Annotated in this window: 58 protein-coding genes and 3 pseudogenes (2 of these 61 cut by a window edge); 32 read left to right on the plus strand and 29 right to left on the minus strand. The window is 62.6% G+C overall.

All coding sequences use genetic code 11. The annotated features are described in order from the left end of the window. A protein-coding gene (locus QX034_RS04645; protein ID WP_409997780.1) for an SDR family NAD(P)-dependent oxidoreductase crosses the window boundary here: on the minus strand, positions 1-146 show its start. The gene continues 700 nt to the left of window position 1, outside the view; the window shows 146 of its 846 coding nt (coding positions 1-146); it begins with the start codon at positions 144-146; its stop codon lies off the left edge, out of view. 500 nt (positions 147-646) lie between these two features. On the opposite strand from QX034_RS04645, the gene QX034_RS04650 reads away from it, so the two are divergent. Continuing rightward, positions 647-1501 carry a xanthine dehydrogenase gene (locus QX034_RS04650; protein ID WP_315704683.1) on the plus strand — a complete coding sequence of 285 codons (855 nt, stop codon included), beginning with the start codon at positions 647-649 and terminating at the stop codon, positions 1499-1501. Between the two features lie 588 nt (positions 1502-2089). Here QX034_RS04650 and QX034_RS04660 read toward each other — a convergent pair. Next, the gene (locus tag QX034_RS04660; protein ID WP_315704685.1) at positions 2090-2473 is read right to left on the minus strand and encodes a carboxymuconolactone decarboxylase family protein; all 384 of its coding nucleotides are present in this window, start codon (positions 2471-2473) and stop codon (positions 2090-2092) included. Positions 2474-2652: 179 nt separating this feature from the next. Here QX034_RS04660 and QX034_RS04665 point away from each other — a divergent pair, with 179 nt between their 5' ends. Then, positions 2653-3576: an NAD(P)-dependent oxidoreductase gene (locus QX034_RS04665; protein WP_315704686.1), complete on the plus strand. Its 924-nt coding sequence runs from the start codon at positions 2653-2655 to the stop codon at positions 3574-3576. Here QX034_RS04665 and QX034_RS33975 read toward each other — a convergent pair. Both QX034_RS33975 and QX034_RS04670 read right to left on the minus strand, forming a co-directional pair. After that, positions 3569-3664: pseudogene (locus QX034_RS33975) on the minus strand (NAD(P)-dependent oxidoreductase); the annotation flags it as partial. The gene QX034_RS04665 and the pseudogene QX034_RS33975 overlap by 8 nt on opposite strands. A gap of 9 nt (positions 3665-3673) precedes the next feature. After that, positions 3674-3850, minus strand: coding sequence for a DUF2934 domain-containing protein (locus tag QX034_RS04670; RefSeq protein ID WP_315704687.1), 177 nt, complete (start codon positions 3848-3850; stop codon positions 3674-3676). A 70-nt stretch (positions 3851-3920) separates the two neighbouring features. On the opposite strand from QX034_RS04670, the gene QX034_RS04675 reads away from it, so the two are divergent. Beyond that, positions 3921-4073, plus strand: a complete 153-nt coding sequence (locus QX034_RS04675; protein ID WP_315704688.1) for a hypothetical protein — start codon at positions 3921-3923, stop codon at positions 4071-4073. Here the strand turns inward: QX034_RS04675 and QX034_RS04680 are convergent. Together QX034_RS04680 and QX034_RS04685 are read right to left on the minus strand one after the other, a co-directional pair. Then, positions 4051-4407, minus strand: a complete 357-nt coding sequence (locus QX034_RS04680) for a hypothetical protein (RefSeq protein ID WP_315704689.1) — start codon at positions 4405-4407, stop codon at positions 4051-4053. The genes QX034_RS04675 and QX034_RS04680 overlap by 23 nt on opposite strands. 180 nt (positions 4408-4587) lie before the next feature. Then, complete coding sequence (locus QX034_RS04685; RefSeq protein ID WP_315704690.1) at positions 4588-5946, minus strand: histidine kinase; 1359 nt, start codon at positions 5944-5946, stop codon at positions 4588-4590. 146 nt (positions 5947-6092) lie between these two features. On the opposite strand from QX034_RS04685, the gene QX034_RS04690 reads away from it, so the two are divergent. Together QX034_RS04690 and fghA are read left to right on the plus strand one after the other, a co-directional pair. Beyond that, on the plus strand, positions 6093-6713 hold the full coding sequence (locus QX034_RS04690; protein WP_315704691.1) for a response regulator transcription factor: 621 nt from the start codon (positions 6093-6095) through the stop codon (positions 6711-6713). A 34-nt stretch (positions 6714-6747) separates the two neighbouring features. Next, positions 6748-7593, plus strand: a complete 846-nt coding sequence (fghA, locus tag QX034_RS04695; RefSeq protein WP_315704692.1) for an S-formylglutathione hydrolase — start codon at positions 6748-6750, stop codon at positions 7591-7593. Positions 7594-8292: 699 nt separating this feature from the next. On the opposite strand, the gene QX034_RS04700 is transcribed toward fghA, so the two are convergent. Further along, on the minus strand, positions 8293-8778 hold the full coding sequence (locus QX034_RS04700) for a DUF3280 domain-containing protein (RefSeq protein WP_315704965.1): 486 nt from the start codon (positions 8776-8778) through the stop codon (positions 8293-8295). A gap of 149 nt (positions 8779-8927) precedes the next feature. On the opposite strand from QX034_RS04700, the gene QX034_RS04705 reads away from it, so the two are divergent. The 5 genes from QX034_RS04705 to QX034_RS04725 all read left to right on the plus strand — a co-directional run bounded on the left by QX034_RS04705 (position 8928) and on the right by QX034_RS04725 (position 13393). After that, positions 8928-10124 carry an ABC transporter substrate-binding protein gene (locus QX034_RS04705; RefSeq protein ID WP_315704693.1) on the plus strand — a complete coding sequence of 399 codons (1197 nt, stop codon included), beginning with the start codon at positions 8928-8930 and terminating at the stop codon, positions 10122-10124. Positions 10125-10198: 74 nt separating this feature from the next. Further along, complete coding sequence (locus QX034_RS04710) at positions 10199-11128, plus strand: YVTN family beta-propeller repeat protein (protein WP_315704694.1); 930 nt, start codon at positions 10199-10201, stop codon at positions 11126-11128. Positions 11129-11157: 29 nt separating this feature from the next. Beyond that, positions 11158-11943 (plus strand): ABC transporter ATP-binding protein, encoded by a 786-nt coding sequence (locus QX034_RS04715; RefSeq protein WP_315704966.1) that lies wholly within the window; start codon positions 11158-11160, stop codon positions 11941-11943. Next, positions 11940-12785: an ABC transporter permease gene (locus QX034_RS04720; RefSeq protein ID WP_315704695.1), complete on the plus strand. Its 846-nt coding sequence runs from the start codon at positions 11940-11942 to the stop codon at positions 12783-12785. The genes QX034_RS04715 and QX034_RS04720 overlap by 4 nt, the downstream gene beginning before the upstream one ends. Beyond that, the gene (locus tag QX034_RS04725; protein ID WP_315704696.1) at positions 12782-13393 is read left to right on the plus strand and encodes a hypothetical protein; all 612 of its coding nucleotides are present in this window, start codon (positions 12782-12784) and stop codon (positions 13391-13393) included. Before QX034_RS04720 ends, QX034_RS04725 begins: the two co-directional genes overlap by 4 nt. A 112-nt stretch (positions 13394-13505) precedes the next feature. On the opposite strand, the gene QX034_RS04730 is transcribed toward QX034_RS04725, so the two are convergent. After that, entirely contained in the window at positions 13506-14063 is a 558-nt protein-coding gene (locus QX034_RS04730; RefSeq protein ID WP_315704697.1) for a PQQ-dependent catabolism-associated CXXCW motif protein, read from the minus strand. Continuing rightward, complete coding sequence (locus tag QX034_RS04735; RefSeq protein WP_409977581.1) at positions 14060-14908, minus strand: substrate-binding domain-containing protein; 849 nt, start codon at positions 14906-14908, stop codon at positions 14060-14062. Before QX034_RS04735 ends, QX034_RS04730 begins: the two co-directional genes overlap by 4 nt. Before the next feature lie 194 nt (positions 14909-15102). On the opposite strand from QX034_RS04735, the gene QX034_RS04740 reads away from it, so the two are divergent. Further along, the gene (locus QX034_RS04740; RefSeq protein ID WP_315741949.1) at positions 15103-16026 is read left to right on the plus strand and encodes a quinoprotein relay system zinc metallohydrolase 2; all 924 of its coding nucleotides are present in this window, start codon (positions 15103-15105) and stop codon (positions 16024-16026) included. 55 nt (positions 16027-16081) lie between these two features. Then, complete coding sequence (locus tag QX034_RS04745) at positions 16082-16909, plus strand: quinoprotein dehydrogenase-associated SoxYZ-like carrier (RefSeq protein ID WP_316166400.1); 828 nt, start codon at positions 16082-16084, stop codon at positions 16907-16909. 20 nt (positions 16910-16929) lie between these two features. Here QX034_RS04745 and QX034_RS04750 read toward each other — a convergent pair whose 3' ends face one another. Continuing rightward, positions 16930-17289: a hypothetical protein gene (locus QX034_RS04750; protein WP_409977572.1), complete on the minus strand. Its 360-nt coding sequence runs from the start codon at positions 17287-17289 to the stop codon at positions 16930-16932. Between the two features lie 86 nt (positions 17290-17375). Here QX034_RS04750 and QX034_RS04755 point away from each other — a divergent pair, with 86 nt between their 5' ends. Genes QX034_RS04755 through QX034_RS04770 form a run of 4 tightly spaced genes read left to right on the plus strand, consistent with a single transcriptional unit; the run spans position 17376 to position 20193 of the window. Continuing rightward, entirely contained in the window at positions 17376-18356 is a 981-nt protein-coding gene (locus QX034_RS04755) for an ABC transporter substrate-binding protein (RefSeq protein WP_316195027.1), read from the plus strand. A gap of 1 nt (position 18357) precedes the next feature. Next, entirely contained in the window at positions 18358-19095 is a 738-nt protein-coding gene (locus QX034_RS04760) for an ABC transporter permease (RefSeq protein ID WP_315741951.1), read from the plus strand. Further along, complete coding sequence (locus QX034_RS04765) at positions 19085-19795, plus strand: ABC transporter ATP-binding protein (protein ID WP_315741952.1); 711 nt, start codon at positions 19085-19087, stop codon at positions 19793-19795. The genes QX034_RS04760 and QX034_RS04765 overlap by 11 nt, the downstream gene beginning before the upstream one ends. Positions 19796-19845: 50 nt before the next feature. After that, positions 19846-20193, plus strand: a complete 348-nt coding sequence (locus tag QX034_RS04770; RefSeq protein WP_316195029.1) for a hypothetical protein — start codon at positions 19846-19848, stop codon at positions 20191-20193. A 13-nt stretch (positions 20194-20206) separates the two neighbouring features. Here the strand turns inward: QX034_RS04770 and QX034_RS04775 are convergent, their stop codons facing one another. Continuing rightward, positions 20207-20443 (minus strand): hypothetical protein, encoded by a 237-nt coding sequence (locus QX034_RS04775; RefSeq protein ID WP_315765338.1) that lies wholly within the window; start codon positions 20441-20443, stop codon positions 20207-20209. Positions 20444-20810: 367 nt separating this feature from the next. Here QX034_RS04775 and QX034_RS04780 point away from each other — a divergent pair, with 367 nt between their 5' ends. Beyond that, positions 20811-21119, plus strand: coding sequence for an EthD family reductase (locus QX034_RS04780; RefSeq protein WP_315704706.1), 309 nt, complete (start codon positions 20811-20813; stop codon positions 21117-21119). Between the two features lie 122 nt (positions 21120-21241). On the opposite strand, the gene pqqA is transcribed toward QX034_RS04780, so the two are convergent. Both pqqA and QX034_RS04790 read right to left on the minus strand, forming a co-directional pair. Continuing rightward, positions 21242-21322, minus strand: a complete 81-nt coding sequence (gene pqqA, locus QX034_RS04785) for a pyrroloquinoline quinone precursor peptide PqqA (RefSeq protein ID WP_083841505.1) — start codon at positions 21320-21322, stop codon at positions 21242-21244. A gap of 118 nt (positions 21323-21440) precedes the next feature. Continuing rightward, positions 21441-21563: pseudogene (locus QX034_RS04790) on the minus strand (calcium-binding protein); the annotation flags it as partial. 556 nt (positions 21564-22119) lie between these two features. Between QX034_RS04790 and QX034_RS04795 the strand changes: the two are divergent. The 3 genes from QX034_RS04795 to QX034_RS04805 are packed head-to-tail and all read left to right on the plus strand — an operon-like array spanning position 22120 to position 25089. Next, complete coding sequence (locus tag QX034_RS04795; protein ID WP_315704707.1) at positions 22120-23784, plus strand: methanol/ethanol family PQQ-dependent dehydrogenase; 1665 nt, start codon at positions 22120-22122, stop codon at positions 23782-23784. Between the two features lie 31 nt (positions 23785-23815). After that, entirely contained in the window at positions 23816-24154 is a 339-nt protein-coding gene (locus QX034_RS04800) for a cytochrome c (RefSeq protein WP_315704708.1), read from the plus strand. Further along, on the plus strand, positions 24151-25089 hold the full coding sequence (locus QX034_RS04805; protein ID WP_316195030.1) for a transporter substrate-binding domain-containing protein: 939 nt from the start codon (positions 24151-24153) through the stop codon (positions 25087-25089). Before QX034_RS04800 ends, QX034_RS04805 begins: the two co-directional genes overlap by 4 nt. 73 nt (positions 25090-25162) lie before the next feature. Here the strand turns inward: QX034_RS04805 and QX034_RS04810 are convergent, their stop codons facing one another. Next, complete coding sequence (locus QX034_RS04810) at positions 25163-26122, minus strand: helix-turn-helix domain-containing protein (RefSeq protein WP_315704968.1); 960 nt, start codon at positions 26120-26122, stop codon at positions 25163-25165. Between the two features lie 443 nt (positions 26123-26565). On the opposite strand from QX034_RS04810, the gene xoxF5 reads away from it, so the two are divergent. The 4 genes from xoxF5 to gfa all read left to right on the plus strand — a co-directional run bounded on the left by xoxF5 (position 26566) and on the right by gfa (position 30762). Then, positions 26566-28368, plus strand: a complete 1803-nt coding sequence (xoxF5, locus tag QX034_RS04815; RefSeq protein WP_315704710.1) for a lanthanide-dependent methanol dehydrogenase XoxF5 — start codon at positions 26566-26568, stop codon at positions 28366-28368. A 132-nt stretch (positions 28369-28500) separates the two neighbouring features. Beyond that, positions 28501-29001 carry a c-type cytochrome, methanol metabolism-related gene (locus QX034_RS04820; protein WP_315704969.1) on the plus strand — a complete coding sequence of 167 codons (501 nt, stop codon included), beginning with the start codon at positions 28501-28503 and terminating at the stop codon, positions 28999-29001. 54 nt (positions 29002-29055) lie between these two features. Further along, positions 29056-30165 carry an S-(hydroxymethyl)glutathione dehydrogenase/class III alcohol dehydrogenase gene (locus tag QX034_RS04825; protein WP_315704711.1) on the plus strand — a complete coding sequence of 370 codons (1110 nt, stop codon included), beginning with the start codon at positions 29056-29058 and terminating at the stop codon, positions 30163-30165. Positions 30166-30198: 33 nt separating this feature from the next. Further along, positions 30199-30762 (plus strand): S-(hydroxymethyl)glutathione synthase, encoded by a 564-nt coding sequence (gfa, locus tag QX034_RS04830; RefSeq protein ID WP_315704712.1) that lies wholly within the window; start codon positions 30199-30201, stop codon positions 30760-30762. A gap of 143 nt (positions 30763-30905) precedes the next feature. Here the strand turns inward: gfa and QX034_RS04835 are convergent, their stop codons facing one another. Together QX034_RS04835 and QX034_RS04840 are read right to left on the minus strand one after the other, a co-directional pair. Next, positions 30906-31697, minus strand: coding sequence for a fumarylacetoacetate hydrolase family protein (locus tag QX034_RS04835; RefSeq protein ID WP_315704713.1), 792 nt, complete (start codon positions 31695-31697; stop codon positions 30906-30908). A 30-nt stretch (positions 31698-31727) separates the two neighbouring features. Next, positions 31728-33842 carry a carboxypeptidase regulatory-like domain-containing protein gene (locus QX034_RS04840; protein WP_315729479.1) on the minus strand — a complete coding sequence of 705 codons (2115 nt, stop codon included), beginning with the start codon at positions 33840-33842 and terminating at the stop codon, positions 31728-31730. A 1337-nt stretch (positions 33843-35179) separates the two neighbouring features. On the opposite strand from QX034_RS04840, the gene QX034_RS04845 reads away from it, so the two are divergent. Then, positions 35180-35512 carry a hypothetical protein gene (locus QX034_RS04845; RefSeq protein ID WP_315741959.1) on the plus strand — a complete coding sequence of 111 codons (333 nt, stop codon included), beginning with the start codon at positions 35180-35182 and terminating at the stop codon, positions 35510-35512. Positions 35513-35544: 32 nt separating this feature from the next. Beyond that, entirely contained in the window at positions 35545-35820 is a 276-nt protein-coding gene (locus QX034_RS04850; RefSeq protein ID WP_315704716.1) for a hypothetical protein, read from the plus strand. A gap of 579 nt (positions 35821-36399) precedes the next feature. On the opposite strand, the gene QX034_RS04855 is transcribed toward QX034_RS04850, so the two are convergent. From QX034_RS04855 to QX034_RS04895, 9 genes are read right to left on the minus strand one after another with little or no spacing between them, the layout of a single operon-like run. Then, positions 36400-36588, minus strand: coding sequence for a hypothetical protein (locus tag QX034_RS04855; protein ID WP_315806403.1), 189 nt, complete (start codon positions 36586-36588; stop codon positions 36400-36402). Between the two features lie 27 nt (positions 36589-36615). Beyond that, positions 36616-37023, minus strand: coding sequence for a DUF4440 domain-containing protein (locus QX034_RS04860; protein ID WP_315704718.1), 408 nt, complete (start codon positions 37021-37023; stop codon positions 36616-36618). Positions 37024-37065: 42 nt separating this feature from the next. Further along, positions 37066-37632 (minus strand): nuclear transport factor 2 family protein, encoded by a 567-nt coding sequence (locus QX034_RS04865; RefSeq protein ID WP_315806402.1) that lies wholly within the window; start codon positions 37630-37632, stop codon positions 37066-37068. A 1-nt stretch (position 37633) separates the two neighbouring features. Next, positions 37634-38170, minus strand: coding sequence for a flavin reductase (locus QX034_RS04870; RefSeq protein ID WP_315741960.1), 537 nt, complete (start codon positions 38168-38170; stop codon positions 37634-37636). Positions 38171-38177: 7 nt separating this feature from the next. Continuing rightward, positions 38178-39137 carry a PDR/VanB family oxidoreductase gene (locus QX034_RS04875; protein ID WP_316195031.1) on the minus strand — a complete coding sequence of 320 codons (960 nt, stop codon included), beginning with the start codon at positions 39135-39137 and terminating at the stop codon, positions 38178-38180. An 18-nt stretch (positions 39138-39155) separates the two neighbouring features. After that, positions 39156-39914 (minus strand): SDR family NAD(P)-dependent oxidoreductase, encoded by a 759-nt coding sequence (locus QX034_RS04880; protein ID WP_316195032.1) that lies wholly within the window; start codon positions 39912-39914, stop codon positions 39156-39158. After that, entirely contained in the window at positions 39911-40393 is a 483-nt protein-coding gene (locus QX034_RS04885; protein WP_315741962.1) for an aromatic-ring-hydroxylating dioxygenase subunit beta, read from the minus strand. The genes QX034_RS04880 and QX034_RS04885 overlap by 4 nt, the downstream gene beginning before the upstream one ends. 15 nt (positions 40394-40408) lie before the next feature. Further along, on the minus strand, positions 40409-41674 hold the full coding sequence (locus tag QX034_RS04890; protein ID WP_315704724.1) for an aromatic ring-hydroxylating dioxygenase subunit alpha: 1266 nt from the start codon (positions 41672-41674) through the stop codon (positions 40409-40411). 51 nt (positions 41675-41725) lie between these two features. Further along, positions 41726-42889: an acyl-CoA dehydrogenase family protein gene (locus tag QX034_RS04895; protein ID WP_316195033.1), complete on the minus strand. Its 1164-nt coding sequence runs from the start codon at positions 42887-42889 to the stop codon at positions 41726-41728. Positions 42890-43216: 327 nt separating this feature from the next. Between QX034_RS04895 and QX034_RS04900 the strand changes: the two genes are divergently transcribed. The 6 genes from QX034_RS04900 (at position 43217) to QX034_RS04925 (ending at position 50564) form a co-directional block, all read left to right on the plus strand. After that, positions 43217-43681, plus strand: a complete 465-nt coding sequence (locus QX034_RS04900) for a MarR family winged helix-turn-helix transcriptional regulator (RefSeq protein ID WP_315704726.1) — start codon at positions 43217-43219, stop codon at positions 43679-43681. 246 nt (positions 43682-43927) lie between these two features. Further along, positions 43928-45067: an ABC transporter substrate-binding protein gene (locus QX034_RS04905; protein WP_315727674.1), complete on the plus strand. Its 1140-nt coding sequence runs from the start codon at positions 43928-43930 to the stop codon at positions 45065-45067. A gap of 63 nt (positions 45068-45130) precedes the next feature. Then, positions 45131-47992 carry a branched-chain amino acid ABC transporter permease/ATP-binding protein gene (locus QX034_RS04910; RefSeq protein ID WP_316195034.1) on the plus strand — a complete coding sequence of 954 codons (2862 nt, stop codon included), beginning with the start codon at positions 45131-45133 and terminating at the stop codon, positions 47990-47992. Further along, complete coding sequence (locus QX034_RS04915; RefSeq protein WP_315741964.1) at positions 47989-48744, plus strand: ABC transporter ATP-binding protein; 756 nt, start codon at positions 47989-47991, stop codon at positions 48742-48744. The genes QX034_RS04910 and QX034_RS04915 overlap by 4 nt, the downstream gene beginning before the upstream one ends. Positions 48745-48788: 44 nt before the next feature. After that, positions 48789-49541 (plus strand): class II aldolase/adducin family protein, encoded by a 753-nt coding sequence (locus QX034_RS04920; protein WP_316195035.1) that lies wholly within the window; start codon positions 48789-48791, stop codon positions 49539-49541. A 21-nt stretch (positions 49542-49562) separates the two neighbouring features. Further along, positions 49563-50564: a 2-dehydropantoate 2-reductase gene (locus QX034_RS04925; RefSeq protein ID WP_315741965.1), complete on the plus strand. Its 1002-nt coding sequence runs from the start codon at positions 49563-49565 to the stop codon at positions 50562-50564. A 172-nt stretch (positions 50565-50736) separates the two neighbouring features. Here the strand turns inward: QX034_RS04925 and QX034_RS04930 are convergent, their stop codons facing one another. The 4 genes and pseudogenes from QX034_RS04930 to QX034_RS04945 form a co-directional block, all read right to left on the minus strand. Continuing rightward, positions 50737-51402: a sugar transferase gene (locus QX034_RS04930; RefSeq protein WP_315704732.1), complete on the minus strand. Its 666-nt coding sequence runs from the start codon at positions 51400-51402 to the stop codon at positions 50737-50739. Positions 51403-51551: 149 nt separating this feature from the next. Then, a pseudogene (locus QX034_RS33980) lies at positions 51552-51653 on the minus strand (PEP-CTERM sorting domain-containing protein); the annotation flags it as partial. Between the two features lie 783 nt (positions 51654-52436). Then, positions 52437-52991 carry an FxDxF family PEP-CTERM protein gene (locus tag QX034_RS04940; protein WP_315704734.1) on the minus strand — a complete coding sequence of 185 codons (555 nt, stop codon included), beginning with the start codon at positions 52989-52991 and terminating at the stop codon, positions 52437-52439. Between the two features lie 1195 nt (positions 52992-54186). Then, positions 54187-54754, minus strand: the 3' end of a protein-coding gene (locus tag QX034_RS04945) for a glycosyltransferase family 2 protein (protein WP_315704735.1). Its footprint extends 620 nt past the window's final position; the window shows 568 of its 1188 coding nt (coding positions 621-1188); the start codon falls outside the window, past its right edge; it ends in the stop codon at positions 54187-54189.

Raw genomic sequence — 54754 nt, forward strand, 5'->3', positions numbered from 1 at the left:
CGTGAGCCGCCGGTCAGCACCATCGTCTTCTGCTCTTGCCGCGCTCCCGTGCCGACAGACGCGGCGCCATGGAACGGACATAGCAAAGCAGCCGAACCAGGCTCGGCTTCGGCTTGTCGTTCGCCTTGTTCGAGATCGAGACTCACACGCGCTCCCGGTGTTGCGCTCCAGGCGACCGATCCTCGCCCCTGAGAGGCTGCTCGGTGGTCTTGTGGTAGTGCTGCAGGATTTGGGCCAGCAAAAGACGACGCTGGTGCGGTGAGCTTGAGTTTCGCGAACTGCCGCTGGAACTTCGAAAACGAACATCCAATCCTCAACAGCTACTCATAACAGTCGCTTAGCTCCTGCGCTTTCGCGCCACCGAAGCGCAGCTCTGAGCACGAGTGAATGTCGGCGCCGGAACACGCGCGAGCAGCCATCGCTGTCGGATTCACGACAGCTTGGCCGGTTTCAGACATCAAGAGCGACGCCGTCGTGGCGGCAATTCGCATAACCCATTGACGTAAGGCACATTCTCCGAGCTCCACGGAGCTGGTCCAACTCTTGCTCTCATTCTGACAATCAAGTTCTCACAACCAACTTTCCAACAACACTGCCGCCGTCTGTCCGGCCGGCCAGACGCTGAACGCTGCAGGGCCTTTTTTCGATGGGATTGAGCGCCGTCAGGCTCGCCGTCATTCTCGGCACGAACGAAATTGCATCGGCGATCGCCGTCCATCTGCATCGCGCAGGCTACTGCGTGGTGCTCTCGCACGATCCCAATCCGCCCGTCATGCGCCGCAAGATGGCGTTCCACGATGCGCTGTTTGCGGATTTCGCGCGGGTCGAAAATGTGATCGGCGAGCGCATCGAGGGCAGCATGGATGTCTTCAAGGCACTGCGCGCGCCGCGGCACGTCCTCGTCACTTGGCTTGGTCTCCTCGACTTGCTCCCAGTGGGCGAGATCAACCTGCTCGTGGATGCGCGCATGCAGCGGCGCAACATCACTCCGGACCTCAGGGGGATCACCCGTTTCTCGATCGGATTGGGACCGGGGTTCTCGCCCTCGGCCAACTGCGATGTCGCGATTGAAACCAAGCCCGGGCAAAGCGGCCTGATCGTGCGTGAGGGCTGGACGGCCGCGGCCGACGGCGTGCCGCCGCGGTTGGGTGGCGTGGGCGCCGAGCGTTTCGTCTACTCGCCTTATGAAGGCCGCTGGCACACGCCGGTCGAAATCGGCACGCGCATCTACAAGGGTTTCGTCGTCGGCCACTTGTCCGGTACCGCCCTTGTCGCGCCGTATGACGGCGTTCTGCGCGGCATCGTCCGCGACGGCAGCGACGTGCCCGCAGGCATCAAGCTTCTGGAGATTGATCCGCGCGGCCGACATGCGCAATGGACCGGGATCGACGATCGCGGACAGGCGATCGCGGCAGCGACGCTCGCCGTCGCCCAGCAGCATGCGGCGGAGCACGCCGTCGACACAGCGCACGATCTCGCCGCGCCGGCCAAGACGGACTGATGCGGATCGCGCAGAGAACCACGTGGCGCTGAGGCGCGTCGCGATGAGGCCGGCAGAAGGTAACGCATCATTCTGGACTGCTCTCCGTTCGCTGCCAGGCAGTCGAAGACGAGGGCTTGGTTTGGGGCAAAAATGACAGCCCCTCATGGTGAGGAACGCCGCTTGCGGCACGTCTCGAACCATGAGGCCCGGTCCAGTTTGGGCCATAGGCGATCGTTCTGCCTGTCACTGCAAGGCACCTGATTGCATCGGAGCGAGACGTCTTCCTCCTGGCCACTGTTCCACCGCTTCTCCGATTGGCACCGTTGTTGCTTATGGCTTGCAGAAGCGAGCCAAGACACCATGATCATCTGCTCTTGCAATGTCATCAGCGACCGCGCGATCCGCGACATCGTGACCACGGCCGATGTCGCGTTCGGCTCACCGGCTCAGGTCTATGACTGTCTGGGATGCGTCGTCCAATGCGGACTCTGCTCGCGCTCGGTCAAGAGCATCCTTGAAGAAAGACAGGCGAAAACTGCACGCAGGACACAGAGTGGACAGCCGAACATGGTCGTTCCGCCGGCCCCTTGCACACAGCTTGCGATCTCATGAACCTTCAAGTTCCTTGAAGGCCTCGCGGGCATTGCGGAACGCGTCGATGCCGGCCGGCACCCCGCAATAGACTGCGACCTGCAGCAGCACTTCCTTGATTTCGTCCTTGGTCAGGCCGTTCTTGATTGCGCCCTTGACGTGAAGCTTGAGTTCGTGCGGACGGCCGAGCGCGCCAAGCATGGCCAGATTGATGATGCTGCGGGTGCGCCGGTCCAGTCCCGGGCGGGTCCACAATGCGCCCCAGCAGAACTCGGTCGACCATTCCGCCATGGTACGGGTGAACTCGTCCGCGCCGGCGATGGATTTGTTGACGTAGTCCTCTCCGAGCACCTCCTTGCGCACCTTGAGACCTTCTTCGAACAGCGGGCTCTTGCTCATGATGTATCCTTGTCATGGTTGAACGGAGATGACGCGCCTGCGCAGCGCGTAAGACATGGCGCATGTGCGAAATCCCACACTTGCAGGTTAGCCGACAATCTGGCCACTTCGCTACCTGCGCCAAACCAACAAGAACGCTCCCGCCGAACGACGCGGGGCAAAATAACGGGGAGTGAACGATGGCAGGCGATGCCGCGAGCCAGGTGATCGGATTTGTCGGAACCGGCCGCATGGGCGGCCCGATGGCGGGCAGACTGCTCGACGCCGGTTATAAGCTTTGCGTCTACGACACCCGGCCTGAGGCGATGGCGCCGCTGCTTGCGCGTGGCGCGCAAGGCGCAGCCTCTCCGGCGGAGGTCGCCTCCTCGGCGGATATCGTGCTGACCAGCCTGCCCACGCCCGACATCGTCAGGGCCGTCGCGCTGGGCCCGGACGGAGTAGTCGCGGGTACGCGGTCCCGCATCATGATCGATCTGTCGACCACCGGTCCCAGTGCGGCCAGGCAGATCGCCGAAGGGCTGCGGGCGAAGGCGATCACGCTCGTCGATGCACCCGTCAGCGGCGGCATCAAGGGCGCCGTGAACGGCACGCTCGCCGTCATGGTGTCCTGCCCGCGGCCCACCTACGATGTCATCGAACCGATCTTAGCGAATTTCGGCCGGCTGTTTCATGCCGGCGAGACGGCGGGACTCGGACAGACCGCGAAGCTCGCCAACAATCTGATGGCGGCGGCCGCGCTCGTGATCACGTCTGAAGCTGTGGCGATGGGCGTGAAGGGCGGGCTCGATGCCAAGGTGCTGATCGACATCATCAATGCCAGCACCGGCCGCAACAGCGCCTCCCAAGACAAGTTTCCGCGGTCGGTCCTGCCCGGCACGTTCGATTTCGGCTTCGCCACCGGACTGTCCTACAAGGACGTGCGGCTGTGCCTGGACGAAGCGGAAGCCATGGGCGTGCCGATGGTGTGCGGCGCGGTGGTCCGCCAGATGCTGGCGATCACCAACGCCAAATACGGCCCGACCTCCGACTTCACCTCGATCGCGCGCGTGGTCGAGGAATGGGCCGGCGTCGAGATGCGAGACAAGAGCGCGGCACTCAAATGAACGGCTTGCCGCCGGTCACCGCGACCGTCGTCCCCGAGGTGTAGCTGGAGAGCGGATCGGCGAGCATCACACAGGCGGTGGCGACCTCACCTCCGCCTTAGCCGGGCAGAATGGTCGGCGGCGGCGCCTCGGCCTGCTCGCGCAACTGCTCGGTCTCGCGCAATTCCTGCTCGGCCAGGTACCAGAACTCATCCTGTCGCCCCTCGGGCCGGCCGGCTTGTTCCCACAGCTGATGCGCGCGCTCGCGGATTCTCTCGTCTGTCGGCTGGTCCATGAGCACGATCTCACGCGAAACGAGGCGCACGGCCCCGCCCCTCCGGGGGCTGGCACAGCGAGGCAAGGCCGTGCAGGCACGTCCCTTGGACGCGACCTACGACGGCAATGCGCAACGTCCGATGAAGTTCCAGCACGTCGGCGGCGGGCAGCGGCTCGCTGTTGTGATCGAGATCGGTCATTCGTCCCTATTGTCGTTCTTCAACCGAGAGTTCCCGGCATGAAGCAGCGGATCGAGGTGCCGAGCGATCCCTTGATCGGCCACACCATGGTGCGCCCCGAGCGGTTGGGCTCGGTGATCACGGCATCGTCGGGCACGACGACCCACTCGCCATCGAGGCGAACGCGATAATGTGTGCCTTCCATATCCCAGTCGGGATCCGAGACGGCCAAGCCGTCGGCATCGGAGCAACACGGGCCGCGTCCGCTTTTCAAGCTGTCAAACCAGGCCTTCAGCGGCGAGTTGGCATAGCGGCCGTCATCGCGCGCCAGCGCAAGGTGCAGCGGCCACGCCGTCGACAGGAGGGCGAAGCTCAAAGCGATCAACCTCTTGGTCATTCGAGCACCGCAAGCATGGCAGTCACGGTCCCGTGAATACGGGTCACGTCTGTCGCATCGTGCTCATCAAATGCGCTGATCCCAAGATGGTTCCTGTCGGGATGATGCCTTCGGAATCAGCAAACGCCGTCGAACGCGATCATGAGCGAGAAATGCTCCCGATTTCAGAGGCAGGCTATGTCAGGCCGCGTCCGCAGGCACCATGGCTTCGACGACGACGCCGCTCCCGGCCGAGACCACCGTGAGACTGCCGCCCAGCGCGAGCAACCGCTCGCGCATGCCGGTCAAGCCAAAACCGAGTCTGTGGTCCGGCTGCAAGCCGCGGCCATCGTCACTGATCAGGACGCGCGTGTAGCTGCGGCCGCTGCGCGATTGCATCTCCTGCGCGGCCGGCTCGATGGTGACATCGACCAGGCTCGCCTCGGCGTGGCGAAACACGTTGGTGAGCGATTCCTGCACCACGCGGTAGATGGTGAGGTCGGCGGCCTCGCCATGCGCACCGAGCGCATCCGATATCCGGGTCTTGATCGCGATATCCGGGCGCGCCTCGCGCCACAGTCGCACCAAGGCGCCGACAGCTTCGCGCAAGCCAAGCTCGGCCAGGCCGACCGGGCGCAGCCGCTCCAGGATGCGGCGGTTGAACTGCTGCACGGCATTGACCTGATCGAGGATCGCCTGGCCATGCTTGCGCAGCGCGGCGACATCGATCGCGCCGGTGTCGGCGAGCCGCATCAAGGCGCTGGCATGTGCACGCAGCGCGAACAGGTGCGGACCGAACTCGTCATGCAGATCGCGGGCGATCTCCTTGCGTTCATGGTCCTGCAGCGACACCGTGCGCTCGGCGAGGCGCCGTTTTTCCTCCACGGCGTCCCCGAGCACTGCAGCGAGGTGGTTGAGCTTCTGGCAGATCGCAGCGAGCTCAGGCGAGCCGCCCGGCTTCACCCGCGCGTCGTAGGCGCCGCCTTCGATCTGCGCCATCGCGCGCGACAGGTCGCCCAGCGGCGAAAGCGCCCGGTCCACCACCAGCATGGTGATCAGGAACGAGGCGGCGGCGATCGCCGTGCCGACGATGAGCTGGGTCAGTATGCCATCCCAGATCTCGGCAATCTCGTCGTCCGGATGCGACGTGATCACCAGCGTGTCCGGCCGCCCCGCAACCATAACGGGAACCACGACCGATCGCTTCTCCGGATGCACCAGCGCGACGAACCAATCCGGCGCTGACCGCGTGCTGGCTCCGCCGGGCCGATCGGAAGTCTGCAAGACGGATGCGTTCCGACTCATGACGCTGACATGACGAAGCTGGCTCAGATCGCCCACGATCCGCCTCAGCTGCGCATCGGGGTCCGGCGCCTCGTTCAACCCGGCGACGATGGTCTCGACAAAGCCGCGCGCGAGCCGGATCACGCTCTGATCCTCGGCGCGCACGCGCGGACCGGCTTCCCAGACCAGCCGGCCGATATTGATGCCAAGTCCCAGCGCCAGCACCAACGCGAGCAGCAGGTTGATCCGGGCGCGTAGCGACAAATTCTGCCACATCTTATTGATCCGTGGTGCGTCTCATTCACATGTCCGCCGACATTGACAGGCAAATTGGCGGGCGATCTAATCCAACCATGAGATCGCGCGCGATGCATCTTTGATGCACTGCAACAAGCGATACGAGAATTGCGGGAACCCAGGGCATGCGCGTTCTGATCGTCGATGATCATCCCATTGTCGCATCGGGCTGCCGCGCCGTGCTCTCCGGCGAGGCGGATGTCGTGCTGCTCGAAGCCTCGGATGCCGAGAGTGGCGAGCAAACCTTTCTTGCCGAGCGCCCGGATGTCTCGGTCATCGACATCAACCTGCCGACCGTGTCGGGCTTCGAACTCGCGCGCCGCATCCTCGCCCATGAGGCAGGCGCCCGCCTGATCATGTTCAGCATGAACGACGACCCGGCCTTCGCGGCGCGTGCCATCGATATCGGGGCCAAGGGGTACGTCTCGAAAAGCGGCGACCCGAACGATCTGGTGGAGGCGATCCGTCAGGTCCGTCGCGGAGATACCTATCTGCCGCCGGCCATCGCCCGCAGCATTGCCTTTGCCGGCCCGGCCTTCGCCCAAAGCCCGCTGGCGAAGCTGAACCCGCGGGAGATGGAGATCTTGCGTCTGCTCAGCGCCGGCAAGAGCCTGTCGGAAATCGCCTGGCTCATTCAATCCTCCTACAAGACGGTCGCCAATACCGCCTCGATCATCCGTCACAAGCTTGGGGTGAAGACCTCCGGCGAACTGGTCCGTCTCGCCATTGCGCATGGCGTGAGCTGAAACACCCGGGCCGCACTCAACAGGATACGACATCATGACGCTCACCACCGTTTCGACCAACAAATCCCATGGCGGCACGCAGGGCGTCTATCGGCACGCCAGCGCCGAGACCAAGACCGACATGACCTTCTCGGTGTTCGTGCCGCCGCATGCGGAGGGCGCGAAATTGCCGGTGGTCTGGTATCTGTCTGGCCTGACCTGCACCCACGCCAATGTCACCGAGAAGGGCGAATTCCGCGCCGCCTGCGCCGAGCTTGGCCTGGTGTTCGTCGCGCCCGATACCAGCCCGCGCGGCGAGGGCGTTCCGGGCGATGCCAACAATGCCTATGATTTCGGCCTTGGCGCCGGCTTCTACGTCGATGCCAGCAAGGAGCCGTATGCGCGCAATTATCGCATGTGGAGCTATGTTACCGAGGAACTGCCGAGCGTGCTCGCCGCCAATTTTCCGATCGACCCGCGACGGCAATCGGTGATGGGCCATTCGATGGGCGGGCACGGCGCGCTGACGGTCGCCTTGCGCAATCCCGATCGCTATCGCGCGGCCAGCGCATTTTCGCCCATCGTTGCGCCGTCGCAGGTGCCCTGGGGCATCAAGGCGCTCGGCGGCTATCTCGGCGATGACAAGGCGGCATGGCGCAAGCACGATGCGGTGGCGCTGATCGAGGACGGCGCACACTTCTCCGACCTCCTGGTCGATTATGGCGATGCCGACCAGTTCCTCACCGAGCAGCTTCGCCCGCAGCTGTTGCAGGCCGCCTGCGAGAAGGCCAACATCCGTTTGCTGTTGCGTCGGCAGGAGGGGTACGACCACAGCTACTACTTCATCTCCACGTTCATGGCGGATCATCTGCGCTGGCACGCCGCGCGGCTCGGGAGCTGAGGAATAAGCCCGGAAACGGAAGCAGCCGTCGTCACCCGGACCGGTGTCGACAAGCTCGGCGTCATTGCGAGGAGCGTAAGCTCCGAAGCAATCCAGAATCCCCGTGCAGGCTGGATTGCTTAGCTGACGTACGCAATGACGTGGCAGGTCGCCATGGACGGAGGCCAGCCATTTTGCCCGTCGTGCCAATCTGTCGCAGGCATCAAACCTTGCCGTGTCGGGCAAATCAGAACGATCATTCCGCCCGTCTCGCGCTCACAAGAGGGGCGGATCGCGATCGTCACGGACGTCGAGCGCGGGATGCGATGGACGCGTCGGGGCCGCAGCATGATCGCTCATGCAGGCGAACGGCACCGATGCGGACGGCGAAATTGCGTGGTCCTGGCGCCCCGACGCTGGCGCTAAATCGGCAGGCGATGATTCCTGCCGGTGACGGTGGCTAACAAGCCCGGCACACCGAGGAGAGCGCGACATAAGCGTTAAAACCATCGCGCAGGGAAGGCCGGCGTGTCCGGCTCGTACCTGTGGTGACTGCCGCCTGCTTTTTTCTTGCAGGCGGGCCATGGGTGCGACCAGCACCCGGCCTTCCCGGCGCCCTCTCCTTCAGAGGGCCGCGCTAACGCAAAGCTCGGACGCGAATCGCGCCGCGAGAACGTGTTGTTGCGTTCGATCGTTGTCACGTGTCGATTTCAGATCACTTCATTGCTTCTGCGGCAGACCGTAGTTCGCCGCCAGCATGCGGTTGCGGATCAGCCAGGCCATGGTGCGCGACCAGGACTCGTCGGTATTGCCGCGCATGTCGGCGCTCATCGCCGCAACGGGCTGGCCGCTGCGCACGTCGCGCAGATAGAGGTTCATGTTGAGGATGAGGTTGGAGACCTTCTGCACGACGCCGGTGATCTCGAGATCGGCCCCGAGCTGCGCCGCCAGCTTGATGTCGCAGCCGCCGCAGGCCTGCAGATTGCTATTGTGCGCCGCACTCTTCACCGGTTCGATATCGAGAACGCGATATTGGCCCGACTCCTGCAATGCTTTGCGCAACTGTTCCGCAGCCCGCGCCAGCCGGGCCGCTTCGTCCTGCCGCGGTCCCTGCATCTCGCCCTGCAGGCTGCTATCGATCAGTTCGAAGTCGAACACCGCGACCTTCGGCGGTTCGGCACGCAACGGGGCTGCAACAAGCAGCATCATCGCGGTCAGCAGAAGAACAGATTTCACGGTCGTGATCCGAAATGGCGTAGTGCGAACAAAAGTGGGGTTGCAAGCTAGGCCAATTCGGTCATGTTGCAAGGGCAAACGCTCAGTGAGAAGCGGAGGCAGGACCATTGGGAGGACATATGATCCGGTCGCTGATCGGTGCGATCAGCCTTGTCGCCTTCGCTGCAGTTGCCTTCGCCGTAGGCGCGGCAGCGGCGGAGCCGGTCAACATTGCCATTGGTTATCTCGGCCGCGCAACCGTGCCGCAGACCTTGTCGCCGGTCGACCAGCCGGCCGCCGATGATGGCATTGCCGGCGCAAGGCTCGCGATCGAGGACAACAACACCACCGGGAAGTTCCTCAACCAGCGCTTCACCCTGCTCGAGCATCGCGTGAAGGACGAGGAGGATCCGACGCAGGCCGCGAACGATCTCGCCGCCAAGACCGGCTTCATTCTCGCCGATCTGCCGGCCGACGCGCTGTTGAAGGTCGCTGACGCGCTGCGTCCGCGCGGCGTCACGCTTCTCAACGTCGGCGCCACCGACGATCGCCTGCGCGAGCAGGACTGCCGCGCCAATGTGATCCATGTCGCGCCGACCCGCTCCATGCTGGCCGATGGCCTTGCGCAATATCTGGTCTGGAAGCAGTGGAAGCGCTGGCTGCTGGTGACCGGCTCGCACGACAATGACAAGCTGTTTGCCGATGCGTTGCGCCGCGCCGCCACCCGCTTCGGCGCCAAGATCGTCGAGGAGCGCACCTTCGAGGACACCGGCGGCGCCCGCCGTACCGATTCCGGCATGACGTTGATCCAGCGCCAGATGCCGGTCTTCACCCAGCGCGCACCGGCCTACGACGTGCTGGTTGCCGCGGACGAGAGCGAGGTTTTTGCGTCCTACTTACCCTATCGCACCTGGGATCCCCGTCCCGTGGCCGGCTCGGCCGGCTTAAAGCCCACCAGCTGGGATCCCGCGCAAGATCAATGGGGCGCGACCCAGCTGCAGAACCGGTTCGTGAAATTGGCCTCGCGGCGCATGAGTGCGCTGGACATGCAGGCCTGGACCGCGGTGCGGATGATCGGCGAAGCCGCCTCGCGCGTGAATTCCGGGGATCCCAAGGCGCTCGTCGACTTCATGAAGGGACCGAACTTCTCGATCGCCGCCTTCAAGGGCACGCGCCTGACGTTGCGCGACTGGAACCTGCAGCTTCGCCAACCCATTCTTTTAAGCGACGGACGCATGATCGTCTCGGTCTCGCCGCAGGAAGGTTTCCTGCACCAGGTCTCCGAGCTCGACACGCTCGGGGGCGACCGCCCCGAAACCAAATGCAAATTGCAGTGAGGCGTGATCCGGACATGTCGGCCGATAAAGTTGTTGCAAGAATTTGGATCTCATTGGCCGGAGCGCTGTGGCTCATGACGGTCGCTCCCGCGTCCGCCTTCGTCGCCTATGTCTCCAATGAGAAGGGCAACACGGTCTCGGTGATCGATACCGACTCCTGGACGGTGACCAAGACCATCAAGGTCGGGCAGCGGCCGCGCGGCATCGAGTTCACCCGTGACGGCAAGTTCGTCATGGTCGCCGTCGGCGACGACGATACCATTCAGGTGATCGACACCAAGACGCAGGAAGTGACGGACACCCTGCCCTCCGGTCCCGATCCCGAACTGTTCACCCAGGATGCCGCCGGCAAGACGCTCTATGTCGCCAATGAGAACGACAACACGGTCACCGTGATCGACCTTGCGAAGCGGGCGCGCATCGGCGACGTCCAGGTGGGAGTCGAGCCCGAGGGCATGACCGTCAGCCCCGACGGCAAGACCCTGATCTGCACGTCCGAAACCACCAACATGGCGCATTTCATCGACACCGGAACGCGCCAGATCGTCGCCAATGTGCTGGTCGACGCCCGGCCGCGCTTTGCCGAATTCAAGCGGGACGGCTCCGAGCTCTGGGTTTCCGCCGAGATCGGCGGCGCAGTCTCGATCATCGATCCGGCCAAGCACGAGGTCATCGGCAAGATCAAATTCGCCATTCCCGGCCTACGCAACGAAGCGATCCAGCCGGTCGGCATCGGCATCACCAAGGACGGCAAAACCGCCTTCGTCGCGCTTGGCCCTGCCAACCGCGTGGCCGTCGTCGATACCGCCAGTCGCGAGGTGAAGAAATATCTGCTGGTCGGCCAGCGCGTCTGGCACATGGCGTTCACGCCGGACGAGAAATATCTGCTCGTGACCAACGGCGTCTCCAACGATGTCTCGGTGATCGACGTCGCCGCACAGAAGGTGATCAAGACCATCCAGGTCGGCGAACTGCCCTGGGGCATTACGATTGCACAGCCATGATGACGCGCGACGCCTCCGCCATCGACCAGATGTCAACCGCGGCGCAGCAGCCCGCGCCAGGTGCCGTGTCCGCGCTGTCGATTGCCGGCGTCAGTCACTCCTACGGCGCGCGCAAGGCGCTGGACGATGTCAGTTTCGACGTGCAGCCAGCGAGCTTCACCGCTCTGCTCGGCCTCAACGGCGCCGGCAAGAGCACGCTGTTTTCGCTGATCACGCGGCTGTTCGGGGTTCAAAGCGGACAGATCGGCATCTTCGGTCATGACATTGGGAAAGCACCCAGCGAGGCCTTGCGCCTGCTCGGGGTCGTGTTCCAGCCGCGCACGCTCGATCTCGATCTGTCGCTGATGCAGAACCTGCTCTATCACGCGGCCCTGCACGGCATCTCGCGCCGCGAGGCACGCGCGCGCGCCGACGAACTGCTGGCGCGGATCGGGCTTGCCGACCGGTCCGGCAACAAGGCGCGCGATCTCTCCGGCGGCCAGATGCGTCGGCTGGAGATCGCCCGCGCGCTGCTGCACCGGCCACGCCTGCTGCTACTCGACGAGCCGACGGTCGGGCTCGACGTCAAGGCACGGTCCGACATCGTCAGTCACGTCCGGCAGCTGGTGGCCGAGCAAGGCATCGGCGTGCTCTGGGCCACGCATCTGTTCGACGAGATTGCGCAAGGCGACGATCTGGTGGTCTTGCATCAGGGCCGCGTGCTCGCGCAAGGGCCCGTGCAGCACGTGGTGGCGGAAGCCGGCGCCTCCGACCTCAATGCCGCCTTCGCGCGCCTCACCACGCAGCCGAGCCCGCTGCGGAGTTCTGAACCATGAGCGTGACCACACTCAATTCGCCGCGCCGCGGCTTCTCGGCCGGCGAGTACATCACCTGCCTGACCGGCATCGTCTGGCGCGAGGGCCTGCGCTTCCTGCATCAGCGCGAGCGCTTCGTCTCGGCGCTCGTGCGGCCGCTGGTCTGGCTGTTCATCTTTGCCGCCGGTTTCCGGCAGGTGCTCGGCATCTCGATCATCCCGCCTTACGAGACCTACATTCTCTACGAGGTCTATATCGCGCCCGGCCTGATGGCGATGATCCAGCTCTTCAACGGCATGCAATCCTCGCTGTCGATGGTCTACGACCGCGAGATGGGCAATATGCGCACGCTGCTCGTGAGCCCGCTGCCGCGCTGGTATCTTCTGTTCTGCAAGCTGCTAGCGGGCACCGCGGTCTCGGTGCTGCAGGTCTACGCCTTCCTGCTGATCGCCTGGTTCTGGGACATCACGCCGCCGCCGATCGGCTATCTCACGGTGTTGCCGGCGCTGATCCTCTCCGGCCTGATGCTCGGCGCGCTCGGCATGCTGATCTCCTCCGGGATCAAGCAGCTCGAGAATTTCGCAGGCGTCATGAACTTCGTGATCTTCCCGATGTTCTTCGCCTCCTCCGCTCTCTACCCGCTGTGGCGGGTCGAGGAAGGTAGCCCGTGGCTCGCCTATCTCTGCGAGGCCAATCCCTTCACCCACGCGGTCGAGCTCATCCGCTTTGCGCTCTACGGCAAGATCAACTGGATCTCGCTCGCGGTGGTCGCCGGCTGCACCGCCGCCTTCATGATCGGCGCGATCCTGGCCTATGATCCGTCGCGCGGCTTCGTCCGGCGCGCTCCCGGAGGCGAAACATGAGACGGCAGATTTTGATGGCGGCCATTGCCGTGTTGGCTTCGGCGCGGGCGGGGCTTGCTGCCGACCCGCGCTATCCCGACTGGCCCTGCCCGCAGGCCAAGGTTCCGGACATTTCGATTGCCGCAGTCTGGACCGGACCGCCGCTCGACGATGTCGGCACCAGCTGGAAAGACGACGCCAAGGTCTCCGCACTGGTCAGCAAGCTGGCGGCGCGGCGCACGCCGCTGGAGGAAGCGCAAAAGGACATCGCAGATTTCCTCACCGGCACGCCCGAGGAGAAGACCCGCAAAGGCAAGCTGTTGTTCGCCGGGCTATTCGATACGCTCAATGCACAGCGGACCACGGTGATGAACGGGCTCGAGCGCACCATGCGCAAACAGCGCGAGGCGGTCGAGAAGGTCAGGGCCGATACGACGACGCTCCAGCAGCTGCAGAGCGCCCCTTCGCCTGACCAGGCCAAGGTCGATGAGCTCAGCAATCAGCTGACCTGGGAGACCCGCATCTTCGAGGACCGCAGGCGGGTCTTGAAATTCGTCTGCGAGGTGCCGACCACGATCGACCAGCGCCTGTTCGCGCTTGCGCGCGAGATCCAGCAGGACATGGAGTAGCCGACCGATGCCAGCCGATCGCACAGGTCGAGTTGAGCTCGTTCCCATAGCGGCACCGATGCGACCTCGCCCCGCTGCCGGGGAGAGGTCGCGCACCGTATTCTTTGCCAGCTCACTCCTCCGACCGCGGCTCCGGTTGCACCTCGGCCAACGGCAGATCCGCAGCCGCCCAGCCGTCGGTGCCTTCGGGATACCAGGCGACGTTCGCGTAGCCATAGGACAAAGCGCGCTTGGCGGCATTCCACGACATCCAGCAATTGGCCAGACAGTAGAACACCAGAAGTCTCGCCCGATCGCCGCCGGAGGCCTGCTCAAGCCCCCGCTTCAGGTAGGCTTCGGTCGCCGGCGCGATAACACCGTAGCCGGTATCGGGCAGCCAGGTGCTGCCGGGAATGTCTTGCCGCGGCTGGTCGCGCCAGACGGTGCCCGCCGGCAGGTTCTTCGGCTTGGGCGCACGCGGCAGCACGTCGATGAAAGCGCCCGACTTCGCGCGCCAGATCGCCTCGGCTTGGTCAGTCGAGAGTACGCGCGCACCGGCCAGCGTCGTCGGCACCGGCGCACGATAGTTCTCGGTGCGATAGTCGTCGGGCTCGCGAACGCCGTCGTCCGCATGCGCGGCAGCGATCAGCAGCACAGCGGCCACGCCGACGCGGAGCGGTCGCCGGCTCATGGCGACTTCGCCGCCGCCTCCGCGGTGATCAGATGATTGCTCTCGTCCAAAAGCGGCACGCCGAACTCCAGCAGGATCTTGTTGATGTCCGGCTGGCTCTCCTGGATCAGCCGATTGAGCTGGCGTCTCCAGTTCACGTCCGTGGCGCGGACGCCCATGGCGATGCGATAGACCAGCTTCGGTCCGGTCGTCTCGTTGATCAGCGGCGTCACGTGCAACGGCGGGTTCGCCTGCTTCGCATAATAACCGGCCATCGGTCCCCACAACACGCCGGCGTCGATCTCGCCGGATTTCAGGTCCTTGATCATGGCTTCGGCCGACGAATCGACGCGGGTGTCGATCATCAGCGGATAGGGCTTTGCGGTCGTCATCAGGCCGGCAGCAGCCATATTGGTTGCCGGCGGCGTGCCGGCGACGATGCCGATATGCTTGCCCTTCAGTCGCGGATCTTCCAGGGTCGCGACGTCGCCGAGATCGGACCCCTGCCGGGTGACGATCGCATAGGACGTCCGGTAATAGGGGGTGGTGCTCTGCACCAGCTCGTCGCCTTGGGGGAAGCCCATGATGACGTCGCAGCGATGCGAGCCCAGCGTCATCCGCACGAAGCCGGTGGCCTGCGGATAAAACGCGTAGTCCAGCTTCTTCTGCAGCTTCGCCGCAAACAGCTCGGCGATCTTGTTCTCGAAACCCTGGCCCTTCTCGTCGGAGAATGGCAAGTTGCGCGGATCGGCACAGACGCGCAGCACATTGGGATCGACGAGCTCGATCGAGAGATCGGCGTGGTCGCTACTCTGCGCAAACGCTGCCCAAGAGCCGAGCAAGGCAAGGCCCGCGGCGACAGCCATCAAAGAGCGGACATAGGTCTGACATTCCATCATTATTCTTTCCGTCCCCGTTGCGCGCAAAGCGTGTTTTTTGAAAATGCTAAGCTGCAGCATCGGCGCGCGCAACAGGCGAAATCATCGCGAAGGCGTGAGTATCTGCTGCAGTGCAAACAGCACCATTCGTCACGTTCGTGTCACGGCATCGGAGCGAAACCATGACTCGCCTCCGCGTTTGTCTCGTCGCACTCCTCGCAATCATCGCAGCCACCCGTGCCAGCGGTCAGCAGCGGGAGCTCGATGTCAGCGAGATCGCGCCGGGCGTCTACGTTCATATCGGCCAGATCGCGCTGATGACGGCGGAGAATGAAGGCGCGATCGCCAATCTCGGCTTTATCATCGGGAACGAAGCGGTCGCCGTGATCGATACCGGCGGCAGCGTCCGCGAGGGACGGCAACTGCTCGCCGCGGTCCGGGCGCGGACCGACAAGCCGATCCGCTATGTCATCAACACCCATGCCCACCCGGATCATATGTTCGGCAATGCGGCGTTCCAGCAGGCAGGCACGACATTCGTCGGGGCCAAGAACCTGCCGCGCGCGCTGGCGGTGCGCGGGCCCCACTACATCGAAGCCTTCCGGCAGATCATGGGCGCGAAACTGGTCGACGAGGTCCGTCTCGTTTCCCCTTCCGTACTCGTGGATGACAGCAAGTCCCTTGATCTCGGGGGCAGAACCATCGTCCTGAAAGCCTGGAATACGGCGCATAGCGACTGCGATCTGACCGTTTATGACGAGCAAAGCCGGATCTTGTTTTCCGGCGATCTGGTATTCTTGCGCCATATTCCGGTCGTCGATGGCAGCCTGCGCGGATGGCTCGGCGATATGGCGGGGCTGTCCGCAGTTCAGGCCGAGCGCGTCGTGCCCGGCCATGGCCCCGTGAGCCCATGGCCTGGAGCATTGGCGGATGAGCGCCGTTACCTCGACATATTGGCCGGTGACATCAGAGGACTGATCGCGCGCGGCCGGCCGATCGCCGACGCCGCCACGGCGGGCGCCTCGGAGCGTCCGAATTGGGAGCTGTTCGACGATTATCACGCCCGCAACGCCACTGCGGCGTTTTCGGAACTTGAATGGGAATGACGATGACCCCACGCTATGGTGGGAGTTGACCTCACGAGATCAGGAGGAACGCGACATGACACGGTTGTGCTTCGGCCCCTTTTCCGCTGCGCTTCTCGGCACCCTGCTCGCAGTTGCCTTCGCACCTGCGAAGGCCGCCGAGAGCTATGACCCCTGGCCGGGCCTGGTGCAGGACATCTTCAGCAATCGCCCGATGCAAGATGGCAGTGACGTGATCGCCATCGACATGCCGGCGCGCGCGGAAGATGCCTCGGTCGTGCCCGTCACCCTGCAGAGCAAGCTTGGTCCGACCGATAGCCGCCGCATCAAGACGATCACGCTGGTGATCGACCAGAACCCGGCGCCGATGGCCGCGAAATTCACCCTCGGCCCGGACGCCAACGTGACGGCGATCTCGACGCGCGTGCGGGTCAACAACTACACGAACGTGCATGCGGTCGCCGAACTCAGCGACGGCCAGCTTTACGTGACCAAGATCTATGTGAAGGCCTCCGGCGGCTGCTCGGCGCCCGCAGCGAAGAACCCCGAGGAGGCCAAGGCACATATCGGCCAGATGCGCTACCGGCAGTTTACGCAGGCGTCGGACGGCGCCACGAGCGGCACGCGCGAGGCGCAGGTGATGATCGGCCATCCCAACAATTCCGGGCTGCAGATGGACCAGCTCACCCAGCTCTATATCCCGGCCTTCTTCATCGACCAGTTGCGCCTGTCTCAGGACGACAGTCTGGTGCTCGCGATGGAGGGCGGCATCTCGATCTCGGAAGATCCGAACATCCGCTTCACTTATGTGTCGAATGGCGCCAAGCGATTCCGGGCCGAGGCCAAGGACACCCAGGGCCACGTCTTCGAGCATGAATGGCCGGTCGACGGCTCAGGCACGTAATGGGGAAGCGCGGAACGAGCTCAGAAACACCTCACCTCGCCCTCCGCCTGGGCGCGCCGGAGATCGTTGAGAGCGTTGGTCGCCTGCTCGGACGTGCGGAACTGCGCGCCGAGAGTGCTATGCACTTGCGACATGCTGAGCACCGTCTCGGCGGTGACGTAGCGGTCATAGGGAAGGATCGAGGCGATCACGTCGATCGAGCAGGAGCACTGCTCGATCGCCTGGCGCGTTTCGCCATTGGCCTTCATACAGCCGAAGACATATTCGGCCCGCGCCGAGGTCGGATAGTCGTTGATATCCTCGGCATGCGCCGCCACAACCATGCCGGTCAGGATAACCCATGCAGCGACGATCGGTCGTAGTGAAGCAGCAGACGTCATACTGGTCCTCCCGCGGTACACGTGGGAAGCTATGCTATGATTGATGGTCTGAAAAGACGATACCGACGGAAACGGCGTACCGCCTGATGAAGCAGCTCCTTGGTTTGTTGTTTGGTTTTTTTATCTGCGCCGCCGCCCCCATCTCGGCATGTGGCGCCGCCGACACGATTCGCGTTGCAGTGCAAAAGACGGGGACCTTTGCCTGGGAATTGGCGGTGATCCGGGCGCACGGTCTCGACAAGAAGGCCGACCTCGCCATCGAGGCGATCGAACTGGCAAGTCCGGAAGCCGGCAAGGTCGCATTGCGCGCGGGCAACGCCGACCTGATGGTCTCCGACTGGCTGTGGGTGTCGCGGGAACGAGCTCTCGGCGCCAGGCTGCAGTTCTATCCCTATTCGAGCGCGCTCGGCGCCGTGATGATCCCGCCGTCCTCGCAGATCCGGCAGCTTGCAGATCTGAAGGGCCACAAGCTCGCAGTGGCCGGAGGGCCGCTCGACAAGAGCTGGCTGTTGCTGCAGGCGGCAGCCAAGCGCGGCGGCCTCGATCTCAAATCGCAGGCGACCGTGACTTATGGTGCGCCGCCTCTGCTCGCGGCGAAGATGGCTGATGGCGAAATGGACGCCGGCCTCAACTTTTGGAATTTCTGTGCCGCGCTCGAAGCCAAGGGCTTTCGCCGCCTGATCGGCATTGAGGACCTGCTGCCGCAATTCGGCGCCAAGGGACGCGTTGCGATGGTCGGCTATGTCTTTGACGAGGATTGGGCCAAGGCACATCGCGACCTGATGGCGCGCTTCCTGGACGTGACCGCAAAGGCCAAGAACATTCTCGCCAGCTCCGACGCCGAATGGGACACGATCGCACCGCTCACCGGCGCATCGGATGCTGCGACCCTGCGCGCCTATCGCGACCGCTACCGAGACGGTATTCCGCGCCGCGCGATAGCCGACGAAGAAGCGGATGCCCGCCTGCTCTATCGCGTGCTGGCGGAGACCGGCGGACGCGACCTGGTGGGCCCCGCTGAGCAGCTCAGCCCCGGCACCTACTACAATCTAGGTCCGAGGGACTGAGGTGCTGCGGCTCGTATCCTCTGTGCTGTTTTTAGCGACGTGGTGGATCGCAGCCGCGCTCGCCGGCAGCGCCAAACTGCCGCCCCCCGCCGCGGTGCTCCGCGTCGTGCGGCAGGAAGCGGAGTCCGGCGCACTCTTCCTGCATCTTGGCGCGACGCTGGCGCGCGTCGGGCTCGCCTTCACGCTGGCGATGGCCGTCGGCTCCGTGCTCGGCTACCTGATGGGGCGCCATCGATTGGCCGATCGGCTCGGCGATCCCTGGCTGATCCTGCTGCTCAACCTGCCGGCGCTGGTGGTGATCGTGCTGGCCTATATCTGGGCGGGGTTGACCGAGGTCGCAGCGATCAGCGCCATCGCGATCAACAAGCTGCCGACCGCGGTCGTTACCTTGCGCGAAGGCGCCCGCGCGCTCGACCCGACGCTCGACGAAATGGCGAACGTATTCGCCGTCTCGCGCTGGCGCAGCTTCCGGCACGTGCTGCTGCCGCAGCTTGCGCCCTACATTGCAGCCGCGGCGCGGTCCGGGCTGTCGCTGGTCTGGAAGATCGTGCTGGTCGCAGAACTGCTGGGGCGGCCGAACGGCGTCGGCTTCGAGATCGGCGTGGCCTTTCAGCTGTTCGACATTCCGCTGCTGCTCACCTATTCCTTGAGCTTCGCGGCGGTCGTGCTTGTGATCGAGACCTCATTCGTACAGCCGTTCGAGCGGCGCGCATCGCGGTGGCGGCTTCGTGCGGCTTGACGTCGACATCACCGGCAAGAGCTTCACGAACGCCGCGGGCAAGCGGCAAGAGGTGCTCGCGCGCATCGAGTTCTCGCTCTATTCCGGCGAAGTCGGCGTCGTTGTCGGCCCCTCCGGTTGCGGCAAGAGCACGATGCTGCGGATTCTTGCCGGTCTCGATTCCGATTTCGAAGGTCACGTCGTGCGCCCCGAGACCGCCCGGCTAGCAATGGTATTCCAGGAGCCGCGGCTGTTGCCGTGGCGCTCCGTCGAGCAAAATGTCCGCCTGGCGGCGCCCGATATCGATGCGGCCAAGCTCGATGCGATCTTTGCGGTGCTCGAGTTGAGCGGCCACCGCGAGCATTATCCGGGCGAGTTGTCGCTCGGTCTTGCCCGCCGGGTGGCAATTGCTCGGGCAGTTGCGGTCGAACCTGACTTTCTGATCCTGGACGAGCCGTTGGCCTCGCTCGATGAAGCCTTGGCCTCGCGACTGCGCGAGGAGATCGCGACACTGGTCGGCAGCCGACCGATGATCACATTGCTGGTGACGCACAGTCTGGAAGACGCGGTGCGGCTCGGGGACCGGCTGTTCTTTCTGTCCTCCCGCCCGGCCCGTCTGCTCCACGCCGTCCCGATCCAGACACCACGTGCGGCGCGGACGGACGAGGTGATCACCGCGACCAAGGCCGATCTGGCGCGATTGGACCTTGCAGGACAATGACGCACATCGATAACAGCTGGTGGACAAGAAGCGCGGTTCGGGAGGACGTGATGCCAAGAATATTGACGCTCACCGCAACCTTTTGTCTGACCATGCCGGCTGCCCTGCTCGCGCAAGGCAAGGGCATCCGTCTTTGGAATTTGACGACGGCAACCATCACCGGCTTTCAACTGTCCCCGACGGGCCAGAACAATTGGGGCCAGAATCAGACCCTCAATGACAAGGACAAGGAGGTCGACCACGACGAGCGGCTGCGGCTCACCGACGTCGAACCGGGGCGCTATGACGCCAAGGTCAGCTATGCCGACTCTAAGCAGTGCTTCGTGCGCGACATCGAGATCAAGCCCGACGCCATCGTCTCGATCACCGACAAGGATCTGAAGGACTGCACGAAGTGAGATCGAACGCGGCTCAACCCGCCGGATTTGCGCTCGTACCTTCGGCCTTATCGTTGCTGTGCGGATATTCGCAGCGCCACTTCACGGCCGTCCATTTCGGATGCTCGCCGACCCACTGCGCAATATAGGGAGGCGCCTGCATCGCGCACTGGCGCAGCGAGCCGCCATCGGTGAACACGAGATGGGTCTCTTCGCAAGTGGTCGGCGAAAGGACCGCACAGATGGTGATGACGAGGTCGATTGGGCTCATGCCTGCAATCCTTCGAAGCTAGTGAGTACTCCGATTCCGAAGTTCGTATCCTATCGGGGCAAGCTCATGTGCCAACTTCGGAATTGAAGAGCATGAGCAAACCCTTGATTTCAGTGCTGCTTTGAATTCGATGCTCCGATCAGCGTACGCGGAGTCGGCTGATCGGAACTCAAGTTTCCGCCGCACCCGTTCACGTAAGTATACCAAATACGATTTTGGGACGATGGGGTTTCTAACGCCCGACGGAATAAACGCCGCCTATCACAGATCCGCGTTCCGCTGCCGGCGAGCGGGCGCTTGATCCGCGAACCGAGGACTGCGATGGTAACAGTCATCATAACTTGAAGAAAACGGGGAGGATGACGCAATGGCCAAAGTTCTGGTGCTGTACAAGACGCCGAAGAGCGCCGAAGCATTCGACAAGCACTACACGAATATTCATATCCCGCTGGCAAAGAAGATTCCGGGTCTGACGGCCTATGATATCAGCCGTGGTCCGGTCGCCGGGCCCGCGGGTCCGAGCAATATCCATCTGGTCGCGACGCTGACATTCGACACGATGGACGCGTTGAAGGCTGGAATGGGATCGTCCGAAGGGAAGGCCGCAGCAGCAGATCTTCCGAATTTCGCCGATGGCGGCGTCGATCTCTACTTGTTCGACACACAAAACGTCTGAGCACAGAGCGTCTGAATACTAAAGCGCGAGATCGCGATATCAAACAAAACTGCCAAGCCCTCGTGAGCATAATCCGGCTCGGTCGGGCTTGGCAGATCGTTCATTTTTGATCTGCGAGCCGCTTACTTGCGGGCCGCGCAGGCATACATGTTGATTTCCATGCCCACCGGCACTTCGACGATCTTCGGGGTTCTCCAGGCCATTTCAAGCTCCCAAGTTCTGACACTGTCATTTCTGGCGCGCTCATCGCACCGATGTTGAAGCTAGAACCGCATCAAGTCAAACGCAAGACCCGCGGCTAAGCCACGGAAAGCTCAGCGTCTATCGTCGCAACGGAGGCACCAGCCTTTGCCCGGACGGCCGCGCCAACTCCCTGGCGTCGAGGGTTCCGTCGCTGTCCGCGTTCGCTGCATTAAACCGTGCCGTGACGACGTACTCGTCCAGCAGCTTCAAGGCACGGCGGCCTGACATCCGTCAAGATCGGGTCAGCGCTTGGGACTTGCCGTCAAGGCTCGTCGCGCGTTCGCGCCTTCGCAAGTGCGAGTCGCGAAGGGTGCCGACAGGATTCCAGGCAAATCCGAAGTAGCCGGCTGCAATCACGCCGATCTGACCGGAGCAGGCCGGTCATCCGTAACGACCGCATAGGTCTTGCCCTCGCTCACATGAATCTCGTCCGCGAAATAGGCGTCGGCCTCGCCACAACATGACGCGGGACATCGGGCTGCATCAACGCCTGATCCCATTCGCGCAACGCCAGATTCGAGGAATCAAGCTTCATGTCGCATCGCAACACAGAGGCGGTGCGATCATGCCAATTCCGTTTTCCCAGGAGCGGAATGAGTTAGAGCTAATGGAATAAGTACATCTGGCTCAGCGTCGTCACTGCCCTGCCTCGAATTGCGCTGCTTACGTTTTCGTATTGACGCTTTTTCGTTTCGAGCAGAGTGTTGTGCGTGCAGCGTCAGAATAGGCGCGCGAGAAAAGACTCGGGAGGAAATGAATGAAACGGATTGCGCTGGCCGCTGGCCTCGCGATGTTTGCATCGTTTGGCGCAAACGCACAAACCGCCGATCAGTTGGTGAAGGGTGCGACAGATACGTCGAACGTGCTGAATTATGGGATGGGCTATAATCTGCAGCGGTTTAGCCCGCTGACACAGATCTCCAAGGACAACATCAAGAATCTCGTCCCAGTTTGGAATTACAGCCTTGCCGACGACCGCAGCGAGGAATCGCAGCCGCTGGTGTACCAGGGCGTCATCTATCTCACGACGCACAACGCCACGATGGCAATCGATGCAAAGACCGGCAAGCAGATCTGGAAAAGCAAGATCGAATATCCGGCCGAGACCCCGCGTATCGTCTGCTGCGGCATCATCAATCGCGGCGCCGCACTGTTCGACGGCAAGGTCTTTCGGACCACGCTCGATGCCAATGTGATCGCGCTCGACGCGAAGACCGGCAAGGAGCTATGGCGGCAGAAGGCCGCCGACATCAAGGAAGGCTATTCGATGACCGTCGCGCCGCTGGTGGCGGACGGCATCGTGCTGACCGGTGTTTCCGGAGCGGAGTTCGGCACGCGCGGCTTCATCGACGGCTGGGATCCGGCGACGGGCAAGCATTTGTGGCGGACACATACGGTGCCGAGCCCGGACGAGCCCGGCGGCGACACCTGGAAGGGCGACACCTGGAAACTTGGTGGCGGCTCGACCTGGATCACCGGCTCTTATGACCCCGAGCTCAACACGGTCTATTGGGGTGTCGGCAACCCGGGCCCGTTCAACGCAGCGGTACGTCCTGGCGACAACCTCTACACCTGCTCGGTGCTGGCGCTCGATCCGAAGACCGGCAAGATCAAGTGGCACTACCAGTTCTCGCCGAACAACCCGTTCGACTATGATTCGGTCGCGGAAATGGTGCTCGCCGACATCAAGGTCGAAGGCAAGCCGACCAAGGTGCTGATGGACGCCAACCGCAACGGCTTCTTCTATGTGCTCGATCGCACCGACGGCAAGCTGCTGGCTGCCAATCCATACGTGAAGGTGAACTGGGCTTCCGGCATCGACATGAAGACCGGCAAGCCGATCGAGACCGACGTCACGCGAGACGCGCGGGAAGGCAAGAAGGTCGTCGTCTTCCCGTCGATTCTCGGCGGCAAGAACTGGGAGCCGATGTCGTATAATCCGCAGACAGGCTTGGCTTATGCCAATACGCTGGTGTTCGGCGGTCACTACAAGACGGAGCCCGCGACCTACAAGGCTGGCGAATGGTATCTCGGCATGGACCTGACCGACCTCTGGGAATGGGGTAATGGTCCGCGCGGTCAGCTCAAGGCGATCGATCCCATGACGGGGAAGAGCAAATGGGAGCAGCCGAGCGATATTCCGCGCTTCTCAGGCGTGCTGTCGACCGCCAGCGGCCTCGTCTTCTCAGGTCAGTTGACCGGCGAATTCGAAGCCTTCGACGCCGACAGCGGCAAGAAGCTATGGCAGTTCCAGACCGGCTCGGGGATCGAGGGGCAACCCGTGACCTGGCAGCAGGACGGCGTACAGTATGTCGCGGTCACGTCAGGCTACGGCGGCGTCTACTCGCTATTCTCCGGTGACGAGCGCCTGGCCAACGTTCCGGCCGGCGGTTCTCTCTGGGTCTTCGCGGTCAAGAACTAAGTATGGAATGCCCGTGAAGATAGATGCATTGATGTCGACGGCGGCGCATTTCGCCGCCGTCGGGGCGATTGCCGTCGTGCTTTGCACGACCGCGGTTGCCCAGCAGCAACAGGACGAAGGCGAAGCGCACGGCAAAATCGACCAGGGCAAGATGACGTTCGCGCAGAAGTGCTCGCACTGTCACGGTCCCAACATGGTCAATTCTGGCACCATCACGCCTGACCTCCGGCGGTTTCCCGATGACCCGCCGCGCTTTGTCACGACGGTGAAGCAAGGGAAGAACGGCCGTATGCCGCCGTGGGGCGACATTCTCACGGACGACGACATCGCGGCGCTCTGGGCCTATGTGTCCAGTCGGAGGGCGCAATGAGCAGCGCGTTGAAAGCGGTCTGTTCCGCCGCCCTCCTGCTGACGACGCTCCTGCCGGTGCAGGCCGCCGACAAGCCGCTGCGGGTCTGCCTGGATGAGGACCTGCCACCGCTCTCGGCACACCACCGGGGCAAACCCGGCGCGGGCTTCGATGTCGCACTCGCGCAAGCCGTGGCCGATCGCCTCGGCCGCCAACTCGAAATCCAATGGTTCGAGAGCAAGCTCGACGAGGACTCGAGCCCTTCGCTCGAAGCCAATGCGCTGCTATCCGACGGTCGTTGCGAACTGCTCGGCGGCTATGCCTTCACCCAGGACGCGCTGGTCGTGCCGGGGGCCAAGACCGCGAAGTTGCCCGACTTCGACGGCGCCACGCGGGAGGATCGGCGTCGACGTGTCCCGCTCGGCGTCCTGACGCCGAGCAAGCCTTACATGTTCTCGACGCTCACCGTGGTGCTGGGTCCGGACGCGAAGCAGCGGCACGTCGCAGGAATCGGCGATCTCGCCGGGCTGCGCATCGCAATCGAGAGCGGTACGCTTGCCGATGCGATCCTGATGACCTTCGACAAGGGGCGCCTGATCGACGACATTACCCATGTCGTGCCCGGGCGCGACGATCTGCTCGGTGCGCTGGAGCAAGGCAGATTCGACGCGACCCTGCTCGACCTCAGACGTTTCGATGCCTATCGCGCCGCCCATTCCGACACCAAGCTGATAGGCTCCGGCTATCTTTATCCGATTGGGGCCAACCGCGGCTATGTCGCCCTGGCCGGCAATCCGGATCTGCTGACTTCGGTGGATCGTGCGATTTCGGAACTGCAGGATGCGGGCACCCTGCCCGAACTCGGCCGCGCGGCCGGCCTCACCTATCTGCCGCCGCGCGAGCCGATGATCCTGGGCGATGCATTCCAGAAGGTGCTGCACAGCGGCGCCCGATAGCGCCGCCCTCGGCATGACAAGAGCGGCAAGGGCGGTTGGGCCTGCGCCAAGAGCGTGAGTTACTTCAAGAGAGTCAGCCAGCCGTCGCCGCGCGGCCGCCCTTGTGGACGGATGACGGGACCACGCCGAAATACTTCCGGAACACACGGCTGAAATGGGACGAGCTGGAAAAGCCCCAAGAGAACGCTACGTCCGTGATTGTCTTGCCGGACTGGGTTTCGAGTTCCTGACGACAGTGTTGTAACCGAGCGCGCCAGATATAATCGCTCACGGTCATGCCACGGTCGCTGAACACCATGTGCAGATAGCGCTTGGTACAGCCAAGAGCCGCTGAAATCTCATCGATGCACAGATCGGGATCGCGCAGGTGCTCGCGGATGAACGCCTGGGCGCGGATATAGATGGCCTCCGGGCCGCCGCGATCGAACATCGCATCGGCTTCCCGCAGCGGCAGCAGCAGCAAGTCGATCAGCGATTCCGCCACGCCGACCGCGCTGTGCGGAGACAGCTTTGTGGCTTCGTCAAACGCGGCGTGCGCGACGTCATGCGCAATCCGTCCGGTTCCACTGCGGGCAGACAGCTTGCAGGCGACCATCTTGTCCAAACGAAAGCCGCGCTCGTGAAGCAGTTCCTTCGGCACGATGACGACCTCATGGCGCGTCAATCCGGGGCTGACGATCGTGTGCGGGCTGGATACGTCATAGGCCAGACAATCACCGGGCCCGATTTCGATGCGCCGCTCATCCTGCTCGAAATAGGAGATGCCATAGGTCTGGAACAGGATCTTGATATAGGGATGCTCGGTGGATCGGGCTCGTGCCAGCGTATGAGCGATGCGATGTTGGCTCGCTTCGATCTGGCAAAGCTTCAGTCGAGACATCGTCGTGTAGTTAATCCGGCCGTTGAATGACGATCCCTCCAGCGGATCAACGTCAAATCGGCCACACAGATCGGTCAGTGCGTCTGACCATCGCTGGAGCTGGGTTCTGGGCGTCAAGCCCGTCGTGTTGAGCGAGCGGATCGTATCGGGCATGTCCATCCACCGATTTCGAGATCGAACGCAACGGCCCGCCGCATAAAGGCGGGTGACGAAAGTGAAGCTAAATTACTCCCTTTTTTGGGCAGCCGATTTGCTTTGTCCACCGGCTGCTTTGCCCACTCGCCGCTGCTCGTGCCGCACCACGAGCCCGAGAACGATCCTCGGACTTCATTTCAAAGCCGTCAAGAAGAACATCAACCTTCAGTCGAAGGTCGGGGGCATCCGGACCGTTGGTGCTCTGCAACATTCACATGCAGCCGTATGTTGCGGGCCAGCAAAGCAAAACTGTTTCGAAAAACTTCACTTCGGTTCACTCTAGAGCAAACGAGTTTCACTCTTGGGCAAGTTTCCCGATTTCGAACTGGATATGGATGAGTGCTGAAGAATGAGACTGGGCCGCGTCCTGCGGACCTTTGTTCAAAATGGGAGGATGGACGATGCGAAATGTACTGCTCGCAACCTGTCTGACGTCGGTCGCGGCGCTTGCCGCGGGTGGCGCATTGGCCAGCGATGAGCTGGTCAAGATGTCACAAAACCCCAAAGACTGGGTGATGCCTGCGGGCGATTATGCCAACACCCGCTACTCGAAACTCAACCAGATCAACGCCCAGAACGTTGGGAAGCTGCAGGTCGCATGGACCTTCTCGACCGGCGTGCTCCGCGGTCACGAGGGCGGCCCGCTGATCATCGGCAACATGATGTACGTGCATACGCCGTTCCCCAACAAGGTGTATGCACTCGACCTGTCGCAGGACAACAAGATCGTCTGGCGGTATGAGCCCAAGCAGGACCCGAACGTCATTCCGGTGATGTGCTGCGATACGGTCAATCGCGGCCTCTCCTATGGTGACGGCAAGATCTTCCTGCATCAGGCCGACGACAAGCTGATTGCTCTCGACGCCAAGACCGGAAATCTGGTCTGGAGCATCGTCAATGGCGATCCGTCCAAGGGACAGACCGGCACTTCGGCGCCTTACGTGATCAAGGACAAGGTCCTCGTCGGAACCTCCGGCGGCGAATTCGGCGTGCAGTGCAGCATGACCGCCTACGACATCAAGTCGGGCAAGCAGGTGTGGAAGGCCTATTCCGAGGGGCCGGACGACCAGATCCTGTTCGATGCCAGCACGACCTCGCTCGGCAAGCCGGTCGGCAAGGACTCCAGCGTGAAGACCTGGCAGGGCGATCAGTGGAAGATCGGCGGCGGCTGCACCTGGGGCTGGGTGTCGTATGATCCGCAGCTCGACCTCGTCTATTACGGCTCCGGAAATCCGTCGACTTGGAATCCGAAGCAGCGCCCCGGAGACAACAAATGGTCGATGACGATCTTCGCGCGCAACCCGGATACGGGCGTGGCGAAGTGGGTCTATCAGATGACGCCGCACGACGAATGGGACTATGACGGCATCAATGAGATGATCCTCACTGACCAGCAAGTCGGCGGACAACCCCGCAAGCTGCTGACGCATTTCGATCGCAACGGTCTCGGCTATACGCTCGATCGCGCGACCGGCGAGCTCCTGGTCGCCGAGAAGTTCGACCCGAAGGTGAACTGGACCACCGGCGTCGACATGGACAAGAACTCGCCGACCTATGGCCGTCCGAAGGTGGTCGCTCAATATTCGACCGACCATAACGGCGAGGATGTCAACACCAAGGGGGTCTGTCCGGCAGCGCTCGGCTCCAAGGACGAACAGCCGGCAGCGTATTCTCCCGACACCCAGCTGTTCTACGTGCCGACCAACCATGTCTGCATGGACTACGAGCCGTTCAAGGTGAGCTACACCGCGGGTCAGCCCTATGTCGGCGCCACCCTGTCGATGTATCCGCCTCAGGGCGACACCAACATGGGTAACTTCATCGCCTGGGACGGCAAGACCGGCAAGATCGTCTGGTCGAACAAGGAGCCCTTCTCGGTGTGGTCGGGCGCACTCGCAACCGCTGGCGGCGTGGTGTTCTACGGCACGCTCGAAGGCTATCTCAAGGCGGTCGACGCCAAGACCGGCAAGGAGCTCTACAAGTTCAAGACTCCGTCCGGGATCATCGGCAACGTGACGACCTATGAGAACAACGGCAAGCAGTATATCGCAATCTTGTCGGGTGTCGGCGGTTGGGCCGGCATCGGTCTCGCGGCGGGCTTGACCGATCCGACGGCCGGTCTCGGTGCAGTCGGCGGTTACGCGGCGCTCTCCAACTACACTGCGCTGGGCGGCACGCTCACCGTGTTCTCCCTGCCGCAGTAACCCGGGATTGCCAGCTTCCGGCGCATGAACTTGTTTCATGCGCCGGTTTGCCTGCCACCGAAATCAAGGATCAAGCTCTTGCGTAAAATCTGCTTTGCGGTCGCTGCGGTTTTCTGCGTGGCAGCCGGAGGAATGGGTGCGACGGGAACGGGAAATGTCTTTGTGGGAATTGCCATGGCGGACGGATCCGGCGATCCGACTGCGGTGAAGTCCGAAGATGGCAAATATTTCGATAAGGACGGAAACCCGACCTACAAGGTTGCCGCCGACGGCACCGTCGACTGGTACACCTACTCGGGATACCGTCGCTACCATTCGGAATGTCACGTCTGCCACGGCCCGGACGGAATGGGATCGACGTACGCACCGGCACTGAAGGATTCGCTGAAGACGATGAGCTATGGCGATTTCCTCGGCGTCGTCGCCAGCGGTCGCAAGAACGTCAGCACCGCCCAGGAGAACGTCATGCCAGCCTTCGGCGACAATCCAAATGTCGCCTGCTACATGGATGACATCTATGTCTATTTGCGCGCTCGCGCTAATGATGCGTGGGGACGTGCACGTCCTGCCAAGCACGAGGATAAGCCGCCAGCCTACACGGAAGCGGAAAATTCCTGCATGGGCAAACACTGATGGGGGATCGCGGCGTTTCAGCTGCCGGTCCTGGGAAAGAATAGGAGTTTAGAGATGAAAACGCGCGCCGCGGTCGCCTTCGAAGCCAAGAAGCCACTCGAGATCGTCGAGGTCGACCTCGAAGGTCCGAAGGCCGGCGAAGTGCTGGTCGAGATCAAGGCGACCGGCATCTGCCACACTGATGCCTACACCCTGGACGGCTTGGACAGCGAGGGCATATTCCCTTCGATCCTCGGCCATGAAGGCGCCGGTATCGTGCGCGAGGTCGGCGCCGGCGTGCTGTCGGTGAAACCGGGTGACCACGTGATCCCGCTCTACACGCCGGAATGTCGCCAGTGCAAAAGCTGCCTCAGCCAGAAGACCAATCTGTGCACCGCAATCCGCGCGACCCAGGGCAAGGGCGTGATGCCGGACGGCACCTCGCGCTTTTCCTACAAGGGTCAGACCATCTACCATTACATGGGCTGCTCGACGTTCTCCAACTTCACCGTGCTGCCGGAGATCGCGGTGGCGAAAATCCGTGAGGACGCGCCTTTCGACAAGAGCTGCTACATCGGCTGCGGCGTGACCACCGGCGTCGGCGCGGTCGTGAACACCGCAAAGGTCACCCCCGGCTCCAATGTGGTGGTGTTCGGCCTTGGCGGCATCGGGCTCAACGTGATCCAGGGCGCCAAGATGGTCGGCGCCGACAAGATCGTCGGGGTCGACCTCAACGACAGCAAGGAGGAATGGGGCCGCCGTTTCGGCATGACCCATTTCGTCAATCCGAAGAAGATCTCGGGCGACATCGTCCAGCACCTCACCGCACTGACCGACGGCGGCGCCGACTACACCTTCGATTGCACCGGCAACACCGCGGTGATGCGACAGGCTCTGGAAGCCTGTCATCGCGGCTGGGGCGTCTCGATCATCATCGGCGTCGCCGAGGCCGGAAAGGAGATTTCTACCCGTCCGTTCCAGCTCGTCACCGGCCGCGTCTGGAAGGGCACCGCGTTCGGCGGCGCGCGCGGCCGCACCGACGTGCCCAAGATCGTCGACTGGTACATGAACGGAAAAATCGAGATCGATCCGATGATCACCCACACGCTGAAGCTCGAAGAGATCAACAAGGGCTTCGACCTGATGCATGAGGGCAAGTCGATCCGCTCCGTCGTCGTCTACTAACTCACCAACGGCAAGCACTAGGAGGATTGCGCCATGACTGTTCACATTCACCCCTCGGTCGACAACGGTGTCAAGCAGGGCTCGGGCCACTTCGCGGGTGGGACCTTGGTCTGCAAGTGCAAGGACAGGCCGGTCAAGGTCGGCGTCAAGGGTGACGTCGCCCACAATCACGCCTGTGGCTGCACGAAGTGCTGGAAACCCCAAGGCGCGATCTTCTCCGTCGTCGCGGTGGTACCGCGGCAGAACGTGACCGTGCTGGAGAACGGCGACAAGCTGCAGATCGTCGATCCCTCCGCGGTGATCCAGCGCTATGCCTGCCGGGAATGCGGCACGCATATGTACGGCCGAATCGAGAACACGGGCCACCCGTTCTATGGCCTGGACTTCATCCATCCCGAGCTGTTCCAAGAACAAGGCTCGGCTGCCCCCGGGTTCGCTGCCTTCGTCTCCTCAGTCATCGAATCCGGCGTCAAGCCGGAGCAGATGGGCGCGATCAGAGCGCGGCTCAAGGAGCTCGGGCTTGAGCCCTATGACTGCCTGTCGCCGGCCCTGATGGATGCAATCGCCACCCACGTGGCGAAAGCGAAAGCAGCGTAAGCCACGACGCTGCTGAACTAGGGGAACGCCGACGGGCGTCCCTTTTGGAAGCGTTCCTTCCTGACGACTTGGTGCCCCGCTTGTGCTTCTTGCGAGCGGGGCATTTTCTTGTCAGCGCACACGCATACGCCGGGTTGGCACGCCTATACGATCTTGATCGACATGTCCGGCAGGCCCTCGAGCTTGCACAACAATACGTCGCCCTTCACCACCGGACCGACATTCTCCGGCGTGCCGGAATAGATGATGTCGCCGGCCTTCAGCTCGAAGGCCTCGGACAATTTCGAAATCTGCTCGGCAACGCTCCAGATCATCTTGTCGAGGTTCGAGTTCTGCCGCACCACGCCGTTCACGGCGAGCGAGATTGCTCCCATTTTCAGATGCCCGACCTTCGCGACCGGATGAATCGGCCCGAGCACCGCGGCATGATCAAAGCTCTTGCCGATCTCCCAGGGCTTCTTCTCCGCGGCCATGCCGTTCTGCAGGTCGCGCCGGGTCATGTCGAGACCGACCGCGTAGCCATAGACGTGGTCGAGCGCCGCATCGGATGGAATATTGGTGCCGCCGGACTTCAGCGCGGCAACCAGTTCGACCTCGTGATGATAGTTCTTGGTCAGTGACGGATAGGGGTGATCGGCCACCTCGCCGATCGCGACGTTCTGGATCGCATCGGTCGGCTTCTGGAAGAAGAATGGCGGCTCGCGATTCGGGTCGGAGCCGCGCTCGATCGCATGCGCCGCATAGTTGCGGCCGATGCAATAGATCCGGCGGACCGGAAACACCCCGTCCTCGCCCGCGATCGGGATCGTCGTTGCCGGCACCATAAAGATCGGCTTAGGGCCGCCCTGGGCCGCAGCAGGGAGCGCTTCCGAGGCGACAGCCGCAGCCGCGCCCGCAGCCGCCGTGAGAAGATTGCGTCGAGAGGTGATGGTCATGACAAACTCCATTTTGAATGATCACGGACATCAATGCGCGAGCGGATCAGGCCGCATCTGGACCTTGAACACCTTGGGATAAGCCTCCTTCCCGCCCTCGCCATGGAAATTGGCACGGGTGCCGGACGTGGTCCAAAGGCCGCGCCCCTTCCAGCCTGCTGTGGGATCGTCGATCCGACCATCGACGTTCTTGGTGAAGAAGCCGAGCGGATACGGCACACGTAAGGTGACGAATTCGCCGTTCACCAGGGCAAGCAGCGACTCGCCGCCGTTGGCGGAGGCGATCGGCACGTTGGCGCCGAGGCCGAGAATGTTGAAGCGATCGACCCAGAGATAATAGGCGTGATTGGCGCTGCCCTTTGGATCCAGCCCTTTGAACTGCGGACCCGGCATCCGGTACACTTTCCAGCCTTCCGGACATTGCTTGCCCTCGGCAGTGCCTGGCCCGTTCAGCGGACCCTTGCACAGGCTGCGGTCGAAGCTCGCGAGATGCCCGCTGGAGAGTGCAGTCCATACCACACCATCCAGCCCGATATCGATACCGCGTGGTCCAAACGTGCCCTCCGGCGGCTGATAGATCTCAGCGAGCGCCGTGTTGGCCGGATCGGCTCCGGGCACGACGCGGATGATGTAGCCGGGCTGGTCCATGCGCGAGAAGCCGCGGTCCATCGATTGCCCCCAGATCGAATCATCGACCGGACTCGGCATGATGCCGTAGAAGGAGGCGACGACACGCTTGTCCTTGGCCGGGTCGAGCGGATCCTTCGGCCCGACGTAAACATCGCGCTTGCCGTTGCCATCGGTGTCGATCACAAGCGGTGTCCAGCCTTGCGCGGCGACACCATCGCGCGTCTCGCGGAACTGTTTCACATTCAGCCAGCCGACGAGACCACCGCCGAGGCCGGGACCACCCGCGCTCATCCACAGCGTATCGTTCGGATCGTGCCCGAAGTAGAGATGGTGGGTCGAGAAACAGGTGTTGATCAGATCCCATTGTCCGGTCGCGGGATCGAAGCGCGACAGCTGGCGCACCGAGGTGGCCTGCGGGTCGACCTGCGCGGACGGATGGCTGGAGCCCTGCTTGCAATAGTCGGGATTCTGCGGCGGCCGCAGGCGCGCGGTAAACCAGACCTTGCCCTGCTCGTCCATGATGACGTTATGAATGCTGGTGTGGCCGTCCCAGATCGGATCGTCACCCCAATAGGCCGAGGTGCCACGTGGCGCATCCGTCGACGACGGCGTGTTGGGATCGAGATAGGGCTCGGTGATGGTCGAAGCCACGTTCTTGACCGGATCGAGTGTCGGGATCAGGTCGGTGCTCTCCTCCGGCGAGCCGTAGATGAGACCATTGGCATTGACGCTCGGATTGCGCTTGTCGGTCGAGATCGCATCATGCTGATAGTGCGTCGGCGACGCCCAATCCCACATGGTGTAGACGACGTTGCGCTCGACGCCCCTCGGCCGCTCCGGCTTGTCGAACGGCAGCTCGCCGGCCGCGATGCGGTCGGTCCATTGTGAGAATAGCGCATAGACCTTGTCCGGTCCCATGCTGCCAACCACCGTGGCCATGTATTCCATCGCCTGGCCGGCCTGGGTTCGAATCGCCCAGGCCTCCTGCGAGTTGTGCCCTTCCAGGAAGACCTTCGGCACTTCGCGGATACCGCGCGATCCCAACGCATGACAGGACTGGCAGGCATTCTTGACCGTATCCACCCACTGCGCCTGCGACTTCATCGTCTCAGGCATCTTGTTGCCCTTGTCGCCCGTGCCGGGAAATTCCTCGGGCGCGGGAATGTCGAGCATCGAATACCAGTACATACCGGGATAGAGCTGCGCAGCAGCGGCTGGCGATGCTGACGGCACCGCATTGAAATCGACCGCCCTGCCCGGCCGCACCTCGATCTGCGCGGTGTCCTGCAGTCCGTAGCCGCGGACCCAAACTTTGTAGGTCGCATCGGGGAGTTCGGGGATCACGTAGCGACCTTGGTCATCGGTGACGACGACCTTGGCGTATTTGGTCGGCAGATCGCTGGTCTCGGCAATCACCCAGACGCCGGCTTCTGGACCGTTGGTCCCACTCACCTGGCCGCCGATGTCGTGGGCAGAAATCTCGATCTCGGCTGCGGCGGCGACATCGCTTGACATGAGCGGCATCGTCGCCATGCAGCCCATCAAGATGGCCTTGAGCTTCATGTTTCTCCCCTTTGTCGCCGTTGCCGCCATTTGTCTGGCGGCTCTTTTTTTCTAGCCGGAGCGCCCTTCGGACCTCGCGTGGCCGGCTGCTAGGCGGAAACAGACTTCTTCGCGATCTCCGTGGCGCTCGGCAGATTCTCGCTCGTCCAACGGGCGACCATTACGCCTGGCCGGCATCCCCGTTTCATTCGCATGGGTTGCGGAGCGGGATCAACCTGGTCTCGACTCATGCCGCATTGCAACGCCGATGAACTCCGCGTGAGGAGGTTAAGACTGGACGACCAATTCGCCGATCTGAAGCGCGACAAACTACGCGGCGACAAGCTCGCGACGCCAGGCGAGATCGCCCCCATGAATCGCTTCGTGTGCGCCGCTCCCGTCTCGCCGCAGGGCTATCGCCGGGATTGCCCCATAACGCCTCTGTGCCATTCTGCGCGCTCGACGCATCCCGCGGCGGAGCCATGGACGCGCGGTACACTTGATAGAGCATCAGCCGTCGAACTCGTCCACAAGGACCAAGGACTACGTGATGCCCGTCGACAGATCAGCCGCGTTCTGGGCGGACTTCGGAGAGCTCCACGCCAAATCATCAAGATTCTCACGTCCGGCTTGGCAGTGATGTATCAGCGCGGCTGACGAGCTCTTCATTGGTGTAGAGAGGCGTTATCACATGCGCCCCAAACACGCGGGCGCGCGCGACCATTCAACTCATTATCGGGATCGATCGCCGTGATGGCTTGTCGGCCGGGCCGGAGATGCAATCGTCGCTGCGGCTCGCGATCGCTAGCTAAACGGCCGAAGCATCGGCCCGCACTAACACGAATCGACATTTGCCGATTGCTCGCTAGCCGACGAATTCCATCGCCCGGATTTGACGTAGATCAATTTGATGCAGATCAAAAAGAGAGGCCGCCTGCACGATTATGCAGGCGGCCCAAGTCCAGGGAGGAAACGCCCAAGAGGGCTACGCTATGTCTAGCGCAGAGTGGCCGTCATGGGTATCCGGAGGATACCGGAGGTTGTCAACAACCACAAGTTACATTTTACAGCTAAACACCCCAAAAATCGCGCGACGGCCAGCTCGCAGGCCGTTGGTCGCCTCAAGCCTAAGTCAGAGCACTGGTCTTCGGTTCCTGATCCTTCCGTTCGCGTTGTGCGGCGCTGGCGGGGGGCGCCAGCCCGAATCGGTCGCCCCGGGGCTCGAAGCCCTCCACACATGGTAAATTGTCCCTTTCAATCGGCGGATCGCCCCTGGCAGCAGGAATCCGAAGGCGTCCCGCTCCGGTCCCATGAACATGTCGGCCAATTCGCTCGCCTCCTTGCTACGGTCGGAGCCGTTCGGAATTGGAGCTGATGAGGACCTGATCCTCGACAATCGCAAGCCACGTCTGCCGCGACTGCGGACAGATACGGATTTCACCTTCCGCATCGCGAAGCTCAAGATTCAACTTAAAGGCGAATATCGGGATCTGAGCTTTCGACCGCGACTGATCATGGCCGCCGTTGTCGAAGTGGGACATGCGATGGTCTGCCGTCGAGATAACTCGCGCTATGACGTTTGCGAACGGCCTCGAGTTGCTGTCGTCGCCACTGTGCAAATTCGTCGGGTGACGCGGCTTTGACGTGCGGTTTCGGAATCAAATGTTGTCGCAATATGACTCCCGCTCAATCGAACTGGATCGCGACCGCCAAGCTCGGGCAGGAATGGCACGGCCTCAGCGATCCCAGGCTGCGCGTCATGGCGCATGCGATCCGCCACGAGCAGCAGGGCGAGATCGCGCTGACGGACGGCGAACGGGTCTACCTCGCCTTGGACATTGGTCCCTTGAGCATCCGACCCGACGGGCAAACCATCAGTACGACGTTGTGCGGCCGGCACTTGCTATGCCTGCCCGTCGGCGATATGTCGCCGCCGAATGGCGCGCCCTGAAACATTCATTTCGTGAAGCCGTTCAAATAGATCGGCCGATCCGCCCCCCATCGGCGCAAAATTTCTCTTTCGCTTTTTCAGAATTCATGTTTCTATTCTGCCATCCCGCCTCGTTGAGGGACGTATCGCGATCGTCACGGACGTTGAGTGCGGGATGCGGTAGGCGCACCGGCGTTGCAGCATGGTTCATCCATGCCGACGAACAGCATCGGTGCGCATGGCCAAATCGTGTGGTTCTGGCGCCTCGGTGCTGGCGCTAAGTTGGCGAGGATGCGGATGATGCATCGCGCCGATGACGGGGACAAGAAAGCCGATCCCCGGGGAGATCACGTATACGCCGTCAAACTATCGCGCAGGGAATGCCGGTTGATCCGGCTAAACCTGTGGTGACTGCCGCCTGCTTTCTTTTCTGCAGGCGGGCCATGGGTGAGGCCTTCACCCGGCATTCCCGGCACCCTCTTCGTGGTGAGAGGGTAAAACGAAGTTGATAGCTCGGACGCAAACGCGCCGCGAGACGGTGAAATCGTGCGCGGAGATCGCGTCGGCCTGCGTCGCGGAACGGCGCCTCCATGCGTCAGGCTACTCGGCAATAAGGCTGGCGTCCTTCATGAACACAGTCTCCGGCATGCCCTCCGCCATCGCGCCGTTATCGTCCGCGGTCTCGATGCGGACATGGGACACGCCGAACGGATCGCGCCATTGCTGGACGACGCGAACCTTGTAGCCGCGGAACCCATAGAGCCGCCACATCTCCGCCCGATCGGCCATGACGCTGTCTCCTTCTCCCGCTCGCGCCTACGCGATCCAGGTTTCCTGCAGATGGCGCCACACCGGCGTCGGACGATCGGGGCGGCTGAGCAGCAGTGCAGTCGAGACCCGCTCGGTGGTGCCGGAGTCCTGGATCTGCCGCTCGTGATAGGTGACGAGCGCAGTCGTGTCGCTGACATGCCGCACGACGACCTCGCTGATCTCCATGATCAGCGTCGGCCGCGAGCCGCGCATGGACGGCAGCCCGCCCGCAAACTGCGCGTAAGTCACCAGCTTGCCGGCGGGCGAGACCATCGTGAACCCCTCATCGAAGCGGGCGAGGATCGGCGCCGGATCGTCGCTGCCTTCGGCACGAAACCAGGCCTGCAGCAGCCGATGCAGGGCATCGGCCTCGGCGGCAGCGGCGGCGGTGAATGGACTGGCTGAAACGGACATGATGGCGGCTCCTGATCTCGTGACAAATGAGGTTGATGCGGCTCAGGCGCGCATCAACACCGATTTTTCCGGAATGCTTTCCGCCCAGCCGGATGTCAGCGGCGCGACGAAGACGTTCTCGGTCCGCGTCCGCGCCACTTTCCAGACGCCGTTCTCCTTGCGGAAGGCGTTGTTGAGCCGGCTCGACCGCAACAGCGACGAGCCGTCGCTGAAGATCCAGGGCTGGCAATGCACCCATTGACCATCCGCCTCGTCGCCGCGAACATGGATCTGCTCCGAGGTCAGGTAATGCACGTTGAGCACCAGCGCGGGATCGCGCTTGGTGCCCCAGAAGCCCTCGAAATGCTTGCGGATCGCGGCCTTGCCGACCATACGGCCGAACTGGTTGTCATAATAGGAGCCGACGCCTTCCCAGATCGCGTCTTCGGTGTAGAGCTCCATGATGCGGTTGATCCGCTCGGCATCGTCGTCCGCGCCAGCCTCCGGGCATGGGGTGTCACACAGGAACATGTAGCGCGCCTGGACCCGGCGAATGTCGGCTTCCGCGCGCAGCACTTCAACCTGTTTCTCAAGCGCCTCCAGCTTGGCCGCCAGATCTTCCAGCTTCATCTCAGGTGGTCTCCTGCTCCTTGGCCGGCAGCGCCGGCGCGGCCGCATTCAGGTGATGATAGGCACGGTTGAAATAGATGAGACCTTCCGCATCGGTCGCGATCGCAACATCGATCACCTCGCAGAAGAACACCGTGTGGGTGCCGACCTCCTCGTTGCGCACGATCCTGCAATCCAGGCTGACGGACGCATCGCTCAGCACCGGCGCGCCTGTGGTCAGCGCCCGCCACGACGCCCGCGCAAAACGCTCGGTGATCTCCAGCCCCTTGCCGCCGAATGCGCCGGACAGCGCCTCGTGCCGGCCGGTCAGGACGTTGACGCACAGCACGCCATTTTCGACGAGATGGGCATGCGCGCCGGCCTGCCGGTTGACGCAGACGAGCAAGGTCGGTGGGGTATCCGTCACGCTACAGACGGCCGAGGCCGTCAACCCGTGCCGGCCGGCGGGACCGTCGGTCGTCACCACATTCACGGCGGCTCCCAACCGGCTCATCGCGTCGCGGAATTCGTTTTGGCCGATCGGGCTCATCACAGTCATTCCGCCCTCAGAGATCGAGCACGAGCGTCGGCGTCTTCGAGCGAGAACAGCACACCAGGATCTGGTCGTTGGCTGCCTTCTCCTCGTCGGTCAGATAGTTGTCGCGGTGGTCGGGCCCCCCCTCCAGCACCGTGCACATGCAGGTGCCGCAGATGCCCTGCTCGCACGACACTTCAACTTTGACCCCGATCTCCGCGAGCGCCTTGACGATCGGGACGCCGGCCGGAACCATGACGCTCTTGCCGGACTTGGCGAGTTTCACCTCGAAGGCATCACCCGAGGTATCCACATCGGCTTCGAAATATTCACGATGGATCTGCGCCTCGGGGTAGCCCAGCCGATGCGCCTCGCCGATCACCCATTCCATGAATCCAGCGGGACCGCAGACATAAAGGTGAGTGCCCGCTGCGGGCGCCGGCAAGTCGCGCTCCGGCAGGAAGCGCTGGGCTTCGGGGCCGTCGTCCAAATGCAAACAGCTGTGCGCGGCGAGCGGTGCTGCCTCGAGCACATCCAGGAACGCGGCCTTGGCTCGGCTGCGCGCGCAATAACGCAGCGTGAAATCCTTGGCGTGGGCGGCACAATGCCGCGCCATTGCCAGCAGCGGCGTCACGCCGATACCGCCGCCGATCAGGATCGTCTTGCTGGCCGCGGCTTGCAGCGGAAACAGGTTGCGCGGCACGCCGATCCGCAAGTGATCGCCGGCGTGCACGTCCCGGTGGATCGCGGCGGAGCCGCCGCGCGAGCCTTCGGCCAGCAGGATGCCGAGCTGATAGCGCGAACGATCGGCCGGATCACCGCACAGCGAATATTGCCGGATCAGATCGGGCCCCAGATGGACATCGACATGCGCGCCCGGCTCGAACCGCGGCAGGCTGGCTCCGGCCGCGGCCGCGAGATCGAGCACGACGATGTCCTCCGCCGGCTCGCTGCGGCTGACGACGACGACATCCAGCGTCTGTTCACTCATGCTCACTTTAATCTTTGCTCAACGCAGATAGATGCCGCCGTTGACGTCCCAGGTCGCGCCCGTCGCAAATGCCGCCTCGGGCGAGGCCAATTGCAACACCAGCTTGCCGATGAAGCTGGCGTCCCCGATCTGGCCGACCGGGATCGTCGCCTTCACGGCTTCCAGCCGCTCGGGCGACAGCGTGCGATGGACCATCGGCGAATCGATCGGGCCTGGTGCGATCGCGTTCACGGTCACCCCCGATGGCCCGAGGTCGCGCGCGAACACTTTGGTCAGCGTGATGATGCCGCCCTTGGATGCAGCGTAGTGCGCGCCGGTCGCTGTGCCGCCGCTCTGGCCGGCGAGCGAGGCCATATTGATGATGCGGCCGTGGCCGCGCGTCTTGAAATAGCTGCCGAACACCTGGCAGCCGAGAAAGGTGCCGCGCAGGTTGACCGCGATGACGGCGTCGAACTCCTCCGGCGAGATCTCCATCACCGGACGCGCCACCGTGACGGCGGCATTGTTCACCAGGGCGTGCACCGTCCCCCACTGCGCGAGCACTGCTTGCAGCGCCGCCGCGAATTGCGGCTTCTCGCGCACGTCGAGCCGCTGCGCCAGCGCAGTCGTGCCGGACGGATCGAGTTCGGCGACGACACGCTGTGCCGCCGCTTCATCGATATCGGCGACCATGACGCGATAGCCGCCGCCATGCAGCACGCGCGCGATCGCCTCGCCGACACCGCTGCCGGCGCCGGTGACGACGGCAGCCCGCTTCTCTTCACCGATCGCCGTCACAGGATGTACCCGATGCCGGTCAGCGCGTCCGTCGAGTTGATCAGGCGCACCACCTTGCGCGAGATCTTCAGCTTGCCGTCGCCGCCGCGCACCAGGCTGAACTCGATGTCGGCGGTGTAGTTGCGTTCGCGACCGCGGCGGAATTCGGTCAGGATCTGCGCACAGCGCAGCTCGCAGGCCGTCGGATCGGTTTTCAGGATCCGGAAGCGCGACTGCACCCGCACGGTGCGCGCCACCGGCGAGGTCGAGATCGACTGGCCGTTGCGCAGGCGGTCGACACGCTTCTGGCGCATGGAGTGGTCGTCATAGGCGTAGTTCAGCGTGTTCTCGAAATCGGTTTCTCCCGGCTCGATCGGAACCACATAATGGGCATCGGACGTCCACAACGACAGCCATTCGTCGTATTCGGCATTGTCGAGCAGGTCGGCCTCATACCAAGTGAAGGTCATGGCCTCGTCAAGGGTGATCGCCTGGGTCATGTTGTTCGTCCTCTCTCAGGCCGCCATCATCTTGGTCCATTGCGCATAGGCCGCGCGCATGCCGGTTTCTGCGCTGACGTCGCCGCGGCGATGGCCGTCCGGCATCGCGGTTTCCTGCGGCAGGCCGCGATTGAGCATCAGCCACAGATCGTGGTCGCCCTGCGCGCCATGCTGCACGCGATCCCACACCTCGGCGTCATCCGGGCTGCCGAATCCCATCGGCCCCTGGAAGAACTCGTGCAGCCGCATGCGCGCGCGGTTCGCCGCGGCCGGTCCGCCCTTCATGCCGATCGCGATGTGACGGATTTCGGTTTCTTCCACGGATACCGGTTGCAGCACCCGGAAGAACGCCATCGAGCAGGCGACATTCGGGAACAGATTGAGGTTGAAGCCGGAGCCGCCGACCGCACGGACGATGCGGCGGACTTCCAGATCGCTGTAATCCCTGGCGAGCTCGGCGGCGAGATCTTTGAACTTCTCCGGGATCGGCGCCTCCAGATTGTCTTCCAGATCGATCAGTTCGGGGATCATCACCATGACACTGTGGCCGTTGCCGAGATCTTCGACGAAGCCGCCATTGTTCATCATGTCGAGCGTGGTCTGCGTCTCGCTGTCGACCGCGGTCAGGAAGGATTTGTGCACCAGCGGGAAGTGATAGGCATCCGTGGTGTTCTCGAGCTGGATCTTCCAGTTGCCGGGAAAGCGGAATTTGTGCTCGCCGAGGGTCGTGACCGGATAGCCCGCGCCCTGCTTCATGAACAGGTCCATCCACTTCTTGGCCGGGCCGAGGAAATCGACCAGCGGCTCGATGTCGTCGCGGAAGGTCGCGAAGATCATGCCGGCATAGGATTCCACCCGCAGCGAGCGCAGCGGAAACTTCGCCCGATCCAGCACGCCCTCATAGCCCTTTTCATAGGGAACGCCGCGCAGCGAGCCGTCGAGCCCGTAGCTCCAGCCATGATACGGACAGACGAAGCTGTTGGTCTTGCCCTTTGCCACTTCGCACACCGTGGCCGCACGATGCCGGCAGCGATTGACGTGCACGTGAATGGCGCCCTTGCGGTCGCGCACGACGATCACCGGATGCAAACCGACCTGCGCGGTCTTGAAGTCGCCGGGATTGGCGATCTCGCTCTCATGCGCGACCCAGACCCAGGTGTTCTCGAAGACCTTCCGCATCTCCGTCTTGAATATATCGGGGTCGGTATAGAGCGTGGTCTTGGCGCGGTCGGGCTGGATCAGCGGGCGAATGTCGACGTTGGCTTCGGCGGTTGTGGTCATCAGCTGATATCCTTGAGGACGCCTCGGATCGAATTGGAGTTTAAAGACAGTTTATGGGAAGCCCGGCTGCGTCGGCAGCCCGAGCAGCACCCGGCCCGCGCTCTGCATCGTGCCCTCGCTCAAAAAGGCGTGCTGCGCGACGACGAGGCTATCGCACATTGCTCGCGCCAGATTGTGCGAGGTGTAGATCGAAGCCGTGCCGGCGAGACCGCAGGCGATACGGGCGACGTCCGCGCCCGACCGCGCCGCATGAGTTGCCGCCAGCCGCATCAGGGTGACAGTCTTCTGGTTCGGCGCGCCGTTCACCACTTCGCTCCACAGCTCTTCCGTCGCCTCATAGAAGAAGGCGCGGGCCGAGCGCAACAGCGCCTCGGCGCGCGCGATTTCGAGCTGGACGTAGCCACGATCGGCCATGACGGGCGCGCCGGTGATCGAACCGCGCGTCCCGGCCATCGCACTGACATCGTCCAGCGCCGAACGCGCGACGCCGATCGCGACGATCGCCAGCACCTGCGCGGCGAAGGCCAGCGACGGATAACGATAGATCGGCAGATCGAGCGTGGCCTTGCCGCCGCGGATCAAGGTCCATTCTTCCGGCACCACGACGTCGTTGACGATCAGATCATGGCTGCCGGTGCCTTGCAGACCAATGACGTCCCAGTTCTGACGGATCATCACCTTCTCAGCGGGCATGACAGCCACGCGCGGCAGGCCGCCGGTGGAATCGCCATCCACGGTGATGCCGACACCGATCAGCTCCGCACCCGGCGAGCCGCTGCCGAATTTCCAGACACCGTTGACCAGGAAACCGCCGGACGTGCGCTTGGCGGGCTGCAGCGGAAACAATCCGCCGGCGAACACGACATCGGGCCCCTTCGCATAGACCTTGCGCAGCGTTTCCTCTGGCAAGGTGGCGAGATAGCCGGCGGCACTGCCAAAGCTCGCCACCCAGCCAGCCGAACCGTCCGCCTCCGAAATCGCCTCGATCAGGCGGCAGAACTCCGCCGGCGAACGCTCCTCGCCGCCGAACCGCTTGGCGACCATGGCGCGATAGACGCCGATCCGCTTGAACCCTTCGATGATGTCGTCCGGAATCTTCTGTGCGGCGACGAACTCGGAGCGGCGCGCCTTGATCTCGGCGAGCAGCGCCGGCAGGCTCTGCGCTGCAGCGGCTGCCTCCGTCTCTCTGGCGATCGTCGCAAGCGGTGGCGTCATCGGTCGAGCCTCATTGTCCAGACATCGATAGGATAAGAATGCCAATTAGTGGAAATTTCCAGCGAAAAATCTAGCTTCATTGCACAAAGATTATTCCGTGAGTGCCTGCTTAACGACCTTGCAGCGCACGCGCGCGGCAGCAGCAGCAGACGACCAACTCGCGGCCCTCCCTGCCGAACGCAAACTAAGCACCAGCCCGTTCGCACACGCACAGGACGGCGAGGGTGGCGCAGCACAGCTGCCTTGCTTTATGCAATCTGGTGTTGCTAAGGACGGCAGCCGGATGAGGAACGTCCGACGGAACCGAGACAAATGCGAAAGACCGAATTGGACGAGATCAAGCGCCATGTGAGGGCCGAGGACAGCCGCTTCCTCGCCAGCCGCTCCCCCTTCTACCATACCGTTCGCATGCTCGCCCGGTACTACGCGCGTATGAACGCGGTGCTGAAGCCATCCGGCATCGATATGGCGCGCTGGCGCGTGTTGAGCCTCCTTGCCGAGCGCGAACCTATTACCGTGTCCGAAATCGCAGAGGACTGCGTGGCGCATATTTCCACGATGGCAAAGACCATCACGCGCATGGTCAGCGAGGGCCTGGTGACGGTCCGCACGTCGAGCGCCGATGCGCGCTCGACCGAGGTCATGATCACTCCAGAGGGCCTCGCCCTCCTCGAACAGACCCGGGAAAAGACCAAACACGTCTTCAAGGAAGCGCTGCGCGGCTTGACCAAGACCGAGGTGCAATTGCTCAATTCGCTGTCGGCCCGCATCTTCGAGAACCTGTCGCCATAATAATGTGACTTCCCGCCGCTCCACGCGCGACGACGGCCGGGATTAGTACTCAACTGACTGCTAATCATGCAGCTTGCCGCGAGAAGCGGCGGATTCAGCCGAATTAACTTGCTTGATTGTTCTAGTGAATATGCGAGTAATTTGAAGCCGCCGGCAGAGAGCCACAGCCCGGCAGCCGGAGTGCCGGCAGCTCGGCACGCCGTGCCGCTTTCGCGGCCGTCATAAAGAATGTGAAAGGATCGTGTCGTGCTCAGACTTATTGCCGCGGCGGCGCTGCTGACCGCGACCGTATTCCCCGCCAGTGCCCAGATGAAAGTGGGCGTCATCGCTTCCTCGACCGGCCCGGTCTCCGTGGTCGGCGTGCAGCAGAAGAACACAGCCGCGCTGCTTCCGAAGAAGATCGGCGACGTCGCCGTCGATTATATCTACATGGACGACAACAGCGATCCGACGCAGGCGACCAAGAACGTCCAGAAGATGCTGATCGACGACAAGATCGACGCGCTGATCGGTCCGTCCGGCTCGCCCAATGCCGTCGCAGTGCTCCCGTTCATCGCCGACGCCAAGACCCCGATGCTGGCGCCGGTCGGCACCACGGCGGTGGTGCTGCCGATGGACGACAAGAAGCGCTGGGTATTCAAGACGACGCAGAATGATAACCTCGTCATGGACGCGATCGTCGCGCATATGAAGAAGACCGGCATCAAGACGGTCGCCTTCATCGGCACCAGCGATCCGCTCGGCGACAATTTTGCGGCCGCTTTCAAGGCCGCCGCCGAGCCGGCCGGCCTGAAGATCATCGCCGAGGAGCGCTTCGCCCGCACCGATACCTCTGTGACCGGCCAAGCCCTGAAGATCCGCGCGGCATCTCCCGACGCCGTGCTGATCGGCGCCGCTGGTGCTGCGACCGTGCTGCCCGAAGTGACCTTGGTCGACCAGGGTTTTGCCGGCAAGATCTACCAGACCCATGGCGCTGCGACGCCGGAGTTCCTGAAGATCGGCGGCAAGAAGGTGGAAGGCACTTTCCTCGCCGCAAGCCCAATGCTGGTGTTGTCCGAGATCGGTGACGATGTCGCATCGCGCAAGGTCGCGCTCGACTACATCGCGGCCTACAAGAAAATCTATGACGTCGAACCCGGCACGTTCGGCGCCAACATCTACGATGCCGGGCTGCTGCTCGAGCGCGCCGTTCCGGTGGCCGCCACCAAGGCAAAGCCCGGCACCCCGGAGTTTCGCGCGGCGCTTCGCGACGCGCTCGAAGAGGTCAAAGACCTCACCGGCGCCCAGGGCGTCTACAACATGACCGCAAAGGATCATTCCGGCTTCGATCAGCGCAGCATCGTCATGATCGCGGTCAAGAACGGCAGCTGGTCGCTGGTCAAGTAAGCGAAAGGCGCGGGCGGAAAACTCCTTCCGCCTGCGCCACCGCGTTCCGGCCGGAGCATCTTCGTGAACCTTTTCGTCGCGCTCTACCTCGCCCAGGATGGCATCGCCAACGGCCTCGTCTATGCCCTGTTGGCGGTCGCAATCGTACTGTTGTTCTCGGTCACGCGCGCGATCTTCGTCCCGCAAGGCGAGTTCGTCTCTTTCAGTGCGCTGACCTTCACGACGCTGCAGGATGGGCACACGCCCGGAACAATCCCGCTCCTCGCGGTCCTCGTTCTCCTGCAATTCATCGCCGACGTGATCGCGGACGGCCGAAGCCGCGGCATCGCGGTGCTGCTCCCGGCCTTGCGGCGCGCCGTGCTGCCACTCGGCATCGCGGCGTTGGCGTTCATCGGCGCTCAACTCGATCTGCCGCTGGTGTTCAAAGCCGTGATCGCGATCGCAGTGGTCGGTGCCTGCGGCCCCCTGCTCTACCGTTTGGTGTACCAGCCGATCGCCGCCGCCTCCGTGCTGGTGTTGATGATCGTCTCGGTCGCCTTGCATTTCGTCATGGTCGGCATCGCGCTGTTCGTCTTCGGCCCGGGCGGTCAGCGCTCCGCACCGCTGATCGACGGCAGCTTTATCGTGGCCGGCGTGCCGATCGCGGGCCAGACCATCGCGATCTTGCTGGTCACGCTGGCTGTGATTGCGCTCCTTTACTACGCCTCCCAGCGCACGCTCTACGGCAAGGCCATGCTTGCCGCCGCGATCAACCGCGAAGGCGCGCGGCTGATGGGCATCTCGGTGCCGCTCTCCGGCCGGATCGCCTTTACGCTCGCCGCAACCATCGGAGCGCTAGCCGGTGTGCTGATCGCACCCACGACCACGATCATCTACGACACCGGCTTTCTGCTTGGGCTGAAAGGATTCGTTGCAGCGATTCTCGGTGGCCTCATCAGTTTTCCGCTCTCGGCGATCGGCGCAATCGTGGTCGGCCTGCTCGAAAGCTACGCCTCCTTCGCAGCTTCGACCTACAAGGAGGTCATCGTCTTCGGCCTGGTGATCCCGATCCTCCTATTTCGTTCGATGCGGATGTCGCGACGGGAAAAGGAAGACATCGCGGAAGAACCGGCCGCCCATGCGCAGGAAGATCTCTGCCCTGAAGCGCTAGCGCGCCGGCGGCTTTGGCGCCGCGGCCTCGAACTCGCATTCCTCGCCTTCGTGCTGGTATCGCCGATCATCTTCTCCGATTACAGCATCGCAATGCTCGACTATGTCGGGTTGGCGTCCATCACCGTCCTCGGTCTCGTATTGCTTACCGGCGTCGCCGGCCTCACCTCGTTCTCGCAGGCCGCCTATGTCGGGATCGGAGCTTATGTCACCGGCTATCTTTCATCGGTCTACGGCATCTCGCCGTGGCTCACGCTCCTGGCCGTCCTGGCCGTTGCCTTTACGATCGCGCTGGTGAACTCGCTGATTGCGGTCCGCCTGTCCGGCCACTATCTGCCGCTGGCGACCTTGGCGCTCGCGATCGTCGCCTTCTATCTATTCGGCAGCCTGCCCCAGACCGGCGGTCAGGCCGGTATGAGCGACATCCCGCCGCTCTCGATTGCAGGCTTCGCGCTCAAGGATCCCAAAAGCTTCTATGTCGCGATCTGGACGGTGCTGCTCGCGCTCCTGGTCGGCACGCGTAATCTCTTGGATTCCCGGCCCGGGCGCGCCATCCGTTCGCTGCGTTACGGCACGATCATGGCCGAGAGCGTCGGGGTCAATACGCAAAGCTACAAGGTCGCAAGCTTTGTGATCGCCTGTCTGATGGCGGCGCTCGCCGGCTGGCTCTATGCGCATTTCCAGCGCTTCATCAACCCTTCCCCCTTCTCCTTCGGGCAAGGCATCGAATATCTGTTCATGGCTGTGATCGGCGGAGCCTCCTCGATCGCGGGCGCGGTGGCCGGCGCCGGCATCGTGGTGCTCTCCAATCAATGGCTGCAGAGCCATCTTCCGTCGCTCCTGCATGTTCAGGGCGATTTCGAGATTGTCATCTTCGGCATCGCGGCGGTCGCAATGCTGCAATTCCTGCCCGAGGGCATCTGGCCGGCGCTGATCAACCTGTTGAGACTCAACGTGCCCGACGCGCGCCCGAAGGCCGAGGGCGCGCCGCGCCTGCCTGAGCGCGACAAGCCGGCGCGCGGCCGCGCTATCCTCTCGGTGATCAACGTCACGAAATCGTTCGGCGTCGTAAAAGCCAACCGCGACATTTCGCTCGATGTCCATGCTGGTGAGATACTGGCGCTGATCGGCCCCAATGGCGCCGGCAAGAGCACGCTGTTCGACCTGATTTCTGGCGTGCAGTCGCCAACCAAAGGCTCGATCAACTTTCTCGGCAAGGAAAGCCGTTATGCCACCCGCGCACTGTCGCTTGACGGCATGGGCCGCACCTTCCAGCACGTCCGCATCATCCCCGACATGAGCGTGATCGAAAACGTCGCGCTGGGCGCGCATGCCCGTGGGGCGACCGGCCTCGTCACCGCCAGCCTGCTCCTCGATCGCAAGGAAGAGGCGACGCTGCTGGCGGAAGCACAACGGCAGCTCACACGTGTTGGTCTTGCGCAGCTCGCCGAGCGCAATGCCGGCAGCCTCGCGCTCGGCCAGCAGCGGGTGCTGGAAATTGCACGCGCGCTCTGCTCCGATCCCTGCCTCCTCCTGCTCGACGAACCCGCCGCAGGCCTGCGCCATCTTGAGAAGAAAGCACTCGCCGATTTGCTTTCACAGCTCAGGACCGAGGGCATGGCCGTGATGATCGTGGAGCACGACATGGACTTCGTGATGAACTTGGCGGACCGGATCGTCGTGATGCAATTCGGCGAGAAGCTCGCCGAAGGCACGCCAGCCGAGGTCCAGGCCAATTCCAAGGTGATCGAAGCCTATCTCGGAGGCGTGGAATGAGCGCTGCATCCACCAGCTCCGACGTCCTGCTCGCGGCCGAGAACATCAGCATCGGCTACGGCCGCGTCGAAGTCATCCGAGGCCTGAACCTTTCGATCCGGCGCGGCCAGATCGTCGCGATCATCGGCCCCAACGGCGCCGGTAAGACCACATTGCTGAGCGGCCTGATGGGGCAATTGCCGGTGCGCGGCCGGCTGACCTTCTTCGGTGAAGTCGCGGCGGAACAGCCGCCCGTCGAGACGCTGGTTGGCCGCGGCATGACCTTGATCCCGGAGACCCGCGAATTGTTCACGACTATGACCGTCGAGGACAATCTGATGCTCGGCGCCTTCCTGCGCTACCGCCGCGGAGACAAGAGCTATTTAAATACTCTTGAAGAGGTCTACGCGCTGCTGCCCCGATTGAAAGAGCGGCGTTGGCAGCTCGCGAGCACCCTGTCTGGCGGCGAGCGCCAGATGCTGGCGATGGGCCGCGCGCTGATGTCCAAACCTCAGCTTCTGATGCTGGATGAGCCGAGCCTCGGGCTTGCCCCACTCGTCACCCGCGACATTTTGCGCTCCGTGGCCGGCTTGCGCGATCGCGGCGTATCTTGCCTGCTGGTCGAGCAGAATGCGCGCGCCGCGCTGCGCATTGCCGACTACGCCTATGTGATGGAATCCGGTGCCATCATGCTCGAAGGCCCGGCCTCCGAAGTCGCGAGCAATCCCGACGTGATCAATTCCTATCTCGGGATTCGGGCAGCCGCATCCTAGACGTTCTCGAAGCCCGCAATGGCGCGGGCAAAGGCAGGTGCAACATGCTGATGGTCAAACGAAGCGAACAGGACGAGGAACATCACCTCCGGAGCGAGCTCGCGCTGTTCTATCGGCTGGTCGATTTCTTCGGCTGGACCGAGATGATCTTCAACCACATCTCGGTGCGCCTACCCGGCGTCGAGAAGCGCTACCTGGTCAATCCGTTCGGACTGAACTACAACGAGGTCACGCCTGACAATCTGCTGACCGTCGACGTCACTGGCCATCTGATCGGCGACTCGAACTACAAGCCAAATCCGGCCGGCTTTGCGCTGCACGGCGCGATCCACGCCGGGCGCGAGGACCTCCACTGCGTCGCGCATGCGCACACGACGGCGATGTCGGCGGTGGCGCAGAAGAAGGACGGGTTGAGCCACGATAATTTCTACGGCGCGCAGCTCGCCGGACGCACCGGCTATCACACCTTCGAGGGCATCACGCTGTTCGACGACGAGCGCGAGCGCATGCTGGCGAGTCTTGGCAATGGCGACGTGCTGATCCTGCGCAACCACGGCGTCGCCGTCGGAGCCGCCGACGTGCCACGCACCTTCATGCTGCTGTGGACCGTGCAGCGCGCCTGCGAGATCCAGTGCCAGGCCGGCATGATCCCGGGGCCGGATAGCGCGCTACCGGATGCCGTGCGCGCGCAGTGCGTCTCGAATTCCAAGCGTCTGATCGAGGAAGCCGAATTCGCGAGACTATTCTTCGACGCGGCCATCCGCCGCATGAGCGCCGTCAAGGGCAAGCCGTTCTGATCGCGCGATCGGGCTTCATCGATGCCGCCGGCTCAGCCGCTTAAGATCGGGATCGTCGGGGCCGGCGCAATCGGCTCTGCGTTGGCCGCCCAGCTTGCGCTCGCCGGCCAGCCCGTGTCACTGGTTGCGCGCGGCGCGCGCCGCGAACTGCTGGCCAGGGAGGGCGTGCGGCTGCGCAACGGCAGCGGCGAGCTCGCGATCGCGCATCCCGCGATCATCACGCTGCGCGAGCTTGCGACCTGTGATGTGGTCGTGGTCGCAGTGAAGGCGCAGGCGCTGCCGGAGCTGCTGCCGCAGCTTGTGCAAGCCATGGCGCCCTCGGCGCTGCTGATGCCCGCCGTCAATGGGCTGCCCTGGTGGTATTTTCTCGGTGCGAGCCGTTTTGCCCGAACCTCGCTTGCATCTCTCGATCCCAACGGCGACATGCTCTCGCACTTTCCGGCGGAGCGCCTGATCGGCTGCGTCGTCTATACGCGTGCTGCGATGAACGACGACGGCGACATCATCGTGCATGGCGAGCAAAGCCTCCGGATCGGACAGGTCGGACCTGTGCCGCCTCCCATTGCGCTCGGCAATCAGCTGGCGTCGGCGGGAGTTACCGTCAGCGTGGAGACGGATGTTCGCCGCGAAGTCTGGCGTAAATTATTGCGCAATGCTTCGACGAATCTGGTCTCCGGCCTGACCGGCACGAACCTGGAGCAAATCGGCAACGATACCGGCCTCCTCGCTGTCACGAGCAATATCGCGCGCGAGGTGGCTGAGCTTGCCGAGAAACTCGGCTATCCGACCGCACCTGATCTCGACGGCTTCGTCCACGAACTGCGGCGCGCAGGGCCGCACGTGCCATCGACGTTGCAGGACATCCGCGCGGGGCGTGCGCTCGAACTCGACGCGCTCGCGGAAGCACCGCTTGAAGTCGCACGGTGGCTCGGATGCCACATGCCGACGCTGGACTGTGTCCTCACGCTGCTGCGCGCGCAGCTTCGCTACGCCAACTCCGGCCGCCGGAATCAGGAGCGATAGACATCGGAAGTTACACCTAGCGAAAATCAACGGAGTCCCGTTTGAATTTCACTCCGTGCGATTCGACTTCCCGCTACTGGCGAGACCAGCAGGCAGACGCGGCGTGCAACCCGCTCGAACGCCAACTACATCAGGGTGAAACTTCGCTGACCGGCCAGGACGTATCGGCTCGTCAACAAGCTCCGTCGGACAGCAACAACGAAGGGATCGTCACGATCAGGATCTTTGCATCGAGCGCCATCGACCACTGATGGGCGTAGAACGTGTCGTAAGCAACACGTTCGCCGTAGCTCGTCGCACTCCGACCGCTAACCTGCCAGAGCCCAGTGATGCCGGGACGGCAAGCCAGATAAGCGCGGGCGGATTCCGAATATCGCACCAGTTCCTGCTCTGTCACGGGACGGGGGCCGACGATGCTCATATCGCCCTTCAGAACATTGAAGAGCTGCGGCAACTCGTCGAGGCTCGACCGGCGCAAAATGGCTCCGATCATCGTCACCCGCGGATCTCGCTTCAGCTTATGATTGGCAGCCCATTCCGCCGCGGCAGCGCTATCGTGCTCGAGCAGCCATCGCAATTGCTCCGACGAATCCACCACCATCGTGCGAAACTTCAGGCAATCGAAGTTTCGTCCGTTGAACCCTACTCGCCTATGGCGGAACAGAATGGGCCCGGAAGAGGACAGGAAGACCAGGAGGCCGCAGATGATAAGCAGCGGCGCCAAGAGGACAATGCCAGTCAGCGCGAGTATGATGTCTACAGCGCGCTTCGGCGTCAAGCCGATCGGACCGACCGGTGCAGCACGAGCAACAAGGCGCATACCGTCACGTCTAAGCATGTTCAGCACCAACTATTTTGCACAGCACTAACCAGATTTTGCGCAATACGGGCGAAACGGAAATTGACAAGTCGATTTAATCAAAAGTGGACCAACGATTAGATCGCGATCTGCACACAACGCGCAGCAGGCGGCCCCGGAAGAGCCGCTCAGGCCGCAGCCGTTCTCAGCCGCGAACGCCGATACGCCATGAAGCTTAGGCCGGTGAATCCAAGCAGCATCATTGCCCATGTCGAAGGCTCGGGAACGGCACTGACGTTGACATCAGCGATCGACCAGAGCTCATCCTTCGCCCCCTGAAAACCTGCACGATAATCGCCGCCCAGGCTCTCATAAGAGAAGGTCAACGTGTTCTTTCCCGCCACCAGCGGGATGGAGGCAAAACTGAATTGCTGCTCACCGCCGCAATAGCAAATTCCAGTGCCGTTATTGGTTGGGTTGCTGAAAGTTGCACCGAGCGGATTGGAGTATACGACAGCCTGCGTTTCGTCGGATCCGCCGCCGAGATTGAAGGTCCCCCGGAATATCTGGGTGCCATTCAATGCAAGCCTGAAGTCGTCCTCGAAATAGTTATGCCCATCGAGACTGATATAGCCATTAAGCACGAAGCTCAGGCCAGAGGAGATCGCGTTGGACGAATGGAAGTCGACCGAGAAAGATGTGTCTGTCACCATCGGAGTGGACGGGCCGCTGTAAACGATGGCTGCCCGCGCCGGCGCGCAAAACAAGCTGATAACCGTCAGGGTGATCCAGGCCGCTACATTACGCATACAAATCTCCCACTAAACCAGCCGAGCACCGTCTAGACCAAAGCTGAATGCATCAGCCGTACCAACTCGAATTACAAAGATTTACCGCTTCAATTCAGTCAAACATCCGTAAGCGATACGAATCAGATCGTCCGTTATGCGATGCGACGTTTGCCGAATCACGAGACGAGCAGGTCATGCGCCGAGTTCGCGCCCCTCCCTCGCAACGTTGCCCCGACACACGGGGCAACGACATCGATGAGACGGCAGGGCGAGAGTCTTACTTCAGATGAAGCGGAAGGACGCAGCGCTGCCGCGGCGACGGTAGGCCATGAAGCCAAGGCAAGCGAAGCCGATCCCCATCAGCGCCCATGTGCTGGGTTCAGGAACCGCGACAGTGAAGGTGTTGCCGGCAACCTGAAGGTTGGTCGGACCATTGCCCGAGTTCTTGCCGAAGATCTGCAGGATGTAGTCGCCGTTCGCCGCAAACGAATCGATAGCCTGGGCAAACTGCACCCCGGCAACCAGGAAACCGGTCCCGGACGCAACGAGCGTACCACCGATCGACCCAGACCAGATATCGACCGTCAGCCCCTGGACCTGTCCCGAGGCATCCGTGAGCCCGGCCTTGAAGTTGGAGAGGCCCGACAGAGACGACAGACTGAAAGTATAGTTGATGTCGAAAGCCTCACCGGCGTTCAGCCCACTGATCGTAAAATTGATGTTGGGGTTCAGCCCCAACGAGCTGCCGCTCGCAGGCACTACGGTATAGGCCTTGGAAGGCACTATGGATGCTGCGACCATCGAGAGCGCCAGCAAACCGGCCTGAATAAGCTTCATATCTCGCCCCTTTCTATTCGAAACTGATCAAACGAATTAGGAAACAAGTCTGGGAGCATCAGACGTCGACAGAACGTTCAGGTTGTCCCGCGAGCTATCAATCGCGGCGACCTTTCGCCTCCTGCCTCCTCTACGACGCGGCCTCTTCCACGGCTAAGGACCGCCCCAGACTCGCTCCCTTCGGATTTAATTCTTATCTTAATCGAGCCGGCAGCTCAATGGATTATTAACCAATAAAATGTTTTTAAACAATAAAATACATGAAATAAATCAATTGCTTAGATTCGACGCAACAATATCCAGCCACAACTGTGGCCGATCAGGAACAGGAATGCCGGCCACAAGATTATTTCAATTGGGATTATGGCAAAGCCGGAAGATCGACATTTAAATGTCCACCTTGGGATTCAAATCACCCTTCAGTCGACCGTCCGGACCTTGGTCAAGCAGGCGTGAATCGTTGATACGAAGCGGTTCTGGGCGTCGTACGCCCTGCCATTTTCTGCAGAAGCCGGATCCAACTGCCCTGGCCCTTGGAGGTCAGCCGAACAGGCTCGATGGTCTACTCGCGACTCGTAAGGCCTGACGAGACGCTCCGGCCCCTCCGTGACATTGTTGAGGGCCTCCAACAACTCGATGGCGAACCGATCCAACGACATGCGACCTCGCTCTCCAGCTTCATGGCGAGCCAGCACAATCCATAATTGGGTACGCAAACGCCTTCAGAGAAGCCGACCGGCAGTTCGTTCACAGCCGGATCAGCGCGAGCGAGCTACGGTGTTCGATTCTCAAGCCGGCCGTGCATCTCGACCGTTTCAGCTTTCATGACCTCTAAGCGAAGCCTTCGGACTTGCAAGTACAGCTTGGCAAGTTGTGGATGTCTCAAAGGCTGACGACATACGACAACGTCTCTCCAGGTCCACGCGCTACGAGAAGCATAACGGGATTGGGAGGATCTCAACCGAACTCTCGACACCATCAATACCTTAAAAAGTCGCTTGCTCAAAATACCGACTGGGAGGCTCAACTCCTACTTCGGTGGCTTTTGTGTCTCTTGGTCACACGGCTCGAGCAAAGGTTCGAATCGTGTGTCGCAACTCGGGCTGCGATTGCCGCTTGGAAGTCGCGGCAGAATTAAATTCGAATATTATGCCGCTCATGCCAAGAAAATATGAAGATACATCATCAATATCAATCAGCTTCGTCGACGCTCCGTTCTTATCCAGCTGCGTGGTCCGCGCCCACGAAAAATATCCACAAAAAGCTTCATCTGCCTCAACAAGCCCAGTCCGCTGAGCACGATGCGGCGGAACGGAAGAATGTTACGCCCAAATCCGGCCCACGCAATCAAGATTGTCACGCTGAGCAACACAAAGTCGGTGGCCGCGGTTGCGAAAGGAGCGAGCGCGCCAGTGACCGCGACCATCAGCACGTCGATGACGCAAACTCCGAGCGTCAGCAAGACGAGCAGCGACAGCGGAGGAATGGCGATGTCGAGCGCAAGCAAGAGAAGATCCCAGTTTCGCTGCCGGACCGCCCTAAGAATCAGACGCGGCACGGCAGTCATCAGCGAAAGATGACCTTGGATCCAGCGTTGACGTTGGCGATCCGCACCCTCCTCAGATACCGGAAACTCGCTGACGATTTCGACGAAGGGAAAGAAGCGGGGCGCGTATCCCTGCTCGGCCAGATCGAGCCCGAGCTTCATGTCTTCCACCAGATCCCCGTTCGCCAGTGGCGCACGTTCGATGACGTGCCAGGGA

This window comes from Bradyrhizobium sp. SZCCHNR3119 (assembly GCF_032487775.1).
Classification (GTDB): Bacteria; Pseudomonadota; Alphaproteobacteria; order Rhizobiales; family Xanthobacteraceae; genus Bradyrhizobium.

What these genes read in the sequence shown, in the direction of transcription:
- QX034_RS04650 (WP_315704683.1), top strand. Translation starts at nt 647, where the DNA reads ATGGGATTGAGCGCCGTCAGGCTCGCCGTCATTCTCGGCACGAACGAA.
- QX034_RS04660 (WP_315704685.1), bottom strand. Translation starts at nt 2,473, where the DNA reads ATGAGCAAGAGCCCGCTGTTCGAAGAAGGTCTCAAGGTGCGCAAGGAG.
- QX034_RS04665 (WP_315704686.1), top strand. Translation starts at nt 2,653, where the DNA reads ATGGCAGGCGATGCCGCGAGCCAGGTGATCGGATTTGTCGGAACCGGC.
- QX034_RS04670 (WP_315704687.1), bottom strand. Translation starts at nt 3,850, where the DNA reads ATGGACCAGCCGACAGACGAGAGAATCCGCGAGCGCGCGCATCAGCTG.
- QX034_RS04680 (WP_315704689.1), bottom strand. Translation starts at nt 4,407, where the DNA reads ATGACCAAGAGGTTGATCGCTTTGAGCTTCGCCCTCCTGTCGACGGCG.
- QX034_RS04685 (WP_315704690.1), bottom strand. Translation starts at nt 5,946, where the DNA reads ATGTGGCAGAATTTGTCGCTACGCGCCCGGATCAACCTGCTGCTCGCG.
- QX034_RS04690 (WP_315704691.1), top strand. Translation starts at nt 6,093, where the DNA reads ATGCGCGTTCTGATCGTCGATGATCATCCCATTGTCGCATCGGGCTGC.
- fghA (WP_315704692.1), top strand. Translation starts at nt 6,748, where the DNA reads ATGACGCTCACCACCGTTTCGACCAACAAATCCCATGGCGGCACGCAG.
- QX034_RS04700 (WP_315704965.1), bottom strand. Translation starts at nt 8,778, where the DNA reads ATGCTGCTTGTTGCAGCCCCGTTGCGTGCCGAACCGCCGAAGGTCGCG.
- QX034_RS04705 (WP_315704693.1), top strand. Translation starts at nt 8,928, where the DNA reads ATGATCCGGTCGCTGATCGGTGCGATCAGCCTTGTCGCCTTCGCTGCA.
- QX034_RS04710 (WP_315704694.1), top strand. Translation starts at nt 10,199, where the DNA reads ATGACGGTCGCTCCCGCGTCCGCCTTCGTCGCCTATGTCTCCAATGAG.
- QX034_RS04715 (WP_315704966.1), top strand. Translation starts at nt 11,158, where the DNA reads ATGTCAACCGCGGCGCAGCAGCCCGCGCCAGGTGCCGTGTCCGCGCTG.
- QX034_RS04720 (WP_315704695.1), top strand. Translation starts at nt 11,940, where the DNA reads ATGAGCGTGACCACACTCAATTCGCCGCGCCGCGGCTTCTCGGCCGGC.
- QX034_RS04725 (WP_315704696.1), top strand. Translation starts at nt 12,782, where the DNA reads ATGAGACGGCAGATTTTGATGGCGGCCATTGCCGTGTTGGCTTCGGCG.
- QX034_RS04730 (WP_315704697.1), bottom strand. Translation starts at nt 14,063, where the DNA reads ATGAGCCGGCGACCGCTCCGCGTCGGCGTGGCCGCTGTGCTGCTGATC.
- QX034_RS04735 (WP_409977581.1), bottom strand. Translation starts at nt 14,908, where the DNA reads ATGGCTGTCGCCGCGGGCCTTGCCTTGCTCGGCTCTTGGGCAGCGTTT.
- QX034_RS04740 (WP_315741949.1), top strand. Translation starts at nt 15,103, where the DNA reads ATGACTCGCCTCCGCGTTTGTCTCGTCGCACTCCTCGCAATCATCGCA.
- QX034_RS04745 (WP_316166400.1), top strand. Translation starts at nt 16,082, where the DNA reads ATGACACGGTTGTGCTTCGGCCCCTTTTCCGCTGCGCTTCTCGGCACC.
- QX034_RS04750 (WP_409977572.1), bottom strand. Translation starts at nt 17,289, where the DNA reads ATGACGTCTGCTGCTTCACTACGACCGATCGTCGCTGCATGGGTTATC.
- QX034_RS04755 (WP_316195027.1), top strand. Translation starts at nt 17,376, where the DNA reads ATGAAGCAGCTCCTTGGTTTGTTGTTTGGTTTTTTTATCTGCGCCGCC.
- QX034_RS04770 (WP_316195029.1), top strand. Translation starts at nt 19,846, where the DNA reads ATGCCAAGAATATTGACGCTCACCGCAACCTTTTGTCTGACCATGCCG.
- QX034_RS04775 (WP_315765338.1), bottom strand. Translation starts at nt 20,443, where the DNA reads ATGAGCCCAATCGACCTCGTCATCACCATCTGTGCGGTCCTTTCGCCG.
- QX034_RS04780 (WP_315704706.1), top strand. Translation starts at nt 20,811, where the DNA reads ATGGCCAAAGTTCTGGTGCTGTACAAGACGCCGAAGAGCGCCGAAGCA.
- pqqA (WP_083841505.1), bottom strand. Translation starts at nt 21,322, where the DNA reads ATGGCCTGGAGAACCCCGAAGATCGTCGAAGTGCCGGTGGGCATGGAA.
- QX034_RS04795 (WP_315704707.1), top strand. Translation starts at nt 22,120, where the DNA reads ATGAAACGGATTGCGCTGGCCGCTGGCCTCGCGATGTTTGCATCGTTT.
- QX034_RS04800 (WP_315704708.1), top strand. Translation starts at nt 23,816, where the DNA reads ATGTCGACGGCGGCGCATTTCGCCGCCGTCGGGGCGATTGCCGTCGTG.
- QX034_RS04805 (WP_316195030.1), top strand. Translation starts at nt 24,151, where the DNA reads ATGAGCAGCGCGTTGAAAGCGGTCTGTTCCGCCGCCCTCCTGCTGACG.
- QX034_RS04810 (WP_315704968.1), bottom strand. Translation starts at nt 26,122, where the DNA reads ATGCCCGATACGATCCGCTCGCTCAACACGACGGGCTTGACGCCCAGA.
- xoxF5 (WP_315704710.1), top strand. Translation starts at nt 26,566, where the DNA reads ATGCGAAATGTACTGCTCGCAACCTGTCTGACGTCGGTCGCGGCGCTT.
- QX034_RS04820 (WP_315704969.1), top strand. Translation starts at nt 28,501, where the DNA reads ATGGGTGCGACGGGAACGGGAAATGTCTTTGTGGGAATTGCCATGGCG.
- QX034_RS04825 (WP_315704711.1), top strand. Translation starts at nt 29,056, where the DNA reads ATGAAAACGCGCGCCGCGGTCGCCTTCGAAGCCAAGAAGCCACTCGAG.
- gfa (WP_315704712.1), top strand. Translation starts at nt 30,199, where the DNA reads ATGACTGTTCACATTCACCCCTCGGTCGACAACGGTGTCAAGCAGGGC.
- QX034_RS04835 (WP_315704713.1), bottom strand. Translation starts at nt 31,697, where the DNA reads ATGACCATCACCTCTCGACGCAATCTTCTCACGGCGGCTGCGGGCGCG.
- QX034_RS04840 (WP_315729479.1), bottom strand. Translation starts at nt 33,842, where the DNA reads ATGTCAAGCGATGTCGCCGCCGCAGCCGAGATCGAGATTTCTGCCCAC.
- QX034_RS04845 (WP_315741959.1), top strand. Translation starts at nt 35,180, where the DNA reads ATGAACATGTCGGCCAATTCGCTCGCCTCCTTGCTACGGTCGGAGCCG.
- QX034_RS04850 (WP_315704716.1), top strand. Translation starts at nt 35,545, where the DNA reads ATGACTCCCGCTCAATCGAACTGGATCGCGACCGCCAAGCTCGGGCAG.
- QX034_RS04855 (WP_315806403.1), bottom strand. Translation starts at nt 36,588, where the DNA reads ATGGCCGATCGGGCGGAGATGTGGCGGCTCTATGGGTTCCGCGGCTAC.
- QX034_RS04860 (WP_315704718.1), bottom strand. Translation starts at nt 37,023, where the DNA reads ATGTCCGTTTCAGCCAGTCCATTCACCGCCGCCGCTGCCGCCGAGGCC.
- QX034_RS04865 (WP_315806402.1), bottom strand. Translation starts at nt 37,632, where the DNA reads ATGAAGCTGGAAGATCTGGCGGCCAAGCTGGAGGCGCTTGAGAAACAG.
- QX034_RS04870 (WP_315741960.1), bottom strand. Translation starts at nt 38,170, where the DNA reads ATGACTGTGATGAGCCCGATCGGCCAAAACGAATTCCGCGACGCGATG.
- QX034_RS04875 (WP_316195031.1), bottom strand. Translation starts at nt 39,137, where the DNA reads ATGAGTGAACAGACGCTGGATGTCGTCGTCGTCAGCCGCAGCGAGCCG.
- QX034_RS04885 (WP_315741962.1), bottom strand. Translation starts at nt 40,393, where the DNA reads ATGACCCAGGCGATCACCCTTGACGAGGCCATGACCTTCACTTGGTAT.
- QX034_RS04890 (WP_315704724.1), bottom strand. Translation starts at nt 41,674, where the DNA reads ATGACCACAACCGCCGAAGCCAACGTCGACATTCGCCCGCTGATCCAG.
- QX034_RS04895 (WP_316195033.1), bottom strand. Translation starts at nt 42,889, where the DNA reads ATGACGCCACCGCTTGCGACGATCGCCAGAGAGACGGAGGCAGCCGCT.
- QX034_RS04915 (WP_315741964.1), top strand. Translation starts at nt 47,989, where the DNA reads ATGAGCGCTGCATCCACCAGCTCCGACGTCCTGCTCGCGGCCGAGAAC.
- QX034_RS04920 (WP_316195035.1), top strand. Translation starts at nt 48,789, where the DNA reads ATGCTGATGGTCAAACGAAGCGAACAGGACGAGGAACATCACCTCCGG.
- QX034_RS04925 (WP_315741965.1), top strand. Translation starts at nt 49,563, where the DNA reads ATGCCGCCGGCTCAGCCGCTTAAGATCGGGATCGTCGGGGCCGGCGCA.
- QX034_RS04930 (WP_315704732.1), bottom strand. Translation starts at nt 51,402, where the DNA reads ATGCTTAGACGTGACGGTATGCGCCTTGTTGCTCGTGCTGCACCGGTC.
- QX034_RS04940 (WP_315704734.1), bottom strand. Translation starts at nt 52,991, where the DNA reads ATGAAGCTTATTCAGGCCGGTTTGCTGGCGCTCTCGATGGTCGCAGCA.